The sequence below is a fragment of the Maribacter litoralis genome (genome assembly GCF_902506355.1).
GTDB lineage: Bacteria > Bacteroidota > Bacteroidia > Flavobacteriales > Flavobacteriaceae > Maribacter > Maribacter litoralis.
The window spans coordinates 895,001-952,671 of sequence record NZ_LR733271.1 but is presented as its reverse complement, the minus strand read 5'-3'; the positions used below and the strand labels follow the sequence as shown (position 1 = coordinate 952,671).

The window sequence follows — 57,671 nt, the reverse complement described above, 5'->3', positions numbered from 1 at the left end:
TCTAAACTTATGCCTTACCGGTTTTTTGGTCATGCTATTGCTATTACTGCGGGCAAATATGACAATTCAAAATCAAAGGGAGAGGTTAGTTCTTTTCAAGCACTATCTGCAGCCGTGGCGGCAACAGTTGGTTTAGGGAATATTTCAGGAGTTGCCATTGCCATACATGATGGCGGGCCAGGTGTAGTTTTTTGGATATGGATGACCGCTTTGATAGGTATGTGTATAAAGTTTTATTCCTGTAGTTTGGCGATTATGTATCGCGGTACTGATTCTGACGGAAAAATGCAGGGAGGTCCTATGTACTATATCACAAAAGGTCTGGGTGAAAAGGCTAAACCTTTGGCTGTTTTTTTTGCCGTATGTGGTCTATTTGGCTTTTTAGGTGTGTTTACTGCAAATCAATTTACGGAAACCTTTATGAGTGTTGTTGAGCCGGGAGATACTATTTTGGATATGAGTGATGAAAATTGGAAATGGACCATAGGTCTTATATTGGCCGTAGTAACTTCGTTTGTAATTTTCGGCGGATTGACAAAGATTGCGAAAGTGGCTTCTGCAATTGTACCATTTATGGTGGCTGTGTATTTAATTGCCGTAATAGCTGTCATGGCAATGAATTCAGATCAAATATTACCTGCTTTAAAAATGATATTTACAGAAGCTTGGAACTTTAAATCTCTAGCAACTGGCGGATTTTGGGGCTTGGTTATTATTGGTGTTCGTAGGGCAATGTTCTCTAACGAAGCTGGTTTGGGTAGCGCACCAATGTACCATGGGCAATCTAAAAATGATGAACCTATCCGTGAAGGTTTGGTCGCAATGTTGGGTCCGTTTATTGATACTATTTTGGTTTGTACTTTTACTGCTATCGTAATTATTTTAAGTGGGGCGTATACAGAAGATTCCAGTGGAATAGTTATGACACTATTGGCATTTGAAACCACATTGTTTGGATGGGGAGATATATTGTTGATGGTAATAGTTACCGCATTTGCGTTATCGACCTTATTTACTTACTCTTATTACGGAGTAAAATCGTTGTCTTTTTTAACCAATGCTAAAGTGGGTAAGTTATATAACTGGTATTTTGTGATCATGATCGTCTTTGCCGCGGTTGCATCCTTGGAATTAGTAAAAAATTTAATCGATTTGTCTTATGCCTTAATGGTGATACCTAATATGATTGCCGTACTTTTGTTGGCTCCAAAGGTTAATGTAGAATTGAAGAAATATATAATAAAGTTGAAGGATGGCAGATCATAAAGCAGGCTTCGTAAATATTATTGGTAATCCTAATGTTGGCAAATCAACATTAATGAATGCTTTTGTGGGTGAGAAATTATCTATAATTACATCAAAAGCACAAACTACCAGACACCGTATTTTAGGTATAGTAAACGGAGATGATTTTCAGATGATTCTTTCCGATACCCCTGGAATAATTAAACCGGCATACGAGCTGCAAAGTAGTATGATGGATTTTGTAAAGTCTGCCTTCGAGGATGCCGATGTATTGCTTTACATGGTTGAAATAGGGGAGAAGGCATTAAAAGATGAAGCTTTCTTTGAAAAAATTAAGAATAGTAAAATTCCTGTTTTGTTACTTTTAAACAAAGTGGATACTGCTACGCAGGACTTGCTTGAAGAACAAGTTCAATATTGGCAAGACCTGTTGCCAACGGTAGAGCTACATCCTATATCAGCTTTATCCAATTTTAATATAAAAGGTGTTTTTGAGCGTATTGTAGAGTTACTTCCAAAGTCGCCTGCCTATTATCCTAAAGATCAATTAACAGACAAACCAGAACGGTTTTTTGTTAATGAAACTATCCGCGAAAAAATCTTATTAAACTACAAAAAAGAAATTCCCTACGCTGTAGAGATAGAAACTGAAGAGTTTTTTGAAGATGAGGATATCATTCGTATGCGTGCGGTAATAATGGTTGAACGCGATTCACAAAAAGGAATCATTATTGGGCATAAAGGTGCAGCTTTAAAACGAGTTGGGGTAGAAGCCAGAAAAGATTTGGAGAAATTTTTTGGCAAACAAGTTCACATAGAACTTTATGTAAAAGTGAATAAAAACTGGCGAAGTGATGCGCGTCAATTAAAGCGATTTGGCTATAATAAATAAAAGGATTGAACCTTCTCAGCTTAAACTATCGAATACTTTCTGTTTAAAATAAATTACTGAACCTCTGAGTATCAAGTATTTGGTTTTGTAATCAGCCTATTTGTTGACTTTTTTGAATTAATTTTTACCTCAATTTCATTTTTGATTCTTTAGTTTAAAAAGAATAGTTTATTTTTGATTCATCGACAAAGTGTCATAAAACCCCGATGAAATGCAAAATGTGATTATTTTTGGAGCCTCAGGTCATGGTAGTGTTGTTTTAGACTGTCTGGAAAGAGAGGCTAAATATAATGTAATTGGTTTTGTAGATTCGTTTAAAGAAAAAGGCACAAAAATTAACGGGTATCAAGTACTAGGTAGTGAATTTGATTTGCCATTTTTAATCAATAGATTTAATATAGTTGGGGGGATTATAGCTATTGGAGATAACTGGATCCGTAAAAAAATTGCTGATAGAATCATTAAGGTTGTTCCTAATTTTAGCTTTGTAAATGCTATTCATCCAGAGGCGGTAATTGGTAAAGATGTATTGTTAGGTTGCGGTAATGTATTTATGCCTGGTGCAATTGTCAATGCAAATTCTATTATTCATGATTTTTGTATAGTTAATACGAATTCGTCTTTAGGTCATGATGGTATAATGGATTCTTATTCGAGTTTAGCCCCGTCCGTTTGTGCTGGTGGTAATCTTAAATTGGGTAGGTTTTCGGCTATAAGTCTTGGGGTAAATATTGTTAACGGCATTGAAATTGGTCAGCATACGGTAATTGGGGCTGGTTCTTTGGTTGTAGATCATTTTGGAGACAACGTAATAGCATATGGGTCTCCGGCTAGAATTGTTAGACAAAGAATTATAGGGGAACCTTACCTATCTACTCCTAAAAAGAAACAACTTTCTAAATTAGAGTCTTTTAAAGAGATTGAATCCAATCTCTCTATTTAACTTATGGTGTAATTGACGGTATAAATATTACCTTTGCCCCAAATTTAAGCTATGGGTGCAATTGTTGCCATTGTAGGGAGACCTAATGTAGGAAAATCAACATTTTTTAATAGATTAATTCAAAGGCGTGAGGCTATTGTTGATGCCGTAAGCGGTGTTACACGTGATCGCCATTATGGTAAGAGTGATTGGAACGGTAAAGAGTTTTCAATTATTGATACCGGTGGTTATGTAGTTGGCAGTGATGATGTCTTTGAAAAAGAGATTGATAGACAGGTAGAATTAGCGATAGAAGAAGCAGATGCCATTATTTTTATGGTAGATGTGGAGACTGGTGTTACCGGTATGGACGAAGATGTGGCGAAATTACTTAGAAGAGTTAAAAAGCCGGTTTTTTTAGCGGTCAATAAAGTGGATAATGCCAAAAGAGCGGAAGATGCCGTAGAGTTCTATTCATTGGGTCTAGGCGAATATTTTACATTATCAAGTATAAACGGTGGGGGTTCAGGTGAGTTGTTAGATGCTTTAGTAGAGAAGCTACCAGATGTTGTAGAGGAAGAAAGTGAATTGCCTAGGTTTGCGGTTGTTGGTAGGCCAAACGCCGGGAAATCATCTTTTATTAATGCCTTGATTGGTGAAGACAGATATATCGTGACCGATATTGCTGGTACTACTAGAGACAGTATCGATACAAAATACAATAGATTCGGATTTGAATTTAATCTCGTCGATACAGCGGGAATTCGCCGTAAAGCTAAGGTTAAGGAAGATTTGGAGTTCTACTCGGTAATGCGCTCTGTAAGAGCGATTGAGCATTGCGATGTTTGTATTTTAATGTTGGATGCAACAAGAGGATTTGATGGTCAGGTTGAAAATATTTTTTGGCTTGCTCAGCGTAACCATAAGGGAATCGTTATTCTTGTGAATAAGTGGGATTTGGTTGAGGATAAAGAGACTAATACTATTAAGCACTATACTCAAAAAATTAAAAAAGCAATTGAGCCATTTACAGATGTGCCTATTCTTTTTGTGTCTGTGCTGACCAAACAGCGTATTTTTAAAGCTATTGAAACCGCTGTAGAAGTGTATAATAATCGTAATAAGAAAATCATTACCCGAAAGTTCAATGAAACTATGTTGCCTATCATTGAAAATTATCCGCCACCGGCGTATAAAGGTAAATTTGTTAAGATAAAATTCTGTACTCAATTACCCACTCCATATCCGCAGTTTGCATTTTTCTGTAACCTGCCACAATATGTACGAGAGCCATATAAGCGTTATTTAGAGAATAAAATTCGAGAAGAATACGATTTCTCTGGCGTGCCTATAACGGTCTTTATGAGAAAGAAATAAGAATACGACTAAAATTGTTAGTATCAAATATAAAATGATCAAATATTTTGCGAAGCAGAATTATTTGATCATTTTTTTTAGTGTTAGTCGACAAACAAGAGCCCGGCCATGACCCCTCCCAAGAGGGGAATAGTTTCTGACTTGAATTAAACATTTTTGATAAGACAACCTAAGTTACTCCTGTAGTAAAAAACCTCTCAGTTGGTATTAAATCCACAGATATAAACGTGATCCTCACCTCTTGGGAGGGGATAAAGGGGTGGGTGCTACTATGATGAAGATTGTAATAAGCTCACAAACTAGAACACGCCAGTAACTCCTTCCAAAAGAGTAACAGTTTTTCTGGCTTGAATTAAAAAAAAATGATAAAACAGACTTATAATTTTTTGGAAATAAAGTTACCATCCACCAGAAGCGCCGCCGCCGCCAAAGCCGCCGCCGCCGAAACCTCCTCCGAATCCGCCACCACCGAAGCTTCCGCCACCGCTGCCAAATCCGCCGCTAGAACCACTAGAACGACCCATATTGCTAAGAATAATCATGTCCCAAGGACTTAGTCCTCCACGTCTTCTTCCGCCACTACCATCATTGTCATTGTTTTTACGACTCCAAAGAATAAAGAGGATTACCAGAAATATGATAAAAGGTAAAAAAGATGAGAAGGGAGATCCACTGTTATCTCCAAAGGTTCTGTCTTCTTCAAACTCCCCGTTAAGTACTTGAAAAATGACATCAGAACCTTTGTTTAGTCCCGCATAGTAATTGCCGGTTCTAAATTCAGGTAGAATTACGTTTTCTATTATTCGTTTTGAAAGGGCATCTGTTAGTGAACCTTCAACGCCGTAGCCGGTACTTATAGCTACTTTTCTGTCATTTTCGGCAAGTATTATTAGTATGCCATTATCTTTGCCTTCCTGTCCTATACCCCATTTTTGTCCCCAATTGGCACCTAGATAATTAATGTTTTCGCCATTTGTGCTTGAAATTATGGTGACAACGATTTGCGTTGAAGTACTATCTGAATAACGAACCAATTTATTGCTTAATGCTACTTTTTGTTGGTCAGTCAATAAATTGACGTAATCGTAAACACTGGTCTGTAATGCGGGTTTCTCAGGAATTTCAAACTGACTCCATAGCGGTGCACACCAAAGAAAAAGAATTATTAGGCTAGCCTTTAGATATTTCATTGCTTAATTCATTGGTGTCATCAGATTGCCACGGGAAATGACTTCTTAGTTCTTCACCGGCTTTTAATACTCCGGCAACAAGTCCATCCTTGAACGCTCCTTTTTCAAAATGTGTTTGAATACTATTTCTGGTAGTTTGCCAAAAGTCTTTTGGTACAACATTGTCGATCCCTTTGTCTCCACAGATAACAAATTTTTTATCATTAACGGCAACATAGATCAGCACACCGTTTTCTTGTTTGGTGTTGTCCATTTTTAATAAATGAAAAACTTCTTTTGCTCTCTCGTAATGATCCTTGTCGGTATGCGCTTCAATGTGTACCCTAATTTCGCCAGAAGTATTTTTTTCTGCTTCAAGAATAGCGTTAACTATATCTTGCTCCTCTGATGCTGTTAAAAATTCTTCTACCTTGGACATAAAATATCAATCAAATTCAAAATTTACATCTGGTGCATTTTGAGAACCTGCATCAGCTTTGTAGTATGCCAATTCATCAAAATTAAAAATACCTGCCAAAATTGAATTTGGGAACTTTTTAATATGGAGATTATAGGGTTCTACTGTGGCGTTAAATCTATCTCTAGCTACATTAATTCTATTCTCGGTACCTTCTAATTGCGCTTGAAGTTCTAAAAAGTTCTGATTTGCCTTTAAATCAGGATAACGCTCAACAGTAACCAGTAATCTACTAAGTGCACTGCTTAACCCGCTTTGCGCCTGGTTGAACTGAGCTAATTGCTCTGGGGTAATGTTTGTTGGGTCAATGCTTACGGATGTTGCTTTAGATCTTGCCTCGATTACATCGGTTAAAGTACCTCTTTCGAAATCAGCAGCACCTTGTACCGTTTTTACTAAGTTGCCAATAAGGTCATTTCTACGTTGATAGGCACTTTCAACATTTGCCCAGGTTTTTGTTGAGGTTTCTTTCAATGCTATAGCAGTGTTGTTAAAACCTACTCCCCATTGGTACAAGCCAAATGCAATGACTACAATGACGATTAATGCAATAATTCCTTTTTTCATAATGGTTGTGTTATAATTGGTCTTTAATTTTATTCAGTTCTGCTTTTACACGTTCCAGTTTTTGGATAATGTCAAAGTTAGAAAGTGTTTTTTGTTTCTCTTCTTTAAGGTGAATTTTAGCACCGTCTAGCGTAAAACCCCTTTCTTTTACCAAATGGTAAATAAGCTGCAGATTTTTAATGTCTTGGGGTGTGAATTTTCTATTGCCCTTAGCATTTTTCTTTGGTTGAAGTACATCGAACTCTTTTTCCCAAAAACGAATTAACGAGGCGTTTACACCGAAAGCACGGGCTACTTCACCAATACCATAATATCTTTTTTCTGGGAGGTTTACCTGCATTAATCTAATGATTGATTTTCTTGATTAGCAAATTTAAGCATGTTTTCAAACTCTTCAGGTGATAAACTTCCATAATAGAAGTTAATAGGGTTTATACGGTCTTTGTCCTTCCAAACCTCATAGTGTAAATGTGGTGCTTCTGATCTACCGGTGCTGCCTACGAAGCCAATTAAATCGCCACGTTTTACTTTTTGTCCTTTTTTGACATTGTATTGGCTTAAATGCGCATAAAGGCTCAAATACCCATAGCCATGCTCAATACGAATATGCTTGCCGTATCCAGATGAATTATTATCTGCACGAACTATTTTGCCATCGCCCGCTGCGTAGACAGGGGTTCCTTTAGGTGCTGTAAAATCCATTCCATAATGCATTTTTCTTGCTTTTGTAAATGGATCTGAACGCCAACCATAACCAGAAGCCATACGGGTAAGGTCTTCATTGTTGATGGGCTGTATTGCTGGAATGGACATTAATAATTTTTCTTTTTCTTCGGCAAGTTTTGTGATTTCATCTAAAGATTTAGATTGAATGGCCATTTGTTTTTTTATAATGTCCAATCTTTTTGTGGTAGATATTATCATTTCAGAGTTGTTGAAGCCTTCTAGCGATTTATATCGGTTTATACCACCAAAACCAGCTTTTCTTTGCTCGTCTGGTATTGGGTTGGCTTCAAAATATAATCTGTAGATGTTATTATCGCGTTCTTCAATATTGCCCAGAACTTCTTCAATCTGTTCCATTTTTTTATTCAACAGCTCATATTGAAGTTCGTAGTTTTTTACTTCACGAGATAAAGATAGTTCTCTAGGGGTATTAACAAGGTTGGTGTTGAGCAATAAAATTAAACCTAGCAGTCCAAAAAGGCATGATCCCAAAATAAAGAAGGTTATATTTCTATAACGTTTAGATTTTTGGGGTTCTATTTTACGGTACGACAGCGTATCTGGGTCGTAATAGTATTTTACCTTAGACATGAATGTTATTTATCCTATTTTTGTTTTTTAATTATTAGGGAACAAACAAATATAAAAATAGTTTTATATAAACCGTTAAAATTTGTAAAAGCTTAGCATTTTAGATGAATTCCAAAGAAACAAGAACTCAATTTCTGAATTTTTTCAAAGGTAAAGGCCATAAAATAGTGCCTTCTGCACCTATGGTCATTAAAGATGATCCAACCCTGCTTTTTACAAATGCGGGAATGAATCAGTTTAAAGAATACTTTTTAGGCATAAGTCAGCCAAAAAGCTCTAGGGTAGTAGATACTCAAAAATGTTTACGTGTAAGTGGTAAGCATAATGATTTGGAGGAAGTAGGAAAAGATACCTATCACCACACCATGTTTGAAATGTTGGGTAACTGGAGTTTTGGTGATTATTTTAAAGAAGAAGCTATTTCTTGGGCTTGGGAGCTATTGACCGAAGTTTTTAAAATAGATAAAGACAATCTTTATGTGTCTGTTTTCGAAGGAAGTAACGATGCGGATAAGTTGGCGTTGGATGAGGAGGCTTTTGATCTATGGAAAAAAATTGTACCCGAAGATAGAATCATCTTGGGGAACAAGAAAGATAACTTTTGGGAAATGGGAGATCAAGGACCATGCGGACCATGTTCTGAAATTCATGTTGATATTCGATCTAAAGAAGAGAAAGCAAAAGTATCTGGGGCAAGTTTGGTAAATCAAGACCACCCACAAGTAGTGGAAATATGGAACCTTGTATTTATGCAATATAATCGTAAGGCAGATGGTACATTAGAAAATTTGCCTGCAAAGCATGTAGATACCGGTATGGGTTTTGAACGTCTTTGTATGGTTTTACAAGGAGTGCAATCTAATTATGACACAGATATTTTTACACCGCTAATTCGTGAAATAGAGACCATAACCAATTCCGATTATGGTAAGAATGAAGAGATTGATATAGCTATACGTGTTATTAGCGACCATATTCGTGCGGTAGCATTTTCTATTGCAGATGGGCAGTTGCCAAGTAACACAGGTGCGGGTTATGTAATACGTAGAATTTTAAGAAGAGCGGTACGTTATGGCTTTACATTTTTGAATACCAAAGAACCTTTTATGTTCCGTTTGGTAAATGTACTTACAGATTCGCTTGGGGCAGCATATCCAGAATTAAAAGAGCAAAAACAATTGATTGAAAATGTTATTAAAGAAGAAGAATATTCTTTTTTAAAGACTTTAGATCAAGGGTTGTTGCTGTTGGAGACGATTATTAATAATACAACGGGTAAGACCGTTGATGGCGGTAAAGCTTTTGAATTATATGATACATTTGGTTTCCCTATAGATTTAACCGCCCTTATTTTAAGTGAAAAGGGATATGAGTTGGATGAAGACGGTTTTAATGCCGCAATGCAAAAGCAAAAGAACAGGTCTAAATCTGCATCTGTAGTATCTAAGCAAGACTGGGAAGTTTTATTGGAAGACAACGAGCAAGAGTTCGTTGGTTATGATATGCTCGATGTTGAGGTAAAGATTACCAAGTACAGAAAGATAGTTTCTAAAAAGGAGGGAACTCAGTATCAATTGGTGTTTAATCTTACACCGTTTTATGCAGAAGGTGGTGGTCAAGTAGGTGATAAAGGTTATTTGGAAGATTCACGTGGAGGTGTTATCTACATAACGGATACCAAAAAAGAAAATAATGAAATCATTCATTTTACAGAAAATCTTCCAGAGCATTTAAATGAAAGTTTTAAAGCGGTTGTGGACAAAAAGCAACGAAGTAGAACAGAAGCCAACCATACGGCAACGCACTTATTGCATCAGGCATTACGAGAAATTCTTGGACCACATGTAGAACAAAAAGGTTCTTCTGTTCACTCTAAATATTTGCGATTCGATTTTTCTCATTTTTCTAAATTGACACCAGAACAATTACAAGATGTCGAGAATTTTGTGAACGCAAGAATTGATGGTCATCTTCAACTTCAAGAAGAGCGAAACGTGCCAATGAAAACCGCTTTGGAAAATGGTGCCATGGCACTGTTCGGTGAAAAATATGGCGATGCGGTACGTACCATACGTTTTGGGCAATCTATAGAGCTTTGTGGAGGTACCCATGTTAAGAATACGGGAGATATTTGGCAGTTTAAAATTAAATCTGAAGGTGCCGTAGCGTCGGGTATAAGAAGAATTGAAGCAATTACAGGCGATGCCGTCAAAGATTTACATACCGATAATGATAAGTTACTTTCAAAAATTAAACACGTTCTTGGTAATAGTCAAGATCCAGTTAAATCCGTTTCAAGTTTACAAGAAGAAAACAGTAGTCTAAAAAAACAAGTAGCGGAGTTGTTGAAAGACAAGGCAAAGAATCTTAAAGGTGATCTGTTATCTGAACTTAAGGAAATAAATGGTGTTCAGTTTCTTGCTAAGAAAGTAGATTTAGATGCTGCGGGAATAAAAGATCTTAGTTTTGAAATGGGCGGTAATAAGGATAATTTGTTTTTACTTTTTGGAACTGAGCAAAACGGCAAAGCATTGTTATCTTGCTATATATCTAAAGAACTGGTTGCTTCAAAAAAATTAAATGCGGGTACTATTGTTCGTGAACTTGGAAAATATATTCAAGGCGGAGGTGGCGGACAACCATTTTTTGCAACTGCGGGAGGTAAAAACCCTGATGGTATAGCAGAGGCGTTGGCTAAGGCAGAGGATTATTTGAAGTAGTCTTTCATTGTTTAAGAAGTTCGTAGAAGATAAGAAATCAAATAAATGAATCTCTTAACCAAAATACCATTATCAAAAGCAAACGATCAAATTGACTATTCAAGCCGATTGTTACTAATGGGCTCTTGTTTTTCAGAAAATATTGGGGCTAAGCTATCGCATTACAAATTTCAAGGATTACAGAATCCGTTTGGTATTTTGTTTCATCCTTTGGCAATTGAAAAGCTGATTCAAAAAGCTTTAACTCAAGAAACGTTCAACGAAGGGATCGTCTTCCAAGCGAATGAGCAATGGCATTGTTTTGATGCGCATTCCTGTATAAGTAACCCATCCAAAGAACAACTGGTCGTAGATTTAAATACGGGCTTAGATCAAACTGCTGAGCAATTAAAAGTGGCAAGTCATGTAATAATTACTTTAGGCACGGCTTGGGTGTATCGTAATAGAGATAGCGGTGAAATTGTTGCTAATTGCCATAAGGTACCTCAAACCAATTTTACAAAAGAGTTATTGAGTGTTGATGAGGTGAGAGAGAGTTTAAAGCGAATGATTACCTTAATACAATCTGTAAATTCATCAACTCATGTAATTTTTACGGTTTCTCCTGTTAGGCATTTAAAAGACGGCTTTGTAGAAAATCAAAGAAGTAAAGCGCATCTTATTTCGGCAATACATCAAACTATTGAAACTTCAAATTTTTCACCTCGTGTTTCGTATTTTGAAAGCTATGAAATTATGATGGATGAGCTTAGGGATTACCGCTTTTATGCCAAGGATATGATCCACCCAAACGAAACGGCAATCGCTTATATTTGGGAAAAGTTTGTAGAGGTGTGGATCAACGATAGTATTACCGATGACATGAAAAAAGTTGATGAGGTTCAGCGCGGTTTGCAACATAGACCATTTAATCCTGAAAGTGAAGCACATCAAAAATTTTTAACATCGTTAAGCAAAAAGATTGCGTATATACGGAAAGCATATCCTTTTATGGATTTCGAAATTTCAAAAGCATGAAAAAATTTGTAGCTGGCGTTCTGATTACTTTAGCGGTTGTTTTGATTATACGTTCCTGTAATGATGGAAAAGAGGATCAATCTATTCTAGAGGAAAATTCTATGCTTATTCAGCAAGAAATTACCAATGTATCCAAGCTAATAGTTACAGAGGGTCATTTTGCCGAGGTATATAATTATAAAGACTCGAAAGAACTTTTTGGTCCGTTATTGCGAGCGGAAAAAAAGGCTTTGGTTGTAGTAAATGCTGATGTAACGGTAGCTTATGATTTAAGTAAGATTGAATTTGAAGTGGATCAAGCAACCAAAACAGTGAAAATTAATAGCATACCAGAAGCGGAAATTAACCTAAATCCGGATTTTGAATACTACGACGTTACTGCAGATTACTTGAACCAGTTTGATGCTGCCGATTATAACAAGATCAAGAAAACCGTAAAAGCTTCTTTAATGAAAAAAGTAGAAGCGTCTGCACTGCGTAGTAATGCAGAGAATAGGTTGATTAGCGAATTGCAAAAATTCTATATTCTTACCAATTCTATGGGTTGGCGACTAACGTACCAAGAACAGACTATTGAATCTTTAGAGGGTTTGCAAGGGATCAAACCAGCGATTTTACCGTAGCTAATTCTAGGCCGTCATCAATTAATTGTCCTAAATTGGGTTGGTCAAGTTTAATATTTTCCAAGTGTTCTTCAATACTTTTGGTCAATGTATGTTCATTACTTTTTACGGCAAGCTCGTAAATTTCAATGGGCAATAACCAATCCGTAGGGTACTTTTCCTTTATTTCTTGAAATACTTTTGTTCTTGAAATAATAGTGTTTTTTCCCTCTCTAAAATCCCTTATCATTTTGTAATAGGATTCTAGTTCGCCCAGGTCTTCTTTACCTTCATTTGTAGTATTGGTACTTAATGAATGGTCTAAGAGGTCAAAACTCTTTAAATCTGCCGGGCCGTGGTAGGCAGAAACAATTTCTTCCCCGATCGCCATATTGTACAACTCGTTATTAGATTCAAAAAGAATGGTTCCCTTGTGGGTTACTTTGCAATTCTCAAAAGTGATCAGAATGATACGACCTTGAAGGTTACGTGTGCCGGTAACTATTTTTCCTGTGACGTTGACTCCGCCAACAAAATCTAAAGAAACAATTTCTCCCTCATATATTTTATAGGCTTTAAGATCACGCGGACTCATATCTTCTATGGGAATATTGATGCCTTTAAGTCTACCGATAGGGGATCCAAAACCAGCTCTATGTTGACTTACATCTTGACCAACCAATTCTTTTTCTCTGTAGGCAAGCGCAGATTTTCCTTTGGTCTGAAAGTAAATGGGTTTTCCGTTGTGTTCTATAAGCGACTCAAAATTACCGGAAATCTGTAACCCCGTACTAAGCTCAATAGTTCCCAATTCCTTTGAGTTGATGAGTTTTTGCAATCCAGAGAGTCCCCCAGTACGTAATGCCATGGTATTGGCAAAATCTTCCAACACCTGACTCAAAAAAGCGAAATCTGGCGTTACAAATAGTTGAGGTTGTGGTTTGGTAATATCAAAAGATGTTCTTGCCGCTTCAATAGAGTAAGGTAGTTTCTTTACGTTGTCGGTCATGCACCATTGGCTTTCTCCGATAGAAGAAAGTAGTCCCGCTCCATAAATCTTAGGATCTTCTAAAGTACCTATAAGTCCGTATTCAACCGTCCACCAATGTAGGTTTCTTATGAGTGCCATTTCGCTGGGTTTACCCATGTTTTCTTGTAAGTGCTCAATATGCTTTTCGGCCTTTTCAATTTCTATAAGCGATGTGCCTTTGGCTTCTTTTATGATGGATAAATGACGAACAGCTTCGTACAGCTCAAAATCTTTTGCACTGGAAATGGCTTTACATCCAATTTCTCCAAAACGTCTTAAGTATGCAGCATATTCTGGGTTGGCAATAATAGGAGCGTGACCGGCACCTTCATGAATAATATCTGGTGCGGGGGTATAGGCAATGTTTTCTAACTGTCGAATATCTGAAGCGATGACCAGTACATTGTAGGCTTGAAATTCCATAAACGCAGCGGGTGGGATAAAGCCATCAACGGCAACCGCAGCCCAACCCAAATCCTTAAGAATACGGTTCATACCATACATGTTGGGTATGTTGTCTATAGAAATTCCGGTTTTGCGTAATCCTTCTGTATATGATTTGTGTGCAACCCTGCTAAGGTAATCTACATTTTTTCGCATAACATAACGCCATACGGCTTGGTTAATGGGCGTGTAGTCCTCATAATTTTGGGGCTTAATATACTGCCTTAAATGCTTAGGAAGTTTGTCCAAAATTGGATTGCTTTCATACGTAGTATTGCCCTGCTTCATAATCGTTAAAGCTTAAATTAATTCTATTAAATATATAATTTATAGATCAATTTTTTGTTAATATTATTTAATTTGGTGAAAATTACTTTTTAAATGTATTAATAAAGGAAATAATACTTTTTAAGGATGAATTGAATTGGGTATTAAGGAAAAAGTTATGATGGAAAAATTAGATTATATAGATAGGGAGATTTTAAAGATTTTGCAGAAGGATGCTAAAACAGGTGCTAAATCAATAGCGGAACAGTTAGGACTAACAAAAACACCGGTTTATGAACGGGTAAGACGGCTTGAGCAAGATGGGCTTATAAAAAACTATGTAGCTATTTTGAATAAGGATAAAATTGAGGATAGCATTACCGTTTTTAGTTTTGTGTCTTTGGAAGCACAAAAAGGCGCCATGATGGATGATTTCTTTGAGCAGGTAAAAACATATCCAGAGGTTGTAGAGTGCTTTGTGGTAGGTGGGGAGTTCGATTTTCTGCTTAAAGTAGTCGTTAAGAATTTAGATGCCTATTATGATTTTGCTAAATTTAAGATAGCTTCATTACCTAGTATTGGTGGCGTAAAAAGTGCATTTGTGCTAAATGAAGTGAAAAACAGTACATATTTTCCATTGTTATAAGGGTTATGATACAAAAACGGACTTATAGAAACTATAAGTCCGTTTTTTAATATCAAGAATGTTTTATTTCATTGCCACAGCGTTAGGTGGATATTGTTCTAGTATCTGAGAAACAAATTCTTTGATGCGTTCTTCTTTTTTAGCAATATTACTGGTATTTGATAAGGTTCCTACGCCTTTACCTTGCCAAACCAGCTCATTGGTTTTGTTGTCAATCAAATCAATATATAAAGAGCCTTGTGTGCTAGCGCTTACACTAGTGCCTCCCCAGCCAAAACCAGGTCCCCAGGCCCAAGGGTTATATCCCCAGCCCCAAGCTCCGCCCCAGCCGTAATTGTTATTGTAAACATCAACGCGTTCTTGTTCTTTGGTGAAAATACTTACCAATAGATCGGGGTTTTCAGATTTTACAAATCCTCTAGTGCTCATTTCGGTTTCTATGGCACGTAGAATACGCTTTTTATCTAAATCGGAAATCTGTGCTTTATCTATACCTGTTTTATAAAATGCATATGATTTGTAGCCGTTAAAATCAGCTTTTTGGTCGTAATCGGACAGAACACTTACCGATGAGCAAGATGAAATAAAAACTAAAAGTAGCAAGGGTAAGCCAAGTAATTTGATGTTTTTCATAACGTTATATATTTTAAGTACTTATTTTTTCTATTGAAAATATTTACAAATATCATGCCGAGCTATGTTAAAAATTTATTGTGTGTTGGTTTTCGCGTCATAACCATATGGGCAATGCCTACAGCCACTTTCGCAACAATAACCTCTCTTTAGGTGGTATTGTTGGGTGAAAACTCTATATCCGTTCTCAGACCAGTAAAAATCTCCCTCCTCGATCGGAATTATTTTTTTCATGCTCTTTGTTCCTGTTTTGGAATATAAAGTTACTCCTTTCTGTTGATAACGTTGCTCTTGATATTGCTGAAGTTAGTGTTAAAAGTGCTTAAGCCAAGGTTGAACCTTTAATCGGTTTTGTTGGCAATAAAAACCAGTATTCTTTAGTTGAACTATTTTTGGCTTTATCTTTGTATTTCTATTGTCAAAGTATTTCTATGATTCTGGTATTTAGACATTTCTTCTATAAAAACTATGTGGGTCTTTCACTATGGCCGTTCATATTTCTAAAAAATGGAAGTTTAAAAAATGACGATGTACTAATAAATCACGAGAAAATTCATTTGCGTCAGCAGCAAGAATTATTGATTCTTCCTTTTTATGTCCTTTATCTAACAGAATGGGCAATTAGAACCATTTGTTATTTGGATACTTATAAAGCATATCAAAACCTAAGCTTCGAGAGAGAGGCATATATGCATGAAAATGATATGGATTATTTGTCTAATAGAAGAACGTTTAGCTTTATTAAATATCTTTGGCGCTAAAATTCGCCCTTTTTGCAAAGCATAAATCAATTTGTTGAACTACCGTTATTCGCAGAAAAAAATATTACAGTAGTAATAAAGCGCGAAGATCTACTTCATCCGTTTATATCAGGTAATAAATTTAGAAAACTCAAATACAATATTCTTGCAGCCCAAGCGCAGGGTAAAAGCACTATTTTGACCTTTGGTGGAGCATATTCCAATCATATTGCGGCAACAGCTTATGCTGCTAAAGAAAATGGATTGAAAGCTATAGGGGTAATACGTGGCGAAGAACTGCAGAATTCATGGCAACGGAATACTACATTACAAAAAGCCCATGAAGATGGTATGCGGTTTAAATTCATTAGCAGGGAAGCGTACCGGCAAAAAGAAGAAGAGAATTTCATTGAACGGTTAAAAAATGAGTTTGGAGAATTCTATTTGGTTCCAGAAGGGGGAACAAACAGTTCGGCAATTAAAGGCTGTGAAGAAATTATTACCCAAAATGACGAACAATTTAATATTATCTGTTGCAGTGTAGGTACTGGTGGTACCGTTTCTGGGGTAATTAATGCTTCGGTTCTTCAACAACGCATCATCGGGTTTTCGGCTTTAAAAGGTGATTTCTTAAATGCTGAGATACAAAAGATGGTAAAGAAAGAGAATTGGGAAGTAAACAATGATTTCCATTTTGGAGGATATGCCAAAGTAACGGAGGAATTGGTACGGTTTATTAATGACTTCAAGCAAAAAACACAAATACCCCTAGATCCTATTTACACGGGAAAAATGATGTTTGGTTTGTATCAAATGATCAAGCTTGATACTTTTGCCCCGGGAACCAAAATTTTGGCAATACATACTGGAGGACTACAAGGTATTACTGGTATGAATAGTATACTGAAAAAGAAAAATTTACCTTTGTTACATATATGAAAAAGATAATTTTATTGGTTTTGTTGGCGGGTGTTGCACTAACCTCTTGTAAATCTAAAAAAAGATATTCGGATCAATTACGAACTAAGAATGTTCAAAATGAACGAAGAAATCCTAATAAAGATATTTCAAAAAACTCCGACAATGCAGAATTACCAGCGGAGCCTTCTAAGTTTATAAGGTTTAAGATAGATTCACCTGCAGAATATATAGAAACATTTGCCGAAACTGCTCAGCTAGAAATGATGGGTTATGGTATTCCTGCCAGCATAACTTTAGCTCAAGGACTCTTGGAAAGTGGTAATGGAAAGGGCGAGTTGGCTATGAAGACCAACAACCATTTTGGTATAAAATGTCATAAAGGTTGGGAAGGCGATTATGATTTTCATGATGATGATGAAAAGGGAGAGTGCTTTAGAAAATACAATCACCCCATGTATTCTTTTAGGGATCACAGCATATTTTTGACCACTAGGTCCAGGTATGCTTTTCTTTTCGAATTAAAACATACAGATTACAAAGGCTGGGCTAGAGGTTTGCGCAAAGCGGGTTATGCCACAGACCCAAGGTACCCGCAGAAGTTAATTTATTTAATTGAAAAGTATGACCTGCATAAATATGACAAACAAATAAAAAAGGCGGGCTATACAGATAATACGGTTGTAGTTACCGATGCGGATAATATACATACGGTACAAAAAGGAGACACGTTGTACTCTTTATCAAAAAAATATTATTTAAGTGTTGATGAACTCATGCAAATGAACAATTTACGTAGTTCTGATCTATCTATAGGTCAACCGCTTAAAGTAAAAAAGTAGTAAAAATCAATAGAACATATGATTTATCAAAGAAGTAGTGCCTTATTTGCTGAGGCAAAGAAATATATACCCGGTGGTGTTAATTCTCCGGTGCGTGCATTTAAAGCTGTTGGCGGTGATCCAATTTTCGTTAAAAAAGCAAAAGGAGCGTATTTATACGATGAAGATGGTAACAAGCTTATAGATTATATAGCATCTTGGGGACCGTTAATTTTAGGACATGCCCATGAGCCGGTAATTAATGCAGTGGTAGAAAAGGCTCAAAATGGAACCTCGTTCGGTATGCCTACAGAGATTGAGACAGAGCTAGCCAAGTTGGCTATTTCTATGGTTCCCAATATGGATAAGATCAGATTTGTTAATAGTGGTACCGAGGCTTGTATGAGTGCTGTTCGTTTGGCTAGAGGGTTTACAGGAAAGGATAAGATTATAAAATTTGCTGGTTGTTACCATGGTCATTCAGATTCGTTCTTAATACAAGCGGGTAGTGGTGCCGTTACCTTTGGTAGTCCAAATAGTCCGGGTGTAACTCAAGGCACAGCAAAAGATACATTATTGGCTGTTTATAATAATCTTGACAGTGTAAAGGCATTGGTAAATGCCAACAAAGGAGAACTGGCAGCCATTATAATAGAACCTATAGCAGGTAATATGGGTTGTATTATACCTTCGGATGAATTTATAAAAGGACTTCGCGATATATGTACCGAAGAAGGAATTTTGTTGATTTTCGATGAGGTGATGACAGGCTTCCGTTTGGCAAAAGGAGGGGCACAAGAAGTATTGAATATTAAGGCGGATATCGTTACCTATGGTAAAGTTATTGGAGGTGGATTACCAGTAGGAGCTTTTGCCGCAAGAACTGAAATAATGGATTTTCTAGCGCCTGATGGTCCAGTTTATCAAGCGGGTACCTTAAGTGGAAATCCGCTGGCAATGAGCGCAGGTTTAGCGATGTTGACAGAGCTGAATAATAATCCCGAAGTGTTTGATAGTTTAGCAAAGAAAACTGAATATCTTCATAAAGGTATTGCCGAGGTATTGACGGAGAAAAAGGTAACACATCAAATTAATAGATACGGTAGTATGATCTCTGTTCATTTTACAGATAAGCCAGTTGTCGATTTTGCAACATCTGCAAAGGGAAATAACGAAACTTTTAAAAAGTATTTTCACGGCATGCTAGAGAAGGGAATTTATCTGCCTCCAAGTGCATTTGAAAGTTACTTCTTAAACGATGCCTTAAGTTATGAAGACTTAGATGCAACCATCAATGCCCTTAGAGAAATAGAGCTTTAAGGTTAATAAAATGATAAAAAAAAGAGTCCTCTATTGAGGACTCTTTTTGTTTAAACGAAGATATCTTTTATTTAAAATTATATTGAATACCTAGTTGAACTGCATTAGAGAAAAACTGATCTATGGTAAAGTAGGTATAATTTAAATTTACAGTGGTGAAATTCTTTATCCTATATGAAAGTTCGCCTTCATAACGCTGAAAGCTATCTTCATCTTGTTCCGCAAAAAGTGAGAAATCGCTTTTCCAATTAAAGTCTGTATCCTCGTTACCGATTTGAAATTGCAAACCTCCGCCAGCAAAAAGCCTATCTTCGGTCAACCAATATGGAAATCCGTCTCTTCGATCTTCAGAACCAACACCGTAAGCCCCTTCAATTAACGGTCCTAGTTTAAATTTATCAAGGTTTAATAGATTGTATTCTACACGCGTACCACCAATAGCGTAATATTGACTATCTGTATAATAATCTGCTTTTACGTAAAACTCATGGTTTAAGTTTGCTGAATATTCAAACTCTTGCGTGGCCTTTACCTGTATGTCGTAGATGTTTAAATCATAACCAGGTCCGGTTGTAACCGGGTGAGTTTTTAAAGCTAGTGATGATTTGCTGTTGTAACCTATAAAATCTATGCCCGTATTAAAGTGAAAGAATACCTTGTTAAAATTATCCAATTCTACTTTTGCTCCAACATAAAAAGGTTTTTCTTTATTGGATTCCGTTTTATATAGATAAGCTATACCCAATAAATCTCGGTCAATATCATTAGCTATCAGCGTATCTTTTAGTACGGAATATGCTGTACCTTGAACAATTGAGAATTGATGAAAATCAAGTTTTTTATTATAATACCCAAAATGAAAAGCATTATTAAATAAAGTGGGGTTGAATTCATCGGCAATGGCAGATGAAGTAAGCCCAATAGAATGACCTTTCTTTTTTCGAGCTTCAATTTCAGATTTTTTTACAATAGCATCATCCATTAAAACTTTGTATTTGCTTATATATAAAGATTGCTTCTCATTAGATTCAGACTTCACCTCATTGTTAAATGCAATTTTAAAATCTGGGTCAATTTTATTCTGCGGTATATCCATAGCTATTTTTCCCGCGCCATCAACATCACCTTTTAACAATAGCAATTTTACCATATGATTCATGGTATTATAATCTCTTGGGTTTTTTTCTATATGTTTGGCGTACACTTGTTTTAAATACCTACCGTTGGCGTATTCTAGATTCCAATCTAGAATATACTTGATGGATATAGTGTTTGTACACGTACTCCAATCCAATGCTTTTTGATATTGCGAGTATTGGGCAAATAAAAGCGCAATGTTTTTAGAAAGTCTTATTAAATCTGGTCTACAAGGTTCTATATCTTGTGCTTCTTCAAGTGCCTTGTCAGGGTCATTAACCAAAAGATATCTTAGGTAGTATTCAAAATCGGTAAATTTTTTGCTTTCGATAGTCTTTGTTTTTTCTTTCCATTCTTTAACTACCTCTGGGGAAATGTTACCGCATTTTTGCCATAACTCTGCCTTGTTAAAATTTAGTTTATCGGCATATACTTGACTAATTGAAGTAGCTAGATCTTTATTGGAGATACTGCAAGGTTCTATTTCGTCTAATTTCTTGAGTAAGTCGTCATTATCTGATGCCACTAAGAATTCATAATATTTTATTTTATTCTCTTCGGTAGGTTCAATTGTATGTAATACTTCCAACACTTGTTCAATGACTTCAAAATTATCTTCTGTATTGAAGCTTTGATAGTATTCTTTAAGAAGTTCTTTATCGTTTTGTCCCCATTCCATTTGTCTTTCCATCCACATTTTCTTTATAGCAGGTGAAGGATAATTACTTACATCACTAACATCTTTAGAGAATTCAGCATAAGAACTCGACGGATTTTTTAGGTACAAATCATTCAGTTGAGACCAAAGCTCATCGGTTTTACCCTGTGCTTCCATAACTTCTGCGTAAGTAACGATTTCTTGGCTATTAATGAATTTATTATCCTCAAATAATTTTTCCATTAAGCTAGTTGCCTCCTCGTTTTTTTCTTCCACAACTAGGCGATCAATTTTCTTTTTCAATGGCACCAAGGTCTGTTTACTCTTGTTATAAGTTTTGTAATCGTTATCGGTTTTAGTGATCAAAGTTGAGGTTGTACCTATCAATGTTCTTATTTCTGGTCTTATATCTGGCACACTCAAGTTGGGAGATTTAGTTTTAATACTGTACAAGAAACCGTTTAAAAATGGGGTGGCACTAAACTCTGCTTGGTCAAAAAACAATTTTTCATGCACTTTTACATTGTTATTTTCACTAACATACATTAACCAATATGAATCTTTGTTGGCATCTGAATTTAAGGAGCTAGAAACCTCATATTGCCCTTCATAACTCAGATGGCGAATACTTTGGTAACGCCAATCCATAACCGCCTCTGTAGATTTTTTAGCCGTTAAAAATAGCATTTGTGGATGTCTGTTCTTATAATCTACTATATGGTTTTCAAGTGAATTGATGGCACTATTTGTATCTCCTACATTTATAGCGTCTTCAGTACTTAATGCATGAGACCATATACCGGTATATAAATAAGTAGATTCTATAGCCCATAGCTCATTGTCTGAAATAGTAAAGCCACTACTTAACCGCGGGTAATCAAAAAATCTATTGTTCAAGGGGTCTGGATCGAACTCTCTATTGCCACCTTCATACAAATCGCCTAAAAATGAAGTATGTACAAAGTTTAAACTAGGAAATCCTTTTTTAAGTGATACTAGCCCTAAGCTATCTATTTGATTGTTTGGAGCTACATATGACGTGGGTAAGGTTTTAGAAATATGCTCTTCCCATTTTTTTGCTGATGCCTTTGTGTTATCGAGAATAATATCAGTGTCTTGCCATAATTTTTTAGATAGTGGACGGTTGTTGTAACCGCGAAAACCGAGTTCATGACCGCGATTTGTAAATTCATTGGTCATCCATTTATTTGTGCCATCTTCATTTTTACCGTCTAATATTCCTGTTTGATCCCAACTTTTAAAATTTGCTTTGCCGGTATTCTTGTCATCCGCATTGAACGTAACATAGGCAGAATATTTAATATCCTCTTCTTGTGCAAGCTTTTTCATTTTTGGCCACCAGTTTCCTTTCAAGTACTGGGACTTTGTTTCGCCGTTTTTTAAAGTTATGGCTTTTCCTTTTTCATCATACATAGCTGAAGGAAAGTCGTCTAAAAAAAGTGTGCCGATGTTTGCAATAGGGTAGGGTATACCTTCTAAGCCAAGTAAACTTGCGGAAAATAATAACCCTCTCATTTCTTTCTTGAGTACTTGAGATGAATTGTATAAAATAACTTTACCGTTGCCGATATGGTTTTCTATTAGCACAGGGTATTCATTGTCGCTATATGCAGATACCAATACATTAACGTTATTGGAAAAATTAGAACTTTCAAAACCTAAATGTGTGGTTTTATTATTAAAACCACGACCCTGCATACCAGGAAATAAAGGTTTATTGAAAAAAAGACCAGAGGCTTTTTTGTTCGTAGACCAATCAGCACCAGGGGTCATTCCAAAAAAGTATGACATACGCTCGTCTTTTGCAGCTTTGGTAATAAACAAGGTGCCACCTTTTGAAACGAACTTTAATAGGCTGTCAATAGCCATGGTGCTAAGACCAGCTGTTTCATGAACGGTTACAACCCTTGTGGTAGGGGCAATATTCAATTTTTCATTAAATTGGTTTACCCAAAGTGTTTTATGTGCAATTTTAGAGTAGTCAAAAGCTTTGGCCAAGTTTTCGGTTTCTAAAATGGCACTGTAGTTAGTAGGTTCTATAAGAAATTGAACCAAAGGTTCTTCGGTACTTTTTTCCGGAATATTGAATTTGTTGTTAGACTTGTAAAGTTCTTGTTGGCAACCGGTTAAAAGACTTAAGGCTATAAGTAGGGATAAATAACCTATTTTTTTTGCTATCATTGCTTGGTATCTTAAATTCTAATCTGGGACTTTTATATTTTGTCTTCAATTTGAACATTCTAAGTACAACCATAATGATAGCAGGTTAAAATTTATTGGTCAAATAAGCATTTTCATCCATGAATGCATCATTTAAACGTATTACGCTGTTTGTAAAGGTATTTGGGCTGGTGAGAGATATCGATTAAAAGTAAAAAAGACCTACTAAAAGCAGGTCTTTTTTTGTTTCAAATATTGAATATTTATTCTTTGGCAGAGCGTTTTTCTTTTCTAGTATCTCTGTTTTTGCCCTTGCCGCGCATTTTTCTTCTATGGCCCATTTTTTCCCAATTTTTAAATTGCTCATCATTAAGAATAGATTTCATTTGTTCTTTACGTGCAATTTGATGATTTAAACGCTCAATCTCCATCTGGTACTTTTCTTCGGAAGTCAAAAGTTTTTTACCTTCTTCTTTATTTGCCTTTCTTTCTTCCATTTTTGCTTTACGTGCCGTGGCATCTTCCGTTAAGATCGTTTTAATCTTTTTCTGTTGAGACTCGTTCAGATCTAAGGCCAATGTCATTTTTTTTGTCTGAATAGTAGCTACTTGTTCAGGGGTCAAATCTTTCATGTCACCTCTTTTTCCTTTTCTTTGGTGATCTTGTGCCGTTGCAGTTATGCCTGCCATTATTAATATGGCCATTACTAATTTTTTCATGTTTTATTTTTTTATGTATTTGTTACTTTGACATGAATTTTACAGATTGGTTTAAACGGCAATGAGTATTTAATAGTTTTTTAACGGAAAAACAAAAGTATTGATAATTAAAAAGCACGGCTTTTAGGCCGCGCTTTTAAGTAGGTTTTGTTCTGAAATTTTTTTAATTCGTCTGAGTCCTTCCCTCCATTGTTTTGTAAGGGTTAATAACTATATCAGCTTCTTGTTCGTAAGTATTTGTTACGATTTCTTCTTGTGCCGTTTCGTTTGTGCTTTGATAGTATACTACAGAAGCACAGATGAAACAAGCTAGGTAAATAAGACTTTTTATTTTGTTGGTCATGATTTGGGGGTTTTAAATTCTTTACTAATCTAAAAAAGATAAACGCATGAAAAAGCCCATTGTTGTGTAATGGGCTTTTTTTGATGTCTAGAATATTTAATGTGTGGTATATACATTTCATTCATCGATGATATTGGTTTTTCATCGATATGATTGAAATATTAGCGCTACCAGCAGCTAATTATTTAGGGTCTAAAATATCGTTAATACGCTCAGAAACATCGTCGTAATGATATTTTGTCATCATATCTGAAGTTCTATTACGGGCATTTCTAATATCTCGTTTTAAAATGTTCAATTCTGCCCTTGCAATGGTGCGTATATCAGATTGACTAGTGTTGACAACTGTTGATTTTCTGTAGCCACCAAAATCTGAAGCTTTACCTTGATTTTCTGCTGTCAGTAAATATGCTAAGCGATCAATATGGGCTTTTTGAAGGTTTCTTCTGTAAGTATCAATGGCTTTACCAGATCTGGCTTCAGACCAAATTCCTTTTCTTAATTCGCTCATCATTTGTACCAAAGAATAAGAATTATCTTCGTTTACGGTCTCGTTTTCAATTAAACGTGCCATTTTGCCTAAACTAAGTACATTGTTAAGCGTACGAACTTGCATAGAGCGCATTTGCTCTAAGAAGCCCGAATACTCCGTACGTTCCAAAATTTCTTTGTCTAGCATCCACGTAGGAGTTTCAAATAACTGTTCTTGAAGAAAAGTCATGGCTCTTTGTTGACGTTCTTTAGGTACTGCAGTATACACTGCCCCTTCTTGGTCGTAAGTCTTATGGTTTTCATAGACGCCACCAATATTATTGGAAACATGCCCCATATATCTATTGAACTGGGCAAAAACTTGTCCGTACAGTTTATCAAGGTCCTCGTAGTTTTTACCGTCTTCAGCGGTCCATTCTATTAATTTGGGTACAATTCTTTTTAAGTTGGCAATACCATATTCACTAGCTTTCATGGCATCGTCTCCCAAATCTTCGGTCTGCGAACTTGGATCTACAATATCGCCCACTTGTTGGTGTCCAAAACGATAAAGAGGGTCGCCGGCATGTTCTAGGATCCATTTATCCAAAATTGCTTTTTCCTCTTCAGCCGTAGTATTTAAAATAGGTTTATAGCCCCATTGAATGGCGTATTTATCATAAACTCCAATATCGGGCATAAGGGCTACACCTTCATCACCAGGTTGGGCTATGTAATTAAAACGCGCATAATCCATGATCGATGGTGCCGTTCCATATTTGTTGGTAAATGTTTTAGAACGTAGGGAGTCTACAGGATATGCAACACTACTACCCATATTATGTGGTAGACCTAAGGTGTGCCCTACTTCATGAGAAGATACAAAACGAATTAAGCGACCCATAACTTCATCATCAAAAGAAACGCCTCTAGCCGCAGGATTAATAGCAGCAGTTTGTACAAAGTACCAGTTTCTCAGTAAGGTCATTACATTATGGTACCAGTTAATATCGGACTCTAATATTTCACCACTTCTTGGGTCACTAACATGAGGTCCGTTCGCATTAGGTATTGGCGAGGCTAAATAACGTACTACGGAATAACGTACATCTTCTGGAGACCATTCTGGGTCTTCTTCTTCAGTAGGGGGTTCTTTTGCAATAATGGCATTTTTAAAACCGGCAGCTTCAAAAGCGGTTTGCCAATCTTCGATTCCCTGTTTTATGTAAGGCACCCATTTTTTAGGTGTAGCTCGGTCTACATAGTAAACAATTTGCTTTTTAGGCTCGACCAGTTCACCATTTTTAAATTTCTCAACATCTTCATCTTTCACTTCTAAACGCCATCTATCTAAGAATTTAACGGTTTTACTTTCTTGAGCGTCCAGACCATAGTCAACTTGACCTCTTGCAAACCAGCCAACTCTTTCGTCAAAATATCTGCGCTTCATAGGTTCTTCGGGAAGAAGTACCATAGAATTATTAATTTCTACAGAAATTGAACCTAGGGTAGAATTGCTTGGCGGATTACTGGCCAAGTATGTTTTTACGTGGCGTACCTCTACATTTAATGGGTAACTTTTAATAGACTCAATGTATCCTCTACCTTCGTCTAACCTAGATACTTTGTATCTTTTTCTGTACCTGTTGGGCATACCAAAGGCTTTGGTATCCTTTGTGAACATATCATTGACTTCTATTACAGTTGCAGGGTTAACTGAATCTTTCTTTATTGCTTTTATATCGAAAGAGAACAGTACCGGCTCAAAATTAGAGTTGACCACAGCCTCATGAACGGGTAATGAGTCTGCCGCTACCACATCATGAGAAACCACGCGAAGCAATACTTTTTTGTCTTTCTTTTCCCAACGTAGTACTTGGGTATTTATTTTTCCACCACCAAAACCAATGCCCGAAGCAGTTTTAGATATACGGCTTACCATCAACATTTCTTTATTGAAGAGAGAATCTGGAATTTCAAAAAAGTGATTTTCATCGACTACGTGGGTAGTAAAAAGTCCCGTATCACTTACGGCATCTTTAGTAATGACCTTATTGTAAGGTTGAATTTTGTCTTTTGATGATTTACTGGCTTCTTGCTCAGTATTTTTTTTCTTCTTTTTAAAAATTTGTGCTTCGGCATTTTGATAGCCAAAAACACAAATTAACAGTACTAATTTTACGAGTAAATTTCTTTTCATTTGTGAGTTAGTTAGGTAATCTTCCAAAGATTGAAATAATATCTGGAACAAATAGTTAATAATTTCTTAACCCTATATGTAACAATTGAGAACTATTGGCGTCTTTTAAATAGGAATAAACATTTTTTCATTCTGAATTAGTCGATTATAAAGCCTTTGCTATTCGCAAGGGCTTTATTTTTTGGTAAAATTTACATTAGAATAACAGCGGAAGCACGAATTGAAATAATAATATCAATAAGAGTACGGCTATAAGATTAAGAATAACACCGGCACGTGCCATTTCATGAACTTTTATAAAACCACTGGCAAACACAATGGCATTTGGGGGTGTAGCCATAGGAAGCATAAAGGCACAACTACTGGCAATGGTGATAGGAATTAGTAAATAAGTGATGGGTAGACCCAAACCTATGGCAATACCGGCGACAACTGGGGCTAGTACGGCTACCAGTGCAACATTGCTCATTATTTCTGTCATGAATAGCATTAAAATAATCAATAACGATGCGGTGAACAAAATACTAAGGTTGCTTTGCCCAATAAGTTCTGCTACCAAATCAACAATACCCGATACTGACATGCCATTGGCAAGGGAAAGTCCGCCGCCAAATAATATAAGAATTCCCCAAGCTAGCTTTTGGGTGTCTTTCCATTCTAAAATAAAATCACCCTTTTTTAGATTATAAGGTAATGTGAATAGTGCAATAGCCGCAAACATACTTATGAGCATATCAGAAAGCCCTAAGCTGGGAAACATGGAGTTGATCAATGTTCTAAATACCCATAGAAAAATAGTAACCGCGAATATTACCAAGACCATTTTTTCTTTGCCAGAAGTAGGACCCAGTTTATGCAATTCATCTTGGATAATGGTTTTAGAAGCTCTGAACTTTAAATTTTGAGTTGGAAAAAACACTTTTACCAATACAACATAACAAATGGAAATCATGATCAGGGAAAATGGCAATCCTATGACCATCCATTTTAAGAATGAGATTTCAATGTTATATTCGTTTTCCAACAAGCCGATTAAAACGGAATTTGGTGGGGTTCCAATAACTGTTGCTATACCTCCTGCATTAGCAGAGAAAGCAATGCCCAGCATTACGCTTAGGGCAAAATTACGGTCACGTTTGGTGAAACCATCTTCATCTTCGATCAATAAGTTGATGACAGACATGGCTATGGGTAGCATAACTACCGTACTTGCGGTGTTGCTGATCCACATGCTCAGTACCGCGGTTGCAATCATAAAGCCTAGCACCACCTTATTGGCAGTGGTTCCGGTAAGTTTAATAATGTTAAGGGCAATACGTTTGTGTAGGTTTACCTTTTCTAAAGCTAGGGCCATTACAAAACCTCCAAAGAATAAAAATACAATTGGGCTACCGTAGTTAGCGCCAACATCGCCAACGGGCATAATTTTTAAAATTGGAAATAGTAGCAGGGGTAAAAGTGCGGTTACGGAAATGGAAACCGCTTCGGTAACCCACCAAATAACCATCCAAAGTGCAACGGCGATTACTGCATCTGCATTTTCTGAAATGAATACATTAGGTAAAAGAATGATAATAAAAAATACGATAGGACCTATTATTAGACCTATTTTACTACTTAAATTCATGCTGGTTGGTTTTGCCAGCTTCTAAGCTACTATTTTTTATTATATTCTAAATTTTCTAAATGATACAATGGTTTGAAATAAGCCGTATCCAATAATTATTTTTCCAATTAGAAATGGTACGTAAAATAGCCCGTTAGAAAGTCCATTTTCAAAAGGAGATTGATATGTTGGAATCAAATACTTAAAATAACCGGTAATAAAATAGTTGATTGATTCGTGATTTATTACAAAATCTTTGCTCAAATTTTCGAATGCAAAATAAATAAGATAAAATAATAGAGCGGCTATTAAAGTAAACCTAATAGACTTGATCCAATTCGTACCGTGATTTGAAGAAATTGAGTTTAACCAAAGAATAAATTTATCTGACGAATCTTTTTTGTTTAATTCAGCCCTATGCGCCTCAAGTTCGTAGACTTTAAATTTATTATAATCAATACGATTGTCTGATTTTTGTAATTCTTGCTTAATTGTCCTTAGAGTTTCTTTACTACATAATTTCAAATCTAGTATCTCAATATTGTCGAAAAATGCTACTTTTTCAAATAAAATTTGATTCAGGGTTATTTTGTTAAGTATACAATTAGCAAATGAAACATTTCTTTCAAAACTTACATTTTTAAAAGTTAAATCATTGAATTTAGAGAAATCAAAAAATAAATTTTTTCTAAAAGTACAGCCAGAAAAATCACCAACCGTTGTTGATAAATTTGAGCAGTTATTAAAGATGACAATGTCTTTAAATATGCTACCGTTGAATAACAAAGTTTTGCCAAAATTAACATTATTAAAAAAGGCTTTGTTAAATTCAGAATTGTTGCTTAGGAAAGATCTTTGACCTCTGAAATTAGCATTGTCAAAAATTGATACGTCACCAAAATTAGAATCTGATAAGTCGCAATTATTAAGCTCTGCATTTTTAAAGCTAATTTCAGACTTACTTATAGGAGTTGATTTCAATGAGTTGCCTCCAATAGAGTTTTCTGTAAATTCAAACACTCCATCTTTATGGACTAAATTTTCAAAACTTACATGTTCAAGTATTGTATTATTTTCTATAAAGAAAGAACCACTTAAATGCTTTTTATTCTGTTCATATCTGGAAGTTAAATCTAGTCTTTTGAGATTGCAAGATTTAATTTCGAAACATCTGTCAATTATTTCTGTATCAATAAAATACAGGCTATAAAGTGTGCATTTTTCAAAAATAGTTTTACAATTTAACGAACAGTCAATGAATTTAATTTTGAGATTTGGTTTAATAATACCATATACATGAAATTCTAATCCGTTAAAACTACAGTTTTTGAAGGTTATTGTGTTTATAGTCGGAGATATTGTATCTCCATTGATAAAAGTATCGGTGACATCAATCTCCTCATTTTGTATACTTTTAGTATTATTGCCTCTTCCCTGCAGGATTTGATTTAGTTGAATTAAATCCATAATAATTAAAATTAAAGGGGGAAGTTTGTTTTTACACTAAATGGCTATTTTAAGATTTCAACAAAAAGAACATCTTCTTCCCTGTAAATTTTGGCTAATTGCTGTTTTGTAATGCCTTTAATACCTTTGTCCCAAGCCTTATTGCTTAAATCGGATTTCGTTTTAAGTACGGTAAGTTCCATTTTCTTCTCTGTCTTTAAAATATCGAAAATCACCTTTTCGTTATCAGACAATTGTAGCGGTTTTTTCTCTGGTCTCATTTGAGGGAAAAACAATACTTCTTGTATAGAAGCATTATTGGTCATCAACATTACTAAACGGTCAATACCAATGCCAATACCGGAAGTTGGGGGCATACCATATTCAAGAGCTCTAAGAAAATCTTGGTCTATGAACATCGCCTCGTCATCACCTTTTTCAGAAAGTTTCAATTGCTCTTCAAAACGTTCTCTTTGATCAATTGGGTCATTAAGCTCAGAATAGGCATTTGCCAACTCCTTACCATTTACCATAAGTTCAAAACGCTCGGTCAATGCTGGGTTGTCTCTATGTTCTTTGGTCAACGGACTCATTTCTTTTGGGTAGTCCGTTATAAATGTTGGTTGCACGTAATGGTGCTCACATTTTTCACCAAAAATTTCATCGATGAGTTTACCGATACCCATGGTTTCGTCCACTTCCAATCCTAACTTTTTAGCGGTTTCACGAAGCTCATCTTCGGGCATTCCGGCAACATCAACACCTGTATGTATTTTTATGGCTTCAAGAATCGGTACACGTGCATACGGAGCTTTAAATTCAATTTCATGATCACCAACGGTTATTTTAGTAGTTCCGTTAGCATCCATAGCTATTTTTTCCAGTAATTTTTCGGTAGTATCCATCATCCAGTTGTAGTCTTTATAGGCTACATACAGTTCCATTACCGTAAATTCTGGATTATGGGTACGATCCATACCTTCGTTTCTAAAATCCTTAGAGAATTCATAGACACCATCAAATCCGCCAACAATCAATCTTTTTAAATATAATTCGTTGGCAATTCTTAAGTATAAAGGAATATTTAGGGCATTATGGTGCGTTAAAAACGGACGAGCAGTTGCACCGCCAGGTATAGGTTGTAAAATAGGAGTCTCAACTTCTAGGTAACCTTTATCGTTATAGAACTCACGAATACTATTGGTGATTTTAGTTCTTTTAATGAAGGTTTCTTTCACCTTTGGGTTAACTACCAAATCAACATAACGTTGACGGTAACGTAATTCAGGATCATTGAATTCATCGTATACCTTACCTTCCGCATCTTTTTTAGGTAATGGTAAAGGTCTAAGCGATTTGCTCAACATGGTAAATTTTTTCACCATAATGGTTTTTTCACCAACCTGAGTAGTAAAGAGATCCCCTTCAATACCTATGATATCACCAATGTCCAATAATTTTTTATAGACATCGTTGTACAAGGTTTTATCATCTCCTGTACAGATTTCATCTCTGTTAAAATAAACTTGAATACGACCGGTACTATCTTGAAGCTCGGCAAAAGAAGCCTTACCTTGAATACGACGAGACATAAGTCTACCGGCAACAATTACCTGTTTGCCTTCTTCATAGTCAGATTTAATACTTTCTGATGTAGAATTTACAGGATATAAAGCAGCAGGATAAGGATTAATACCTAACGCTCTTAATTTTTCCAATTTTTCTCTTCTGATAAGCTCTTGCTCCGATAATTGCATGCCGTCGTTTATTTAGCTGGCAAATATAATCGATATGTATTAATCTTTCAATCTTGTAGACACTAAAGGATAGAGTCTTTCAACAAATTTTTCATAAGCTAGGGCAGAAGGGTGCAAACCGTCGCTAGCAACCAGATCAGGTTCCTCTATTCCTTTTCTGGTGAGATCAGTAATATCTAGAAAAGTAATGCCTTTCTCTTTCGCCGTAGATTTGGCAAAATCATTATATCTATCAAGTTCAACAGAAATTCGTTCACTGCCATTGCTTTGCCCATAAGGTGTGTAGTAATAATCTGGTATTGATAGCACTACTACTTTGTTGGGGTCATTGCCAGCGAAGCTGATAGCTTTGTTTAAAAGTTCGGTAAATTCAGATTCATATTGTGAAAATGGTCTAGATTGAAATTGGTTGTTAACCCCTATGAGTAGCGTAACTAAATTATAATCGCCAGATTCACGACCACCAATTGATGACACTAGTTGATCGGTTCTCCATCCTGTTTGTGCAATCACCGTTGTATTGACTTTATAGTTTTTGTTTTCTTCAATTTTAGCACTTAGTTGAGCCGGAAAACTCCCGCCATTAGCAACACTTTCGCCAACGGTATAACTATCTCCAAGAGCTAAATAAGTTATCGTTTCCAGATTGATAGTGTCTTCTGCTATTTGTTCAGATCTAATTTCTTCGTTCTGGCTACAAGACGGTATTATGGTAAAAAGAAAAACTAGTAAGGGAATGATAAAAAACTTGTTGGAGTATGTCATATTTATCTAACGTAATAGAAATCTAAATGGTTTTATTAAACTATAAAATACTCAATTATCCTCAAGTTGTTTGTTATGGAGCTCCTTAATCAAAATGTAATGATGAGGCATAATTGGGAATGTATTCTTGTTCAGAAACAATTTTCAAGATATCATCCTCTAGGGTTCTAATGGGTGTTTCAATTATTCTATTTATTTCTCGTCCGTTTTTGTAAAATATAAAGGTGGGAACTCTTCGAATGTTCAATCCCCATTCTTCGCCCTGTGGGCTTTTCTTATAATTTTCTTTCCGTTTGTCAAGAGCAACTATTTTTAAATATTCTTTTGGGTAATCTACAGATTCTAGAATTTTAAGAAATCTGGGTACTTCACGTTTACTATCGCCACACCATGTTCCCATAAAAATTATAATTCTTAAATCGTTTATCTTGTTTTTAATGCTATTAACTTTCTCATCATCAGTTTTATAATCATTAAAATTAGGTTGAAACCATGTTTTATAGGTGTTAGATGAAAGTGCATCTACAGTAATTTCTCCAATTAAAAATGGTTGTTGATTATCGATTTTTACTTCTTGAATGGTTTTTTGAGCGCGGATGTTACTAGTGTAACTTAAAAATAAGGTAATAATTAGAAATGATAATTTCATGATTTTCGGTTTAAGATTAGACCGGAAAATTCTTGAAATTATTAACGAAAGTTTGTTATATGTGGGTGGAAATGGGTACTAGACCCCAGGTGGAACTTTAAAATTTATTGATAGCGCTGCTTTATTTCTTCTCTTGAAGTTACTTCTAATTTCTTGTAAATGTTGTTAATATGTGTTTTTACGGTACTAACACTTATGAACATAGCGGTAGCTACTTCTTTGTTGGTTTTGTTGTCTAGAATTTGTTTTACAATGTTGTTTTCTTGTTCTGTTAATTTAGAAAAAGAATCATTTTGTTCTTTTTTTGCATTGCTTCTATGTCTTATAATGTAATAAACATTTAAGCCTAGAGAAAGTGTCAATAATAAAGGAAGCAACCACTTCCATAAATTGAATTGAGCTGTGTTTTGTTGGGCAATTTGAAGGTCGATGTTTAGTTCGTTGATGTATAGTTCAGTAAATGGTGCATCTGCATATGTAGCAGATAACCGTTCTGCTAGGTCATTATAATAGTTTGAATTTAAAATATCTTTAAGGTAATAGGAATATGTTTCATTTCTCTTATCTGACAAAAAGCTGAAAATGTATAATTCTGCCAGCGGTTCGTTTGTTTTTTTGGAGTAATCCTGTAACGTGGAAAACCATTTTTTAGAATTTAATCTATTGTTGGCACTACTTCTAAATTCATTAAAGTCGAAAGCCATTTGCTCTTTTAATACATCTATATCTAAAAAGACAGAAGATGTAGTATTGGTAGATGTAATTTCGCAAAGTGCTTCGTTATCAAATGAAGTAGGGAAAGTAATGGTATCGGTATTTTTGGCAATAAATAAAATTCTTTTACTGAACTCGCAACTGCCAAAAAAATGAGCAGTATTAGCGTTAGACTCAGAGCAATCATCAATATGTATTCTATAGACTCTGTTTTGATCCAATAAGTTGTCTCCACTGAAATTAAAATAGCCCAATGAGTCCGTGGAGGTTTTTTTTAATATCTGCTCCATCGATATTTTATCAAACCTTCTGTAGTCTTCTATGATGGAAAGGTAAATGGTTTTGCCCGATTGTGGTTCTGCAATTTGACCTTTAAAATTGTATTGTGCTGTACCTATGGTTAAAGAAAATAGCAGACCAATAAATATTAAGTTTCTAGGCATTGGTTGAATAATGAATGTTTTAAGATCGATTTTTGTAACAAAGTAGTTATACTTGCGACGTATAAGGTACATCAATCAATCAAAATTATAATCAAATGAGTTTAATTCGCGTATTGCTCGCCATATTTTTTCCTCCTTTAGCGGTTTTAGGTAAAGGTTGTGGGTCATTTCTAATTGTTTTACTTTTAACTTTTTGTGGCTGGGTGCCGGGTGTAATAGCTGCACTGGTCATTTTAAACAATCCTAATTAGAAAAATCTTTCATGAAATTTTTAAAAATTTTCACAGCTGTTATAATAACGGTACTTTTTGTTGCCTGTAATTTTACAGAAGAAATTTACTTCAACGAGAACGGTTCAGGTAAAATGAGTATAGCTTTTGATGGCGGTGAAATGCTACAAATGTTGCCAGAAACCGACTCTACTAAATTAGAGGAGGTAATAGATTCTACGCTGGTATTTAAAGATTTATTGATAGAAAAGAAAGATAGTATAGCTAAATTGTCACCAGAACAACAAGCAAAATTAAAAAGGTTAGAGCCTTTTAAGCTGCATATGAAAGTTGATGCGGAAAACGGAATTATGAACTTTGATATGTATACCGATTTTAAGAACGTAACGGAAGTCAACGATGCTTTTAATTCTTTTCAAAGTGCAAGTGCTATTGGTCCTATTTCCGGAGGTAAATCTATGCCTGGTGGAGCTACCGAAGAAGCAACACAAGTGAAATATAGTTTTAAGAGAAATAAATTTAAGCGAGAGACTATAATTTTAGATCAAACTTTGTTTGCTAATAGTATAGATAGTTTAGCGGGAGCAGAAATGTTCTTGTCAGGTTCGACTTATACCTTTAAATATCATTTTCCAAAGCGTGTAAAATCTACCAATATAGAAGAAGCTACATTTTCTATGGATGGTAAAACTATGATACATGAGGTAAATTTCTTGGAAATGATGAAGGATCCAGAATCTATGGTCATTGAGGTAGAGTTAGAAAAATAGCCTATTGCTTTTCGTATCTTTGCAAGATGAACAAGAAGGTGCAAGTACAAGATTTAGGTCTTAAAGATTATAAGGCAACTTGGGACTATCAAGAACAATTGTTTCAAGAGACGCTAGACCTTAAAATACGGAATAGGAGAGAGGAGTTGAATTTAGATACTCCCAATCATTTTCTTTTTGTAGAACATCCACATGTGTATACTCTAGGTAAAAGCGGAGATATTTCCAATCTTTTGGTAGATGAAAAAGTTTTGGCAGATAAAGGAGCCACTTTTTATAAGATAAATAGAGGAGGGGATATTACGTATCATGGTCCCGGACAAATAGTGGGTTATCCTATTCTTGATTTGGATAATTTCTTTACCGATATTCATAGGTACCTTCGATTTCTGGAGGAAATGGTCATTTTAACTTTAGCAGAGTACGGCATAAAATCTGAACGTTCACCAGGTGAAACAGGAGTGTGGTTAGATGTTGGCACTCCGTTTGCACGTAAAATATGTGCTATGGGCGTGAGAGCGTCACGCTGGGTGACAATGCATGGTTTTGCATTGAATGTAAATGCCGATTTAGGTTATTTTGATATGATGATTCCTTGTGGTATTAAAGGTAAAGCGGTCACTTCATTAAATGTAGAATTAGGTAAGAAAGAAGTTAATTTGGAAGAGGTTAAAGAGAAACTGTTAAAGCATTTTGAAATACTGTTTGAAGCTGAAATGAATGAAAAAACCGAGGTTTAAGCCTCGGTTTTTTATGTTTTGACATTAATCTATTTGCTGTGTGCGGTAAGCATGGTACTGCTCATTAGGTCGCCGTTCTTCTTATATGTTTCTTGTTTTACCATGCCTATACCTTCGGCAAGCCATACTCTAGATGGGTACACTTGGTTTGCCATCATCATTTTAGATCGGTTTTCACTAAAGAGTACAAAGCAATCGTATGTACCGGCAGGGGTAGTAACACTTTCTTTTTTTTCTACATTTCTGTTGGTCATATCTACGGTCATATTCATATTAATGCCACTCATACTAATTTTCATTGCAACATTGGCGTCATTAAGTTGTTGGCCAACGCTAAGCTCATTGGGTATTTCAATATCATTGCCCGATATTTCAATATCCATATCACCGTATTGCTGCATCATTTCAGACGGTAGTAGAGATTCGTAATCCAAGGTTACCATATTTCCAGAACATGATAAATTATAAGTAGTGCTATAAACGTCTTTTCCTTTCTGGTCTTTCATGTCTATAGCCATTGTTGCATTAGTTGTTCCGGCAGAATTAGTTGCCTCTACCACTTTGTACGTGCTTATGCCTTGAACCTTTCCTTTTTTGTTATAATTAGTGTATTCCATTGAAACACCTTCGTTCATAGGGTAGAAAGTGCTACAATTGTCTTGGGCTATAATAGCGATAGAACAGATTAAAAAAGCAAATACAAATAATTTAGTTTTCATTTTATTATAGTTAAGGTTCTGATTAATAACTATTTGAAAATATGAAAATCTATTGATCTATTTGAATCAAATGTATAATCGGTCAGTATTCACTTGCGGAGATATCATTTGTATGTACTATCGTATTTTGTATACATTAATACTGTTCTCTTGGTCTTTAAAAACAAATTCGGGCTTTTTGTTTCTGTTCATATCTGCCATGTCAATAACTGAACTTCCAAAAACAGGAAAATTAGGAATGGGTTCTGCCTGACTATCATACACATATATTTTCTGATTCTGAATGTCGGTGACAGCTACGTATATTTTATCATTGAGATAGAAAATAGTGGGTTTTGAGTATACACCTAACTCTAGTTCGATTTTTTTATCGCGTATTTGTAGGATATTATCGTTCATTATCGCTAAAGTTCTAGATGTAGCATCCATTCCATGTTCTTTAGCCAAGTTTAAATTGCTTGATGAGATTTTACCTTGCGAATCTATTTGGTATAAAATTCCATCAATAGTAGTAAACGAAAACTTGTTTTGATAAAGTCTTATGGCATTGTCCGAGAATGAAAATGTGTCTTTTACATTTATTCTTGTTTTGCCTATCCTGTTTAAAATTTTAAGTTTCCCGTTTTCCAGCTTAAAAACAAGGTAGTCTTTTCTTCCAATTCTAAAGTGCTGAGGAGAATCTATAATGTTAGCTTCTGCTGTATCATAAGTAAACCCTTTTACAATATCGCCTTTACTGTTATACATGTCAACTTTTTTACCTTGAGTTACAACAAATCGATAGTTTTTATTGCCTTCGTAGTCAAATACAGATAGCGGGTTAAGGTTGCCGCCTGTGTAATTATAGGTAAATGGTTTGACCTCTTTTCCGTTTCTGTCTAAAATTATGAATTCGTTGTTTGTGGTAAATGCCAACTGTAACTTGCCATTTTTAAAAAGATCAACTTGGTGTATTTTGCCTTGTATGGTTCCGTTCAATTGCTTTTTCCAAAGTATTTTGCCTGTGTTGGAGATTAGATATAGTGTATTTTCTTGGTCTTGTACCACTATTTCTTTTCTACCGTTGTTGTGGTTGGTTATAAATTGGGGCAAAGTTGTAAGATCGGTGTTGAATTGGGTTTCAAAAGCTTGCGAAACCGTATTTTGAACCTCTTCTTCTGTAACTTTTTTAATTAAATAATTAGTGTGGTAAAATCCGTCATCGGCAATAATTTGCGAAGCGAAAACATAATCTTTTAAATTACTTTTACTCACCGAATTTGCTAGGGTATTGGATACCGATTCATTTAAAAGAGATGAAACACCATTAAAGTTTGACACGGATAGTACACTAGATGTTTGAGTGAGATTGGTTTCGATGGTTTTAAACAAGGAGGTTTTGTCAAAGGTGTCACCATTTTTAATTTTAGAAATAACCGTAGTCAAACTATTTTTAGATGTTGAGAAAATAAAGGTGTTTTCAGTTATGGTAGCATAAGGGAATTCAGTCTCCCCTACTAATGGTTGAAGAGGTTCTAATATAGTATTATCTGCCTTTAATTGCCATATGTCGTTACCGTTAAACTCTTCCGAATCTACTTTTTCATTGTTAAGGAAATCTAGTAATGTAGCAGTACCGTAAGTTCTTAAAAAGAGAACTTTTTCATTTTCAATTTCGGTAAAACCTATTTCTACAACCGTGTTTAAGAGGGAGTCTATTGTTTGGGAGGGAGTGTTGTTTAAATCCTTGTTATGAATGTATTTTTTAAATTCATCAAACCCAAAAGAAGTTATATGGTTGCTGTTACTAGGAGCCAGCCTCCAAATTTTGTTCTCTATGGGTTTTGTGTTTTCAAACAATGATAAATACTGTTGATTTTTTGTATTCGCCTGTGCTATGCCGCTTAATATAAGCTCAGTGCCATGTAAAGTGGCATCGAGCGTTATCCAACTTGCAAAATCGGAAATCTTATGGTCTTTGTCTAGAAGGTGGTTAAGTAACGAATTGCCCTTGTCGATATCTAACCATATGTTTATCATTTTCTCATTATTCGCTACATCATAAAACTGTTTAAAAGAACTGTTTTTATTGGGTGTATCTATTGAGCTAATATTTTCTTGAAGTAATTGTTGAGAAGAACAGAGTACCCAATATTCTTTAAGGTGCGTGGTGTAAAAAGTACTTTCGTCAATGGTATATGCTGTAATCGTATAATTATTGTAGGTAAGATTCTCTTTGCTTTTGTTAGGTAATTGGTTCCATTTATCAATGGAAAGACTATCGTTGGTAATAAATGTATAGTCTAGGTTTACGCTATCTACAGTTAGTGCAAGTAGCCCTTGTTTTATATTAGAAAATTGATTTAAACTTTTGAGAGAGGCCTTTATTTCGGAGAAAGGTTTTTCTGAAGCTAGGTTGTTCAGAATTTCATGGGTAGAAAGCTCGTTTTTGACCGATTCAAAATCATTTATCTGTAGAATTAAACTGGCGTTTTTGGGTATCACTTCTAGCGGTGAGTTTTCGTTCTTTTTTTTAGATGTACAGCTAAAACATAGCAGAGCAATAACTACATAAACAAGTAATGGCCTCATGAAAATTAAATTTCTGTAAAGTTATACTATTTGAAAAATTATTTCACTTGTCTGGTAATAGTTTAAAAGATGTTCTGTGGTACTTTGTAATGCCGTATTTTTTAATTGCTGCTCTATGCTCTTTAGTAGGGTAGCCCTTGTTCTTTTTCCAATTGTACATGGGGTATTCATCATGTAGTTTAAGCATATAGGCGTCTCGTGCGGTTTTAGCTAAAACGGAAGCAGCGGCAATACTCATGTACTTAGAATCACCTTTGATTATGCACGTATGTGGTATTTTTTGATAAGGTTTAAATCTGTTGCCATCTACAATGATATGACTAGGCAATTGTGATAAAGATTTAATGGCAGTTTGCATAGCTAAGATAGAGGCGTTTAAGATATTGATATCATCAATAGTTTTTGGTTGAATATGAGCTATGCCATAGCATATGCAATCATTTTTCAATAATGGCTCAAGTAGCTCCCTTTTGCTTTCGGTTAAGAGTTTCGAATCTGTTAAAATTGAATTCTCAAAAGATTCTGGCAGAATTATTGCTGCGGCGGTCACAGGTCCCGCCAAACAACCTCTTCCGGCTTCATCTGTACCCGTTTCGTTAATATTTTTATAAAATTTAAGAAGCATTATGTTTTTTTTAACTTAAAATTTTGAATTTTAAATATTGATTTATTGTTAAATAATTGTTTTATTTTCAACAAATTCTTCGATTTACAGAAGAAAAAATAATAATAAGTGTTTTTTTAACATATAAGTTTTTTGGGTTAAGATAGCTTTTGGAATACTAAGCAAATTTTTGGACTTTTGGCGCAAGCTAATTCAAAAACAAATTTTATGAAACAGAAGTTGACGTGGATGTTGACACCTTTATTGGTGTTCTTCATGACATTTTCCTTTGCACAGGAAAAAACAGTGACCGGTGTTGTAACCGATCAAAGCGGTTTGCCTTTACCGGGAGTGTCTGTTGTAGTTGTAGGTACAACGAACGGATCTCAAACAGATTTTGATGGTAACTACGCCATTAATGTAAATCAAGGTGACAAACTAAGATTTTCTTATTTAGGTCAAAAAACAGTGACAATGAATGTTGGTGCATCCAACACCATTAATGTACAATTGGAAGAAGATGCTGAGGCATTGGAAGAAGTTGTTGTTGTAGGTTATGGTTCTAGGTCAAAAGAACTTTCTACATCTGCAATATCTACCGTATCTACCGAAAAGATAGAGGCATTTGTTCCTTCTACCAGTATTGATAACATTTTGCAGGGTCAAGCAGCCGGTGTACAAGTTACGGCAGCGAACGGTAGACCTGGTAACACTGCATTTGTTCAAATTAGAGGTGTAGGGTCGATCAACGCACAAACTACTCCATTATATGTAATTGATGGTGTTCCAATTCCTATCGATACGGAAAGAGATTTTAATCCTATTAGTAACTTGAACCCGAGCGATATTGAAACTTTCTCAATTTTGAAAGATGCGGCTACCGTTTCTAAGTATGGTTCTCGTGGTGCGAATGGAGTTGTATTGATTACCACTAAAAAGGGTAAAGCGGGTGATGCAAGAGTTAAATTCTCTTCTTCTTATGGTTTCGGTGAAATGATTCCTAATAATTTTGATTTGATGAATGCGTCTCAAAAACTAGAGTTGGAGCGTCAATATGCTGCTTTAGGGGTTGGTGCTGCTACTAGCATGCCTGGAGCTACTGCAACTCCTGAGGAGTTAGCTAGATTGACAGCGTTGGATACTGATTGGCAAGAAGCTTTACTTAAGAATTCTATCATTCAATCGAACAATCTATCTGTTTCTGGTGGAGATGAAAAGTTAACCTATTATATGTCATTAGGTTATGATAAGAATACAGGTATCATTGAGAATATCGATGGTTTTGAAAGAGTTTCAGCTCGATTAAATACAAATTACCAAGCTAAAGATTGGTTGAATATTGGAGCAAATGTTTCAGTATCACGTAGTACTACAGATTTGCCAAGGGATAGAAACAATGTTCAAAACCCGTTTAGAGCAATGTATGATTATAATCCTTATGATCCATTATTCTTAACGAATGATGATGGTTCAATTGTAACGGATGCTCAAGGTGATAATGTTTACAACCCTACAAGATCAGGTTTTCCAATTGCATTGGCATTGCAGACAGAGCCTGAAGATACAAGAAACTTATTGTTGATTGGTAATCTAAGCGCGGGTATGACGTTCGGAGAGAAATTTTCTAACAATTTCAGTGTTGGTTTAATTAGCAATAGATATAATAGAACGTCCCGTTCCATAGCTGGTGGTGTTTTACAAGGGTTTGTTGGGGATGCTAACTTTCCGGGTACTCAAACAGATAATTTAAATATTGATTTTGAATATAATGTAAATAACGTATTTACGTATTCAGATACCTTTAATGGGCTTCATAATCTTTCTGCTAGTTTCTTATTGGAATACAATGAAAATATAGCTACTGATATGTTTGCTTCAGGTAGAGGTTTCCCTTCTCCAAGTATTCCTTATTTAGATGTTGCTGCAGAAGCAACTTCTGTAGGGTCTACTGAATCTAGAAGAATTTTATTCTCGCAAGGTCTATTCGTTGATTATGACTACGATGGAAGATATATTGTTTCTGGTTCTGTAAGACGTGACGGTTCTTCTAGATTTGGTCCAGATAATAAGTACGGTTATTTCTATAGTGGTAGTGCCGCTTGGAACATTGCTAATGAGAGCTTCATGGAGAATTCTATTTTCAACACGTTGAAATTAAGAGCATCTTACGGTACTTCGGGTAACCAAAACATTGGTGATTTCCAATATTTAAACTTGTTAGACTTTGCAAATACGTATAATGGTCAAACAACTGCTTTGCCTGTTGGTGTGGGTAACCCTCAAATTCAATGGGAGTCTCAGGCTATTTTTGATATAGGTGTTGAATTTGGTTTATTCAACAACAGATTAAATGGTGTTGTAGATTACTTTAAGAAAAACTCTCAAGATTTATTGTTAGATCGCCCAATTTCTTATACTGTTGGTGATGAAAACAACTCTATTTTCTCAAATATTGGTGAGCTAGAGAATTCAGGTATTGAAGTTTCTTTAAGCGGAGATGTTATTAGAACTCAGAATTTTAAATGGACTCTAGGTGGTAACATTACATTTATAGATAACGAAGTTGTTGAATTGGTAGATGGTGAAGATATCATAACAGGTACATTTGGAGATAACATTTTACGTGTTGGTGAAGAGATTAATTCTTACTACGCAGTAGAATATGCAGGTGTAAACCCAGCTAATGGTGAACCTTTGTATTATGACCTAGATGGGAATGTAACTAATGAATTTAGTGATGGTTTCCAACAAATACAAGAAGGTAAGTCTCCAATAGCCGATTTTGAAGGTGGTTTCTACACTGCGTTCTCTTATAAAGGATTTGGTCTAAGAGGTGATTTCGTTTACAAGGGTGGTAATTATATCTATAACTTCCAACGTTCAGAAGGTATTGCAATAGGGAATATTGATGCTAACCAAAGAGTTGAAGCTTTTAACTATTGGAAACAGCCAGGTGATACAGATGTACTACCTAACCCAATATACCAAAGTACAGCAGATCAAACTTCAACAAGATTCTTGGAAAAAGGAGATTATTTAAGATTGCGTACAATGACTTTAGATTATAACATGCCAAGAGATATGATTGATGGTATAGGTCTAAATTCTTTAAGATTCTTTGTAGCTGGTCAAAACTTATTTACAATTACTGATTTCAACGGTGATCCAGAAGTTGGTTTAGGTTCTGCGGAGTCAGGTGAGCCTGGAGATACTGGTTTCGTGCCAGGATCATTTAACCTATTTAGCTATCCAAACACAAGGTCTTATACTTTTGGTGTTGAAGTAGGATTTTAAAAACAAAAAAAAAGTTAGAAATGAAAAATAATATAAAAATATTAGTTCTTTTATTTTCGTTCGGATTCTTTATGTCCTGCGATGATGAGTTGAATGATTTACAGCCTTTCGTTGAAGGGAATCCTGAAACATTTTTTAACAGTGTTTCGGCTTTTCAAAATGGAGTAGATGGTGCTTATAGACAATTGTGGAATTACTATTCAAGTACTGGTTCTGGTTTACAAGGTATACCAGACATCCTTTCAGATAACGTAATTATAGCGCAAACAGGTAGGCGTTCTAATCAAGATTATTACAATTATAGATATGTTCCAAGTACCGGTGGTGCAATAGATTTATATTGGAGTGAAGCTTATGAGGCTGTAAATGTTGCCAATTTGGTGATAGCACAGATTGATAATTTAGGTGATGGTCCTGATAAGGATAATATATTAGGACAAGCTTTGGCAATTAGAGCTTGGGCTCATTTTGACTTGGTTAGGGTTTACGGTAAAATTCCAACACAGTCTGCAGATGCCAACGCTTCTTTAGGTGTTGTTTATCTTAAAGTTGAAGATGGAGATACAGAAGATCCTTTTGCTGAGCCTGCAAGAGAAACTGTTGCAAGTAACTATGCTGAGATTATTGGCGACTTAGAAAGAGCTAGTCAATTAATAGGTGAAGATAATGGTCAAGGTAAATTGAATACTGATGGTGTTTATGCATTATTATCACGAGTTTATCTTTACAACGGTGAATATCAAAAAGTAATTGATGCTGCAAATGAAGTAAGTGTGCCGCTTGCTACTGCTGAAGAGTTAGAGGGTCTTTATACTGATGCTAACGAAGCCGGTATCGTAGTTAAGTTAGCTATTAATACTTCATCTGAAAGTGGTGGTAACAATGTTGGTGTACTTTATAGCCAATCAAATGCTACTTCTACGATTTCTGAGTATGTTTTCGATTTTGATTTTTTCAACAGTATTGATGAAGATGATCAAAGAAAAGATGTGATTTCTTTTGTAGGATTAAATGCTGATAACCAATATAACGCAATATCAAAATTCTTAGGTGAAACCGGTCAAGTAAATGGTCGTGTAGATGTTAAGGTAATTAGAGCGGCAGAAGTTTTATTGAATAAAGCCGAAGCTCAGTATGAGTTAGGTCAAGATGCTTTAACTACGTTAGATGAGCTTAGAGATTTAAGATATGTATCTTATGATGGTGGCGAATCAGGTCAAGATTTGGAAGATGCTATTCAATTTGAAAGAAGAGTTGAGCTATCTTTTGAAGGGCATAGATTCTTTGATTTAAAGCGTCGTGGCGAACCTGTACAGCGTTCAACTATGGGAGATATTATCGATGGTTCAGGAACACCTCCAGATTTCCCAACTTTAGCGGCAGACAATTTCAGATTCCAATTGCCGATCCCTATAGCGGAAATCAATGCTAATCAAAACATGGTTCAGAATCCTGGATATTAAAAACAATATAATTATGAAAAAATATATATTAATAATTGCGGTACTATTTGCTTTTGTTTCATGTGAAGAAGAGAATGTAGTATACGACAGTGAAAATGGTCAAACACTTGCCAATTTTTCGGTAAGTTCTGTTTTGTTGCCAACTCCTACCGAAGGGGCATCTACAACAGTGGATGTTTTTGTTTCTACAAAAACCGATAGTGAAAGAACTGTTACTGTAGAGGTTGATCCATCATCAACTGCAACATCAGATCAATATACTATCAGTGGTTTAACGATTCCTGCGGGAGCTTTTGGAACTACACTTACCATAAGTAGTAATTTCGATGCCTTGCCTGAAGAAGGTAGAGCAAATCTTGTTCTTAATTTGGTAGATGTTTCTGGATCTAATGATCTTGTAATTAAAGATTCACCATTACAATTGGAATTTTACAGAGAATGTCCTATAACAGCTGGTGATTGGGTCATTAATATGACTGATTCTTATGGCGATGGTTGGCAGACTGATTCAGCTACTGGTGGTTCTGGTTTAACTATTACCTTGGGTGACGGTACTGTATTTGAAGTAGGACTTTGTTCTCCATATGGTAGTGCAGCCGGTACTTTTTTAGGAGATGGCGAATGTACACCTAATAATGGATCAGAAGGAACCGCAACGATTACGATACCTGAGGGTACTGAGTCTGCGGAGTGGTTCTTTCCTGGAGACCAGTATGGTGAAATAGGATTTGAAATAATATCTCCTAATGGCAATGTAGCTGGAGGTTATGAAAGTGGAGATGCAGGTACACTTACAATTGATTATTGTAAGTAAAATTTAAACATTTCTGTGTAACAATAGAATTTTGTTTAAATTTTTAATGATGTAAAAACATCGTTTGAATATATCTAAAATCAGGCTGAAGTAATTTAGCCTGATTTTTTTTATTTAAATTATAAAGTTTTACAGCGATAATACGACAGAAACTATAACCAATTATAACTAGTTATGAAACATAAATTATTTTTGAAGGTCTTAAGTTGCTTTTTGTTAAGTTTTGTTTTTGCTTGTTCGTCTGATGATGATACAACAATGATCCAAGAGGAGTTGGAAGAAGAAGTTGTTGAAGAGGAAGAGGTTGAACCAGAAATCCCTACCGAAATAGTGTATCCTATCACTGGTGAAACAGGTGATATATTACGTTATGATAGTTCTTTATCAAAAGAAGGGTATGTTCTGTTTAATGAAGCTACAGAGGATCGGGTATATTTAATGGTAAAAGATTCTGCTCAAATTGTACATGAATGGCAATTGGAATTTGGATTGGGTAATGATGTGGAATTATTGTCAGACGGTAGATTGTTAGCTTCATTGGGTGTTGAAAGTCCAGATTTTAGCTTTGGAGGTTTTGGGGGCATTATTCAGCTAATAAATCCTGATAGTTCAATTGATTGGGAGTATGTTTTGGCAAATGAAGAGCATATTATTCATCATGATGTGGAAATGTTGCCTAATGGAAATGTATTGGCCTTAGTGTGGGATTTAAGACTTCCCGATGAACTTGACGCCATAGGTTACCTTGGTGAAGAGGAAAAAGTGTATACGGAATCCATAATAGAAATAAACCCAGCTACAAATGAAGTTGTTTGGAAGTGGGATTCTTGGAATCATATCATTCAGGATACAGATAATTCTAAACCGTATTTTGGTATTGTAGCAAATAACCCTGAAAAAATCAATATCAATTTTATAGATGTTTTAAGAGAAGAAACAGGACCAGATGGAGATATAATGCATGCTAACGGATTAAGTTATGATAGTAATAAAGATTTAATTTATTTAAGTGTAAACTATTTTAGTGAGGTTTGGGTTATTGATCATAGCACAACAGCAGAGGAAGCCATAGTTGATACTGGTGGTAATTATGGTAAGGGAGGCGATTTGGTTTATCGTTTTGGAAATCCTAGTGCTTATAATAATGAGAGTGGTGAACGTTTGTTTTACAATAATCATTTTCCCAATATTTTAAAAGATGGTTTACCGGGTGCTGGTAATATTTTAGTATATGCTAATGGAAATGGGGACACTAAACAATCTGTAGTTTATGAATTTAGCTTACCTGCGGAATTGAATTTAATTCCAAATGAAAACAATGAACCGGAAACGGTATGGCAATACACTAGAGATAATCTATATTCAGCTAGAGTTTCAGGAGCCATTCGTTTAGATAATGGCAATACATTGATAACTTCTGGTTCTATGGGTGTTATTGAAGTAACTAATGAAAAAGAGGTTGTTTGGGAGTTTGAAGGTACTGGTTTCTATTGGAGATCATATCATTATGACCTGGATAGTGATGCTCTTTCTTTCTTAAACAATTAAATGGCATAATTGAATAAAGCAAATAAGAGGAGTGTTATATTTCTTCGGTTTTTAAGTTTTTAATAACAGTTTTTAAACACTCCAATTCATAATAAACAATTAAATTGATCTAAAATCAATGAATCAAATGAATAAATATTTAATGGTAATTTTCGTTGCCAATTTTGCAATTAGTAATATAAATGGACAAAATGCGTATTCGCCTGTTCCAGAAGAAGGAATAGTTAATTTCGTAACTAGTAGTACTGAAATAGAACCGAGTAAGGCAAAAGGAAGTCCCTACTTGAATGAGGAATTTGTTCATGGTGAAGTAATCGTAAACGAAAAAGTTGAAGAGGTGGGTAAAATGAGATATAATGCCTATCGCAATGAAGTTGAAATTTTGGATAATCTTTCAAAGGATTCTTATTATTCGCTTTTAAAACGGGCTTATATTAAGGTAGAAATAGAAGGCAAGTTGTATCGTATTTACACATATGTTGACAATGATAAATCTATCAAAACTAGTTATTTTACAGACTTGAATGAAGGAGGTTTAAAATTGTTGTTTAAGCCAGAAGCCTTGCTTAAGCAGGCACGTAGTCCTAGTACTTCATATGAAAAGTATTCTCCTCCAACATATGTTTGGAACAGTTCTTATTATATTTTAGACAATAGAAATAAGGATAAAGAAAATCATGCAGTTAAAATACGATTAACTAAAAATAATATTTTAGATTTTACAGGTTCCAGAAAAAATGAAATGAAATTATATATAAAGGAAAATAAGTTGAATCTTAGAAAAGAGCAAGACGTTATTACTTTCCTTAATTATTATAATTCTTTATAAACTTAGTAAATGGTAAAAAAAAGCCATAGACATGTACATGTCTATGGCTTTTTTTTACTCTACCCTAAACTCGAACAATTCGGAACTGGAGGTGTTACCAAAAGAATCTGTTGTAATTACTTTCCAGTAATAAGTATTACCCGTCATAATTGTAGCTTCGATATTTGGTTCTATGGTTGTACCTAAAGATGTTGTTGGGGCATCAATATTGTCAAATAAAACTTCATAAGATACTATGTCATCATCTACATCTGAGGTAGACCATTCTAAAGTTACTGTTGTATTCGTGTTTGAAATTGTTGCTCCTCTTTGCGGATTAATTGCTACCGCGGGAAATGGAGCGTAATTTTCAATTCCTGGTCCTTGATTATAAAATGTCCAGGTATCACTTGTTGCGGTAGACGAAGCTCCGTTGGCAAGTGAAATTACATACCATTCATATGGAGTTCCTCTATTTATTAAAACATCTGTTTGATTAGTTGATGAAATGGCCGTTGTAACACTTCCAGTATCCAGGTTTTTAATTTTTATTTCGTAAGAGTCTGTATTTTCAGAGGTAGACCATTGAAAATTTACGGTGCTTTTAGACTCGTCATTTGCATTTATTATACCTTCATTGCATTCCGTGTTGTCATCAGGGAATATAAGGGTAGCAGCACTAGGGTCTAGTACAACTGGCACAACAGGATCAATAGGGGGTTCGCTGTCGGAGCCGCCCCCACAAGAAATTAAAAGTATACTTGTTAAAAGTGTACAGCTTATGTATTTTGATATTCTCATTTTCTTATTATTTTGTAATTAGATAGCGTATTGCCAGATGATATATTTAAGATATAGACACCTGTTGCTAAATTATTTACACTTAATTTAATTTCATTGTTATTAGGTATCATGGTTTTAGAAAATACGCTAATCCCATTAAGTTTATATAGGGAAATAGTAGCTTCTTGTTCTGAGTTTGAACCCAGTTGTATAGTTAAATCTCCCTCTTCGATTGGGTTGGGGTAGATATATAATTTGTCACTTAATACAATCTCTTCAGAGTAAACACCTTGGCATTCTAAATTCGTTTTAACCGAGATTAATGTTCTAACGCTATCCAATGGTAAGGTTATCTCTTTTGCTGTAGTGGAATACATTTTTTCATTTAAAAATATGGTGTACAATTCTCCACCTTCTAAACTAAGTGTAACCTCGTTGTTCAATGAATTTATTTTAGCGGATACTAATAATGAACTGGGTTCAGAAATAATTAAATTATAACACACTTCATAATCTGCTTGATCTTCTACAGTTATACATAATTGATAATTACCGGCAGATAAATTGCCAAATGTACTTTCATCTGTAAAACTATTGGTAACAGAAGTCGCTGTACTAGTTAATACCGCGTTGTATGTAAATGATGTATTTGCGGTCGTAATTATTATACTTCCATTATTACTGGCATTGCATGATCCACCTATAGTTTGAATTTGAAAGTTAGTATTAGGTAATGAAAAAACTTCGCACCCAGTTGTGTTGACTATAGTTCCATTTGGTGTGTCATTACATTGGTCAATATCATTTGGTACTCCGTCGTTATCACTATCGTTGTCGCAGAGATTTCCAATTCCATCTAGGTCATCATCTTCTTGATCTGCGTTTGCAATTAGAGGGCAGTTGTCATCGGCGTCTAAAATTCCATCGTTATCATCATCTGTATCACAAACATCACCAATTCCGTCATTATCGGTGTCCAACTGGTCAGCATTTGCAATTAATGGGCAGTTGTCGTCAATATCCAAAATTCCGTCGTCATCATCGTCTTCATCATCGGGTAAGCCATCAACAACTAAGTCATCAATTATTACCCCTTCTTGAGTAACTGAAGGGTCAGACTGAAAAACTATTCTAAATACAACATTACTTTCACCTGTTAGGTTGCGCTCACCATTGGCTGCGTTAAGATTAAAGTCATAAGCATATTCGGTCATTTCGGTATACTCCCCGGTCCATTGTGCGCCCGGACAATTTTGACAATCATCGTCTTCTTCAGATAAGGCATTGGTTCTATTGCTATTATACCAGTTGGGTTTACTTTCTATATTGCCTAAAATATCCCATTCCAAACCACCGTCAATAGAATATTCTACATAGACGATATCAAAATTAAGTTCTAGGTCATAAGCCATGTTGAATTTAAGAACGGGGGCAATTATTGTTGTCATGTCATAGCAGTTGCTGAGTAAAATAGCCTTTGTGCTATTAGGGTGTTCGCCACTTAAATTTGTTCCATATACGTTTGTACCAGAAGTGGTAGTGTTAAGTTTTGTTCCCGTGGGGGTTCCTCTTTGCCAAACAATTTCAGAACTACCGTCATTATAGTTAATTAATGATTGTTCTTCTGTCTCAAACGTATTGATTTCGCCACCAGAACCTGGTGTATTTATAAAAAATCTATTTTCAAGAGTATTGTTATCGTCATAACTGTCATTCGCAATAGTAGCTGATATTGATATATTCGAAGTGCCAAAAGGAATTGAGTTTTCAATTGGTAATTCAATTGTCTCTGTTTCATTACTCAGTAGATTACCTGTCCATGTGTAAGTTTTAGAGTTGTCGTTAATAATGTAAGTGATGTCAATTTGTGTTATTGGGTTCAAACCTTGATTTTCAACTGTTGCAGTAGGTGCAAATGCCTCGCACAGAACTTCGTTTGAATTCGGGGTTATAGAAACGAGTCTAACTTCATTATCTGGTATTTGTATAGGTATGGAAGATTCCCAAACACCCCTTCCATAAGTAGAAGCGATTATTTTTTCTCCATCTAAATTAATTTCAAGATCACTAATTGCAACATTTGGTAAATTGGCATAATATTCTTCCCATTCTGTAATGGTGTCGTCTAGTCTATAAACACCTAAACTGGTACCAACATATATTGGGTTTTCGGTGTGTCTGCCTTGGTGAGCTATTGAGAAAAATGCTTGATCGGTTGGAATATCGAAGGTGATGTTTTCTGAAATTGTTTCTGATTCACCAATAGTAACCTTAAAAACTCCTCTTTCTGAAGGTTGTTCATTCTGTGCAATGCCCACTCTGTCAGATGTGGTAAGATAAATAATATTACTATCATTTGAGTTAATAGCCATATCTGAAATTTCAGAATCCATTACCTTAATAAGGCTAAAGGTGGCACCACCATTTCTACTTCTGTAAAGTATATTACTTTCAGCCGCAAATATAGTTTCAGGATTATTGGGGTCAACTTCAAGGTCGTCAATATTTCCTGTTCCAATTGAAGAGGAAATTTTATTCCATTGGTTATTTTCTAATTTGTACAAAGCATCAAAGCCGGCATAAACAGAACCGTCTGAGCTTATGGCTAGAGGGGTAATCCAATTTCCTTGTATGGTGTTGCCATTGGCATCTGATGGTGCTGCAACAACTCCAACAGATTGTCCGGAATCTGAAGAGATAAATAAACTTCCTCCAAACTGAACAAATCCATAGACTAAACTACTATTGTTAGGGTCAATTTCATAATCCATACCATCTCCGCCGGTAAAAACATGCCATTGTTCTTGGTTTCTAATAAATCCGGCGTTGTCCTGTAGTCCACCTGTTATTTTACCAGCATCGTTCTTTGCAACGGAAATTCTGTAGAATTGGCTTATACTAATACCTGCCGTGTAATCGGTAAAAGAACTACCTCCATTTTCAGACATATAAATTCCACCATCACTACCAACATAAAGTTTATTGTTGAATATTTTAATGGTATGTATATCGGCATGGGTATATCCTTGGTCTGTAACGTTCCACCTATTAATTCGAATAAAAGTATCTCCGCCGTTGGTGCTTTTCCAAACATTTAGGCATCCTGTGTAAACCTCGTTAAAGTTTGTGGGAGAAACTTCTATGGCAAGATCAAACCAAGCTTGGTTCGATTCGAAAATATCTTGCTCGCTAGCCGTTCTAGTAAAAGACTCTCCACTGTCCAGTGATTTGTACAATCCACCAAAAGCAAAGCTATTACCTCCTGTTAGTGCTCGTAAAACATATACTCCAGATGGGTTTGCTTCACTAACCCCTATAGTAAGTCTACCTGAACTTGAAGGAATACCATTTGTTATTTCAACAAAATTTTCTCCGCCATCTGTAGATTTGAAAAAAGTATTTGAAGATACTGCATATATAGTGTTGGGGTCATTGGGTTTTAATTTGAAATCTTGAATATTACCACCTCTTTTAACTGTCCAAGTAGCTCCTGCATCTGTAGATTTTTGAAGACCAGCACTGGTGCTTACCCAAATGATATTCGAGTTGGTTGGATCTATGGTAATTTCGCTCATTAATAAGTTAACGTTGGAGTTGCTTGGGTTTAACCCAGTTTCATTCCAGCTATTTCCTCCATCAGTAGATTTAAAAACACCAACACTATATGAATCTGCTGCATCATCATCACCGGTTGCTATATAAACAATTTGTGAATTGTTTGGATCTACTGCTATACCTGAAACTCCTATCTGTGGAAAATCATCAAATAAATTTACCCAAGAAGAACCACTATCTGTTGATTTCCATATACCACCTGCAGGTGCACCCACATACCATATGTTTTCATTGTTTGGGTCTACGGTAATAGCATTAACCCTACCTTGCCCATTTAATGCTCCTGAATAAGTGTCGTGGGTAAAGGGACCTATTGAGTTCCAGTTGGCGATAGGGTTCGTTGCCTTACCTGTGCTTTCGTGTTTACGTTGCCAAGATTCCCATAATTGACTTGAAGTGGGGAGGTTACCATTCTTGTCGATATAATGCTTCCAATAGTTCTCCCATCTTTTGTAAGGTTTAAATCCACTGCCTTTTTTAGAATAATCCTTATCGCTCCAATACTCGTTAAATGCTTTGGAGATTTCATATAAAGAATTAGTAGAGGTAACGGTTTTGGATGTTTGTTGATTTGATTTTAATTCTTTCATCCACGGCGCATTTTCATTGAATTGCGCACTAACAGTTATAACTGCAAAAAGAGCAGCTATATTCAGAAATACTATTTTCATTAACATTTTTTTATAAAAATCAGAAAAATATTTCTTTTAATTATAGACAACGTAGTTAAATTTTGATATTAAATTGTTCGTCGATTATAGATAGGCTTATAAACTCCCTTAAACTTTCACATTTACTTAGCAACAAAAAAATTAACTTTGCAAGGGTAATTATACTTCATGAAATATATAATTCTAGTTTTATTGTTTTTGACTACTTCAATTGTTTTTGGGCAAGATCCTATCAAAAGGCCAGAAAAAAAGAATGATTCACTTTCTCTTGATAAAAAAACAAAGCCGTTAAGCCCAAAGGATAAAGTAGAAGTGGATTCTATAACCTTATCTATTGAAGATTATAAAATTATCTCATTTGAAAGGGATACTACATATTTAGATACCACCTTAACAATTCAGAAAGAATACAAGTATAATTATCTGCGTGAAGATGATTTTGAGCTAATGCCATTTGGTAATATTGGTCAAGCGTACAATGAATTGGGTGTGGATTTTGAAAGGGTGGCGAGTTATCCAAGCTTAGGTGCAAAGGCAAAAGATCGAAAGTATTTAGAGAAAGAACAGATCAAATATTATAATGTTGCCACACCAATGACAGAGTTGTTTTTTAAGACAACATTGGAAGAAGGGCAATTGTTAGATGCGAATTTAGCGTTTAACACATCAAGAAGGTTGAATTTTTCAATTGGGTATATTGGGTTTCGATCTCTAGGCAAATATAATGATATACAAATAGAGTCTGGTAACTTTACTACAACAACAAATTATATATCAAGGAACGGGAGATATACATTAAGGGCTCATATAGCTGCCCAAAATATCGAGTCGGAAGAAAATGGTGGTCTGTCAGATAGAGAAGAGCAGTTTGAGTCTGGTGACGAAGATTTTATCAATAGACCAAGAGTCGATGTATTGTTGGATGATGCCAACAATAAAATTTTAGGTAAAAGATATTACTTAGATCATCAATATAAATTGGTAAGAACACAACTCGATTCTACACGATTTGAAAAAACCGCTCTTTCCATAGGGCATAGTTTTGAATATGAGACCAAGTATTATCAATTTTTAGAAACCAGTAATGATACTTTGTTTGGTGACGCCATATTGAGCGAAATAGATGATAAGGCTATTTTAAAAACATTTTACAACGAGGCAACTATTCAATTTTATAATAAAACCTTGGGTAAGTTGGTTGGCGGTGTTAATATGTATAATTACGACTATTACTTTAATAGTGTATTTATTGAAGAGGATGGTACAGTTATTCCTAATAGGCTTAATGGAACTGAGATTGGTTTAGTAGGTGATTATGAAAAACGAATAGGTGGTTTTGATTTCAAAGCAGATCTACGGTATAATCTATCAGGTGAATTGGCTGGCAATGTATTCAACGCATCTGCTTCATATAGCTTGAATAAGAACAACAAAATAAAGTTCTCGCTGCATACATCAACAAGGTTGCCAAATTTTAATTACTTGTTATATCAAAGCGAATATTTAAACTATAACTGGAATAATAGTGAAGTTTTTGAAAAGGAGAGGGCAAGTAGCTTAAAAGGAGAGCTGTTTTCTAAAACATGGGGTAACTTAATGGTCAAATACAGTAATTTGGATAACTACACATATTTTGCTCCGGTCTCAGATGAAGAAATTGCTGATGGTATGGATAATGCTTTTATAAAACCATTGCAAGAAGGTAATACGGTATCTCATTTAAAAGTGAAATATCAAAAGGAATTTAAAGTCGGTATGTTTGCTTTGAACAATACGGTAATGTATCAAAACGTCACTCAAGATTCTCAAGTGCTTAATGTACCTCAATTGGTGACTAGAAATACATTGTATTTTTCTTCTGATGTTTTTAAAAAAGCAATGTATTTGCAAACAGGAGTCACTTTTAAATATTTCACTGCGTATAATATGAATGGTTATAATCCTGTTCTAGGTGAATTTTATGTGCAGAACAAAGAAGAGTTGGGTGGCTATCCTTTGTTAGACTTCTTTATTAATGCAAGAATTCAGCAAACCAGAATTTATTTAAAGGCAGAACATTTCAATTCCTCTTTTTCTGGATATGACTACTATGCCGCGCCTAATTATCCTTATCGTGACTTTGTTATACGTTTTGGGTTAGTGTGGAATTTCTTTTCTTAAAAGTCAGATATTTCCATTCAAAATTATAGGTAGTAAGAGAGGCTTTAGTCTAGTTATTGTATCCCCATCAATAATCTTATTATTTTCTTAGGCTGTAAACAACGTTGAATCAGTACGGTAGGTATCGGTTTGAAATTCCTTTCGATTTTTTATGTAAAAAGTCTTGTGTAATGGAAAATAGGTTGTAGATTTGCACCCCGCAAACGAGGAAGATAATTTGGAATCGGGCGTTGGAAATAGGTTCATATATATGTTGTTTTGGTTTGGCGAAAAAAAGAAAGATATTTTTTTCGATAAAAGTTGCCAGGTTAAAAAACAGTTGTATATTTGCAGCCGCTTAGGGAAACACCTAAGGGAAACGAAGCGAAAATGTCGTAAGATCTTTGGAGCGGAGTGGATAGAAGTTCATTGAAATATTGTGGAGATTTAAGAATCGAGTTCAGGTGAGGACCTGGACGAGAGGAACACGAATTAAGAAACATACGAATATAGTATACCGCGAGGTATATATAAGGAATGAGTGGATAGAAGTTCATTGAAATATTGTGGAGATTTAAGAATCGAGTTCAGGTGAGGACCTGGACGAGAGGAACACGAATTAAGAAACATACGAATATAGTATACCGCGAGGTATATATAAGGAATTGAATCGAGAGTCGGGGCCGGGAAAGATTTTGTTTTCGTTGGGACGAATATTTACAAAACAACGATGAAGAGTTTGATCCTGGCTCAGGATGAACGCTAGCGGCAGGCCTAACACATGCAAGTCGAGGGGTAACATTTGTGCTTGCACAAGATGACGACCGGCGCACGGGTGCGCACCGCGTATGGAACCTGCCTTGTACAGGGGAATAGCCCAGGGAAACTTGGATTAATGCCCCGTAGTACCGTGACCCGGCATCGGGATACGGTTAAAGCCTTCGGGCGGTACAAGATGGCCATGCGTCCCATTAGCTAGTTGGTAAGGTAACGGCTTACCAAGGCTACGATGGGTAGGGGCCCTGAGAGGGGGATCCCCCACACTGGTACTGAGACACGGACCAGACTCCTACGGGAGGCAGCAGTGAGGAATATTGGACAATGGAGGAGACTCTGATCCAGCCATGCCGCGTGCAGGAAGAATGCCCTATGGGTAGTAAACTGCTTTTATACGGGAAGAAAAAGAGCTACGTGTAGCTTACTGACGGTACCGTAAGAATAAGGACCGGCTAACTCCGTGCCAGCAGCCGCGGTAATACGGAGGGTCCGAGCGTTATCCGGAATTATTGGGTTTAAAGGGTCCGTAGGCGGGCCGATAAGTCAGGGGTGAAAGTCTGCCGCTCAACGGTAGAACTGCCTTTGATACTGTCGGTCTTGAGTTATAGTGAAGTTGCCGGAATATGTAGTGTAGCGGTGAAATGCATAGATATTACATAGAACACCGATTGCGAAGGCAGGTGACTAACTATATACTGACGCTGATGGACGAAAGCGTGGGGAGCGAACAGGATTAGATACCCTGGTAGTCCACGCCGTAAACGATGGATACTAGCTGTCCGGAGCCTTGAGTTCTGGGCGGCCAAGCGAAAGTGATAAGTATCCCACCTGGGGAGTACGTTCGCAAGAATGAAACTCAAAGGAATTGACGGGGGCCCGCACAAGCGGTGGAGCATGTGGTTTAATTCGATGATACGCGAGGAACCTTACCAGGGCTTAAATGCATATTGACAGGTCTAGAGATAGATTTTCCTTCGGGCAATTTGCAAGGTGCTGCATGGTTGTCGTCAGCTCGTGCCGTGAGGTGTCAGGTTAAGTCCTATAACGAGCGCAACCCCTACCGTTAGTTGCCAGCATGTCATGATGGGGACTCTAACGGGACTGCCGGTGCAAACCGTGAGGAAGGTGGGGATGACGTCAAATCATCACGGCCCTTACGTCCTGGGCCACACACGTGCTACAATGGCAGGTACAGAGAGCAGCCACGTCGCAAGGCGGAGCGAATCTATAAAACCTGTCACAGTTCGGATCGGGGTCTGCAACTCGACCCCGTGAAGCTGGAATCGCTAGTAATCGGATATCAGCCATGATCCGGTGAATACGTTCCCGGGCCTTGTACACACCGCCCGTCAAGCCATGGAAGCCGGGAGTGCCTGAAGTCCGTCACCGTAAGGAGCGGCCTAGGGCAAGATCGGTAACTAGGGCTAAGTCGTAACAAGGTAGCCGTACCGGAAGGTGCGGCTGGAACACCTCCTTTCTAGAGATTGTCCTTTTAAGGACGGTCCCTGGCGAAACGAAGAATTGGAACCACGGTCCCGGTCTTTTGATTTAATAACAAGTTTCTTTTAAATAGTGTTTCAAAAAAAATGATCTCCATAATCATGATATACAAGTAATTGCTTTTTCGATAAGGTATTTATACTGGAAGGAAGGAGTAGGGACAGTCCCATAGCTCAGCTGGTTAGAGCGCTACACTGATAATGTAGAGGTCGGCAGTTCGAGTCTGCCTGGGACTACAAAAGGAAAGGGTGCCCGTTGGGCATTACGTTCATATATTGAAATATTGAAGGAAATTTTAGAAGTTGTGCTACCTGTCAACTGTAAACTGGCAACTGCCGACTTATGGAATGGGGGATTAGCTCAGCTGGCTAGAGCGCCTGCCTTGCACGCAGGAGGTCATCGGTTCGACTC

Annotated in this window: 43 protein-coding genes, 2 tRNA genes and 1 rRNA gene (2 of these 46 running past the window's edge); 24 read left to right on the top strand and 22 right to left on the bottom strand. The window is 35.8% G+C overall.

Translation table 11 applies throughout. The annotated features are described in order from the left end of the window. The 4 genes from EXIGUO8A_RS03950 to der all read left to right on the top strand — a co-directional run. Window positions 1-1,266 carry the 3' portion of an alanine/glycine:cation symporter family protein gene (locus tag EXIGUO8A_RS03950; protein WP_159302007.1) on the top strand. The gene continues 99 nt to the left of window position 1, outside the view, so 1,266 of the gene's 1,365 nt are visible here — the last part of the coding sequence; the start codon falls outside the window, past its left edge; the stop codon is at window positions 1,264-1,266. Continuing rightward, a complete protein-coding gene (gene era, locus EXIGUO8A_RS03945) occupies window positions 1,253-2,137 on the top strand; it encodes a GTPase Era (protein ID WP_116770994.1) in 885 nt (294 codons plus the stop codon). Before EXIGUO8A_RS03950 ends, era begins: the two co-directional genes overlap by 14 nt. A gap of 211 nt (window positions 2,138-2,348) precedes the next feature. Further along, window positions 2,349-3,080: an acetyltransferase gene (locus EXIGUO8A_RS03940; RefSeq protein WP_159302006.1), complete on the top strand. Its 732-nt coding sequence runs from the start codon at window positions 2,349-2,351 to the stop codon at window positions 3,078-3,080. 51 nt (window positions 3,081-3,131) lie between these two features. Continuing rightward, complete coding sequence (gene der / locus EXIGUO8A_RS03935; RefSeq protein ID WP_116770992.1) at window positions 3,132-4,436, top strand: ribosome biogenesis GTPase Der; 1,305 nt, start codon at window positions 3,132-3,134, stop codon at window positions 4,434-4,436. Between the two features lie 398 nt (window positions 4,437-4,834). Here der and EXIGUO8A_RS03930 read toward each other — a convergent pair whose 3' ends face one another. From EXIGUO8A_RS03930 to EXIGUO8A_RS03910, 5 genes are read right to left on the bottom strand one after another with little or no spacing between them, the layout of a single operon-like run. Then, window positions 4,835-5,626: a TPM domain-containing protein gene (locus EXIGUO8A_RS03930; protein WP_159302005.1), complete on the bottom strand. Its 792-nt coding sequence runs from the start codon at window positions 5,624-5,626 to the stop codon at window positions 4,835-4,837. Beyond that, on the bottom strand, window positions 5,607-6,044 hold the full coding sequence (locus EXIGUO8A_RS03925) for a TPM domain-containing protein (RefSeq protein WP_159302004.1): 438 nt from the start codon (window positions 6,042-6,044) through the stop codon (window positions 5,607-5,609). The genes EXIGUO8A_RS03930 and EXIGUO8A_RS03925 overlap by 20 nt, the downstream gene beginning before the upstream one ends. A 6-nt stretch (window positions 6,045-6,050) precedes the next feature. Beyond that, complete coding sequence (locus tag EXIGUO8A_RS03920) at window positions 6,051-6,650, bottom strand: LemA family protein (protein ID WP_159302003.1); 600 nt, start codon at window positions 6,648-6,650, stop codon at window positions 6,051-6,053. 10 nt (window positions 6,651-6,660) lie between these two features. Then, window positions 6,661-6,990 (bottom strand): MerR family transcriptional regulator, encoded by a 330-nt coding sequence (locus tag EXIGUO8A_RS03915; RefSeq protein WP_116770988.1) that lies wholly within the window; start codon window positions 6,988-6,990, stop codon window positions 6,661-6,663. After that, window positions 6,990-7,967: a M23 family metallopeptidase gene (locus EXIGUO8A_RS03910; protein WP_159302002.1), complete on the bottom strand. Its 978-nt coding sequence runs from the start codon at window positions 7,965-7,967 to the stop codon at window positions 6,990-6,992. The genes EXIGUO8A_RS03915 and EXIGUO8A_RS03910 overlap by 1 nt, the downstream gene beginning before the upstream one ends. Window positions 7,968-8,071: 104 nt before the next feature. On the opposite strand from EXIGUO8A_RS03910, the gene alaS reads away from it, so the two are divergent. From alaS to EXIGUO8A_RS03895, 3 genes are read left to right on the top strand one after another with little or no spacing between them, the layout of a single operon-like run. Next, complete coding sequence (gene alaS, locus EXIGUO8A_RS03905) at window positions 8,072-10,687, top strand: alanine--tRNA ligase (protein WP_159302001.1); 2,616 nt, start codon at window positions 8,072-8,074, stop codon at window positions 10,685-10,687. A gap of 45 nt (window positions 10,688-10,732) precedes the next feature. Next, a complete protein-coding gene (locus EXIGUO8A_RS03900; RefSeq protein ID WP_159302000.1) occupies window positions 10,733-11,704 on the top strand; it encodes a GSCFA domain-containing protein in 972 nt (323 codons plus the stop codon). Beyond that, a complete protein-coding gene (locus EXIGUO8A_RS03895) occupies window positions 11,701-12,327 on the top strand; it encodes a DUF4230 domain-containing protein (protein WP_159301999.1) in 627 nt (208 codons plus the stop codon). Before EXIGUO8A_RS03900 ends, EXIGUO8A_RS03895 begins: the two co-directional genes overlap by 4 nt. On the opposite strand, the gene EXIGUO8A_RS03890 is transcribed toward EXIGUO8A_RS03895, so the two are convergent. Continuing rightward, window positions 12,305-14,068, bottom strand: a complete 1,764-nt coding sequence (locus EXIGUO8A_RS03890; protein WP_159301998.1) for an aromatic amino acid hydroxylase — start codon at window positions 14,066-14,068, stop codon at window positions 12,305-12,307. The genes EXIGUO8A_RS03895 and EXIGUO8A_RS03890 overlap by 23 nt on opposite strands. A 157-nt stretch (window positions 14,069-14,225) precedes the next feature. On the opposite strand from EXIGUO8A_RS03890, the gene EXIGUO8A_RS03885 reads away from it, so the two are divergent. After that, window positions 14,226-14,693, top strand: coding sequence for an Lrp/AsnC family transcriptional regulator (locus EXIGUO8A_RS03885; protein ID WP_159301997.1), 468 nt, complete (start codon window positions 14,226-14,228; stop codon window positions 14,691-14,693). A gap of 63 nt (window positions 14,694-14,756) precedes the next feature. Here the strand turns inward: EXIGUO8A_RS03885 and EXIGUO8A_RS03880 are convergent, their stop codons facing one another. Together EXIGUO8A_RS03880 and EXIGUO8A_RS03875 are read right to left on the bottom strand one after the other, a co-directional pair. Continuing rightward, window positions 14,757-15,326, bottom strand: a complete 570-nt coding sequence (locus tag EXIGUO8A_RS03880; RefSeq protein ID WP_159301996.1) for a DUF4136 domain-containing protein — start codon at window positions 15,324-15,326, stop codon at window positions 14,757-14,759. 75 nt (window positions 15,327-15,401) lie between these two features. Next, window positions 15,402-15,560: a DUF5522 domain-containing protein gene (locus EXIGUO8A_RS03875; RefSeq protein ID WP_159301995.1), complete on the bottom strand. Its 159-nt coding sequence runs from the start codon at window positions 15,558-15,560 to the stop codon at window positions 15,402-15,404. 197 nt (window positions 15,561-15,757) lie between these two features. Between EXIGUO8A_RS03875 and EXIGUO8A_RS03870 the strand changes: the two genes are divergently transcribed. The 4 genes from EXIGUO8A_RS03870 to hemL are packed head-to-tail and all read left to right on the top strand — an operon-like array spanning window position 15,758 to window position 19,125. Then, the gene (locus EXIGUO8A_RS03870) at window positions 15,758-16,087 is read left to right on the top strand and encodes a hypothetical protein (RefSeq protein ID WP_116770979.1); all 330 of its coding nucleotides are present in this window, start codon (window positions 15,758-15,760) and stop codon (window positions 16,085-16,087) included. A 12-nt stretch (window positions 16,088-16,099) separates the two neighbouring features. Next, window positions 16,100-17,005 carry a 1-aminocyclopropane-1-carboxylate deaminase/D-cysteine desulfhydrase gene (locus EXIGUO8A_RS03865; protein WP_159301994.1) on the top strand — a complete coding sequence of 302 codons (906 nt, stop codon included), beginning with the start codon at window positions 16,100-16,102 and terminating at the stop codon, window positions 17,003-17,005. After that, the gene (locus EXIGUO8A_RS03860; RefSeq protein WP_159301993.1) at window positions 17,002-17,826 is read left to right on the top strand and encodes a glucosaminidase domain-containing protein; all 825 of its coding nucleotides are present in this window, start codon (window positions 17,002-17,004) and stop codon (window positions 17,824-17,826) included. Before EXIGUO8A_RS03865 ends, EXIGUO8A_RS03860 begins: the two co-directional genes overlap by 4 nt. Before the next feature lie 18 nt (window positions 17,827-17,844). Continuing rightward, window positions 17,845-19,125, top strand: a complete 1,281-nt coding sequence (gene hemL, locus EXIGUO8A_RS03855; RefSeq protein ID WP_159301992.1) for a glutamate-1-semialdehyde 2,1-aminomutase — start codon at window positions 17,845-17,847, stop codon at window positions 19,123-19,125. Window positions 19,126-19,192: 67 nt separating this feature from the next. On the opposite strand, the gene EXIGUO8A_RS03850 is transcribed toward hemL, so the two are convergent. The 9 genes from EXIGUO8A_RS03850 to EXIGUO8A_RS03810 form a co-directional block, all read right to left on the bottom strand. Beyond that, window positions 19,193-23,122: a DUF2194 domain-containing protein gene (locus EXIGUO8A_RS03850; protein WP_159301991.1), complete on the bottom strand. Its 3,930-nt coding sequence runs from the start codon at window positions 23,120-23,122 to the stop codon at window positions 19,193-19,195. A gap of 242 nt (window positions 23,123-23,364) precedes the next feature. Continuing rightward, window positions 23,365-23,820 carry a lysozyme family protein gene (locus tag EXIGUO8A_RS03845; protein WP_159301990.1) on the bottom strand — a complete coding sequence of 152 codons (456 nt, stop codon included), beginning with the start codon at window positions 23,818-23,820 and terminating at the stop codon, window positions 23,365-23,367. 524 nt (window positions 23,821-24,344) lie between these two features. Further along, window positions 24,345-26,834, bottom strand: a complete 2,490-nt coding sequence (locus EXIGUO8A_RS03840) for a zinc-dependent metalloprotease (RefSeq protein WP_159301989.1) — start codon at window positions 26,832-26,834, stop codon at window positions 24,345-24,347. Window positions 26,835-27,030: 196 nt separating this feature from the next. Then, a complete protein-coding gene (locus EXIGUO8A_RS03835; RefSeq protein ID WP_159301988.1) occupies window positions 27,031-28,461 on the bottom strand; it encodes an SLC13 family permease in 1,431 nt (476 codons plus the stop codon). Between the two features lie 39 nt (window positions 28,462-28,500). Further along, complete coding sequence (locus EXIGUO8A_RS03830) at window positions 28,501-29,907, bottom strand: pentapeptide repeat-containing protein (protein ID WP_159301987.1); 1,407 nt, start codon at window positions 29,905-29,907, stop codon at window positions 28,501-28,503. A 44-nt stretch (window positions 29,908-29,951) separates the two neighbouring features. Then, entirely contained in the window at window positions 29,952-31,643 is a 1,692-nt protein-coding gene (gene lysS, locus EXIGUO8A_RS03825; protein ID WP_159301986.1) for a lysine--tRNA ligase, read from the bottom strand. Between the two features lie 39 nt (window positions 31,644-31,682). Further along, the gene (locus tag EXIGUO8A_RS03820; protein WP_159301985.1) at window positions 31,683-32,408 is read right to left on the bottom strand and encodes an SGNH/GDSL hydrolase family protein; all 726 of its coding nucleotides are present in this window, start codon (window positions 32,406-32,408) and stop codon (window positions 31,683-31,685) included. A gap of 85 nt (window positions 32,409-32,493) precedes the next feature. Further along, on the bottom strand, window positions 32,494-33,057 hold the full coding sequence (locus EXIGUO8A_RS03815; RefSeq protein WP_159301984.1) for a TlpA family protein disulfide reductase: 564 nt from the start codon (window positions 33,055-33,057) through the stop codon (window positions 32,494-32,496). A 104-nt stretch (window positions 33,058-33,161) separates the two neighbouring features. Next, complete coding sequence (locus EXIGUO8A_RS03810) at window positions 33,162-34,214, bottom strand: helix-turn-helix domain-containing protein (protein WP_159301983.1); 1,053 nt, start codon at window positions 34,212-34,214, stop codon at window positions 33,162-33,164. Between the two features lie 95 nt (window positions 34,215-34,309). Between EXIGUO8A_RS03810 and EXIGUO8A_RS03805 the strand changes: the two genes are divergently transcribed. The 3 genes from EXIGUO8A_RS03805 to lipB are packed head-to-tail and all read left to right on the top strand — an operon-like array spanning window position 34,310 to window position 35,954. Then, a complete protein-coding gene (locus EXIGUO8A_RS03805; RefSeq protein WP_074669928.1) occupies window positions 34,310-34,465 on the top strand; it encodes a YqaE/Pmp3 family membrane protein in 156 nt (51 codons plus the stop codon). Between the two features lie 11 nt (window positions 34,466-34,476). Continuing rightward, window positions 34,477-35,214, top strand: a complete 738-nt coding sequence (locus EXIGUO8A_RS03800) for a hypothetical protein (RefSeq protein ID WP_201304103.1) — start codon at window positions 34,477-34,479, stop codon at window positions 35,212-35,214. Between the two features lie 26 nt (window positions 35,215-35,240). Further along, the gene (gene lipB, locus EXIGUO8A_RS03795; RefSeq protein WP_159301982.1) at window positions 35,241-35,954 is read left to right on the top strand and encodes a lipoyl(octanoyl) transferase LipB; all 714 of its coding nucleotides are present in this window, start codon (window positions 35,241-35,243) and stop codon (window positions 35,952-35,954) included. Between the two features lie 29 nt (window positions 35,955-35,983). On the opposite strand, the gene EXIGUO8A_RS03790 is transcribed toward lipB, so the two are convergent. From EXIGUO8A_RS03790 to EXIGUO8A_RS03780, 3 genes are all read right to left on the bottom strand, one after another. After that, the gene (locus EXIGUO8A_RS03790; RefSeq protein WP_159301981.1) at window positions 35,984-36,673 is read right to left on the bottom strand and encodes a TapB family protein; all 690 of its coding nucleotides are present in this window, start codon (window positions 36,671-36,673) and stop codon (window positions 35,984-35,986) included. A gap of 117 nt (window positions 36,674-36,790) precedes the next feature. Then, on the bottom strand, window positions 36,791-39,244 hold the full coding sequence (locus tag EXIGUO8A_RS03785; protein ID WP_159301980.1) for a ribonuclease HII: 2,454 nt from the start codon (window positions 39,242-39,244) through the stop codon (window positions 36,791-36,793). Between the two features lie 43 nt (window positions 39,245-39,287). Continuing rightward, window positions 39,288-39,869: a ribonuclease HII gene (locus tag EXIGUO8A_RS03780; RefSeq protein ID WP_159301979.1), complete on the bottom strand. Its 582-nt coding sequence runs from the start codon at window positions 39,867-39,869 to the stop codon at window positions 39,288-39,290. Between the two features lie 207 nt (window positions 39,870-40,076). On the opposite strand from EXIGUO8A_RS03780, the gene EXIGUO8A_RS03775 reads away from it, so the two are divergent. The 5 genes from EXIGUO8A_RS03775 to EXIGUO8A_RS03755 all read left to right on the top strand — a co-directional run bounded on the left by EXIGUO8A_RS03775 (window position 40,077) and on the right by EXIGUO8A_RS03755 (window position 47,796). After that, window positions 40,077-43,142, top strand: coding sequence for a SusC/RagA family TonB-linked outer membrane protein (locus tag EXIGUO8A_RS03775; RefSeq protein WP_159301978.1), 3,066 nt, complete (start codon window positions 40,077-40,079; stop codon window positions 43,140-43,142). A gap of 20 nt (window positions 43,143-43,162) precedes the next feature. Further along, window positions 43,163-44,605: a RagB/SusD family nutrient uptake outer membrane protein gene (locus tag EXIGUO8A_RS03770; RefSeq protein WP_236564427.1), complete on the top strand. Its 1,443-nt coding sequence runs from the start codon at window positions 43,163-43,165 to the stop codon at window positions 44,603-44,605. Between the two features lie 13 nt (window positions 44,606-44,618). Further along, a complete protein-coding gene (locus EXIGUO8A_RS03765) occupies window positions 44,619-45,419 on the top strand; it encodes a hypothetical protein (protein ID WP_159301977.1) in 801 nt (266 codons plus the stop codon). Window positions 45,420-45,593: 174 nt separating this feature from the next. Further along, a complete protein-coding gene (locus EXIGUO8A_RS03760; protein WP_159301976.1) occupies window positions 45,594-46,967 on the top strand; it encodes an aryl-sulfate sulfotransferase in 1,374 nt (457 codons plus the stop codon). Between the two features lie 127 nt (window positions 46,968-47,094). After that, window positions 47,095-47,796, top strand: a complete 702-nt coding sequence (locus tag EXIGUO8A_RS03755; protein ID WP_159301975.1) for a hypothetical protein — start codon at window positions 47,095-47,097, stop codon at window positions 47,794-47,796. Between the two features lie 54 nt (window positions 47,797-47,850). Here EXIGUO8A_RS03755 and EXIGUO8A_RS03750 read toward each other — a convergent pair whose 3' ends face one another. Further along, window positions 47,851-48,576, bottom strand: coding sequence for a hypothetical protein (locus EXIGUO8A_RS03750; RefSeq protein ID WP_159301974.1), 726 nt, complete (start codon window positions 48,574-48,576; stop codon window positions 47,851-47,853). Then, window positions 48,573-52,844: a thrombospondin type 3 repeat-containing protein gene (locus EXIGUO8A_RS03745; protein ID WP_236564426.1), complete on the bottom strand. Its 4,272-nt coding sequence runs from the start codon at window positions 52,842-52,844 to the stop codon at window positions 48,573-48,575. Before EXIGUO8A_RS03745 ends, EXIGUO8A_RS03750 begins: the two co-directional genes overlap by 4 nt. Before the next feature lie 168 nt (window positions 52,845-53,012). Between EXIGUO8A_RS03745 and EXIGUO8A_RS03740 the strand changes: the two genes are divergently transcribed. From EXIGUO8A_RS03740 to EXIGUO8A_RS03725, 4 genes are all read left to right on the top strand, one after another. Further along, window positions 53,013-55,004: a putative porin gene (locus tag EXIGUO8A_RS03740; protein ID WP_159301972.1), complete on the top strand. Its 1,992-nt coding sequence runs from the start codon at window positions 53,013-53,015 to the stop codon at window positions 55,002-55,004. A 706-nt stretch (window positions 55,005-55,710) separates the two neighbouring features. Further along, window positions 55,711-57,237: ribosomal RNA gene (locus tag EXIGUO8A_RS03735) — 16S ribosomal RNA — on the top strand. Window positions 57,238-57,422: 185 nt separating this feature from the next. Further along, window positions 57,423-57,496: transfer RNA gene (locus EXIGUO8A_RS03730), tRNA-Ile, on the top strand. A 113-nt stretch (window positions 57,497-57,609) separates the two neighbouring features. Continuing rightward, window positions 57,610-57,671: transfer RNA gene (locus tag EXIGUO8A_RS03725), tRNA-Ala, on the top strand (it continues 15 nt past the right edge of the window).

Bases quoted from the DNA above. Each gene is read 5' to 3' on its own strand.
- EXIGUO8A_RS03880 (WP_159301996.1), bottom strand. From the start codon at position 15,326: ATGAAAAACATCAAATTACTTGGCTTACCCTTGCTACTTTTAGTTTTT.
- EXIGUO8A_RS03910 (WP_159302002.1), bottom strand. From the start codon at position 7,967: ATGTCTAAGGTAAAATACTATTACGACCCAGATACGCTGTCGTACCGT.
- EXIGUO8A_RS03760 (WP_159301976.1), top strand. From the start codon at position 45,594: ATGAAACATAAATTATTTTTGAAGGTCTTAAGTTGCTTTTTGTTAAGT.
- EXIGUO8A_RS03740 (WP_159301972.1), top strand. From the start codon at position 53,013: ATGAAATATATAATTCTAGTTTTATTGTTTTTGACTACTTCAATTGTT.
- EXIGUO8A_RS03870 (WP_116770979.1), top strand. From the start codon at position 15,758: ATGATTCTGGTATTTAGACATTTCTTCTATAAAAACTATGTGGGTCTT.
- alaS (WP_159302001.1), top strand. From the start codon at position 8,072: ATGAATTCCAAAGAAACAAGAACTCAATTTCTGAATTTTTTCAAAGGT.
- EXIGUO8A_RS03830 (WP_159301987.1), bottom strand. From the start codon at position 29,907: ATGGATTTAATTCAACTAAATCAAATCCTGCAGGGAAGAGGCAATAAT.
- EXIGUO8A_RS03915 (WP_116770988.1), bottom strand. From the start codon at position 6,990: ATGCAGGTAAACCTCCCAGAAAAAAGATATTATGGTATTGGTGAAGTA.
- EXIGUO8A_RS03940 (WP_159302006.1), top strand. From the start codon at position 2,349: ATGCAAAATGTGATTATTTTTGGAGCCTCAGGTCATGGTAGTGTTGTT.
- EXIGUO8A_RS03780 (WP_159301979.1), bottom strand. From the start codon at position 39,869: ATGCTTCTTAAATTTTATAAAAATATTAACGAAACGGGTACAGATGAA.
- era (WP_116770994.1), top strand. From the start codon at position 1,253: ATGGCAGATCATAAAGCAGGCTTCGTAAATATTATTGGTAATCCTAAT.
- EXIGUO8A_RS03930 (WP_159302005.1), bottom strand. From the start codon at position 5,626: ATGAAATATCTAAAGGCTAGCCTAATAATTCTTTTTCTTTGGTGTGCA.
- hemL (WP_159301992.1), top strand. From the start codon at position 17,845: ATGATTTATCAAAGAAGTAGTGCCTTATTTGCTGAGGCAAAGAAATAT.
- EXIGUO8A_RS03750 (WP_159301974.1), bottom strand. From the start codon at position 48,576: ATGAGAATATCAAAATACATAAGCTGTACACTTTTAACAAGTATACTT.
- EXIGUO8A_RS03810 (WP_159301983.1), bottom strand. From the start codon at position 34,214: ATGCCTAGAAACTTAATATTTATTGGTCTGCTATTTTCTTTAACCATA.
- EXIGUO8A_RS03770 (WP_236564427.1), top strand. From the start codon at position 43,163: ATGAAAAATAATATAAAAATATTAGTTCTTTTATTTTCGTTCGGATTC.
- EXIGUO8A_RS03815 (WP_159301984.1), bottom strand. From the start codon at position 33,057: ATGAAATTATCATTTCTAATTATTACCTTATTTTTAAGTTACACTAGT.
- EXIGUO8A_RS03765 (WP_159301977.1), top strand. From the start codon at position 44,619: ATGAAAAAATATATATTAATAATTGCGGTACTATTTGCTTTTGTTTCA.
- EXIGUO8A_RS03875 (WP_159301995.1), bottom strand. From the start codon at position 15,560: ATGAAAAAAATAATTCCGATCGAGGAGGGAGATTTTTACTGGTCTGAG.
- EXIGUO8A_RS03745 (WP_236564426.1), bottom strand. From the start codon at position 52,844: ATGAAAATAGTATTTCTGAATATAGCTGCTCTTTTTGCAGTTATAACT.
- EXIGUO8A_RS03900 (WP_159302000.1), top strand. From the start codon at position 10,733: ATGAATCTCTTAACCAAAATACCATTATCAAAAGCAAACGATCAAATT.
- der (WP_116770992.1), top strand. From the start codon at position 3,132: ATGGGTGCAATTGTTGCCATTGTAGGGAGACCTAATGTAGGAAAATCA.
- EXIGUO8A_RS03920 (WP_159302003.1), bottom strand. From the start codon at position 6,650: ATGAAAAAAGGAATTATTGCATTAATCGTCATTGTAGTCATTGCATTT.
- lipB (WP_159301982.1), top strand. From the start codon at position 35,241: ATGAACAAGAAGGTGCAAGTACAAGATTTAGGTCTTAAAGATTATAAG.
- EXIGUO8A_RS03790 (WP_159301981.1), bottom strand. From the start codon at position 36,673: ATGAAAACTAAATTATTTGTATTTGCTTTTTTAATCTGTTCTATCGCT.
- EXIGUO8A_RS03800 (WP_201304103.1), top strand. From the start codon at position 34,477: ATGAAATTTTTAAAAATTTTCACAGCTGTTATAATAACGGTACTTTTT.
- EXIGUO8A_RS03755 (WP_159301975.1), top strand. From the start codon at position 47,095: ATGAATAAATATTTAATGGTAATTTTCGTTGCCAATTTTGCAATTAGT.
- EXIGUO8A_RS03885 (WP_159301997.1), top strand. From the start codon at position 14,226: ATGATGGAAAAATTAGATTATATAGATAGGGAGATTTTAAAGATTTTG.
- EXIGUO8A_RS03860 (WP_159301993.1), top strand. From the start codon at position 17,002: ATGAAAAAGATAATTTTATTGGTTTTGTTGGCGGGTGTTGCACTAACC.
- EXIGUO8A_RS03890 (WP_159301998.1), bottom strand. From the start codon at position 14,068: ATGAAGCAGGGCAATACTACGTATGAAAGCAATCCAATTTTGGACAAA.
- EXIGUO8A_RS03895 (WP_159301999.1), top strand. From the start codon at position 11,701: ATGAAAAAATTTGTAGCTGGCGTTCTGATTACTTTAGCGGTTGTTTTG.
- EXIGUO8A_RS03820 (WP_159301985.1), bottom strand. From the start codon at position 32,408: ATGACATACTCCAACAAGTTTTTTATCATTCCCTTACTAGTTTTTCTT.
- EXIGUO8A_RS03785 (WP_159301980.1), bottom strand. From the start codon at position 39,244: ATGAGGCCATTACTTGTTTATGTAGTTATTGCTCTGCTATGTTTTAGC.
- EXIGUO8A_RS03805 (WP_074669928.1), top strand. From the start codon at position 34,310: ATGAGTTTAATTCGCGTATTGCTCGCCATATTTTTTCCTCCTTTAGCG.
- EXIGUO8A_RS03850 (WP_159301991.1), bottom strand. From the start codon at position 23,122: ATGATAGCAAAAAAAATAGGTTATTTATCCCTACTTATAGCCTTAAGT.
- EXIGUO8A_RS03775 (WP_159301978.1), top strand. From the start codon at position 40,077: ATGAAACAGAAGTTGACGTGGATGTTGACACCTTTATTGGTGTTCTTC.
- EXIGUO8A_RS03845 (WP_159301990.1), bottom strand. From the start codon at position 23,820: ATGAAAAAATTAGTAATGGCCATATTAATAATGGCAGGCATAACTGCA.
- lysS (WP_159301986.1), bottom strand. From the start codon at position 31,643: ATGCAATTATCGGAGCAAGAGCTTATCAGAAGAGAAAAATTGGAAAAA.
- EXIGUO8A_RS03925 (WP_159302004.1), bottom strand. From the start codon at position 6,044: ATGTCCAAGGTAGAAGAATTTTTAACAGCATCAGAGGAGCAAGATATA.
- EXIGUO8A_RS03840 (WP_159301989.1), bottom strand. From the start codon at position 26,834: ATGAAAAGAAATTTACTCGTAAAATTAGTACTGTTAATTTGTGTTTTT.
- EXIGUO8A_RS03835 (WP_159301988.1), bottom strand. From the start codon at position 28,461: ATGAATTTAAGTAGTAAAATAGGTCTAATAATAGGTCCTATCGTATTT.